This window comes from Nocardia sp. NPDC023733 (assembly GCF_040639775.1).
GTDB classification, from domain to species: Bacteria; Actinomycetota; Actinomycetes; order Mycobacteriales; family Mycobacteriaceae; genus Nocardia; species Nocardia rosealba.
Genome location: NZ_JBFAAN010000001.1, coordinates 171,864 through 229,534, shown reverse-complemented (window position 1 = coordinate 229,534; position 57,671 = coordinate 171,864). Strand labels below are relative to the sequence as shown.

Sequence of the window (57,671 nt, the reverse complement as noted above, 5' to 3'; positions counted from 1 at the left end):
TCGGCCACTTCCTGCCACTGGGGTGTACCGAGGATCAGTACCTGCTCCAGCGCAGGGCAATTCGGACGCACCTGCTCGATCATCGCCACGTAGTTCGAGGACTTGAACTCCGCGGCCGCGATCAGTGCCCGCACCCCGGCCTGCCCGAGGACGTACTCGAGTTCGCTGCTGCGGTAGGCGGGATTGATGTTCACCAGGATCGCGCCGAGCTTGGCCGTCGCGTACTGCACGAGGTACCACTCGGCGCAGTTCGGTGCCCAGATGCCCACCCGGTCGCCGCGCCCGATGCCGCGGGCCGCGAGTCCGGTCGCGACGGCGTCGACGGCTGCCCCCACTTCGCGGTAGGTCCAGCGCCGGCCCGTCGTCCGGTCGACGAGGGCTTCCTGATCGGGAACGGCCGCGATGGTCCGGTCGAGATTCGCGCCGATGGTGTCGCCGAGCAGCGGAGTACTCGCGGGACCGCTGGCGTAGCTGAGTTCGGACATCACCGGATCTCCTTGCCGCGCAGCAGGAACCGCTGCACTTTCCCGCTGGGCGTTTTGGGCAGGCTCGCGACGAAATGTACGCGTCGCGGGTAGGCGTGGGCCGCGAATTCGTCCTTCACCAGCTGTTGCAGCTCGGCCACCAGCTCGTCGTCGCCGTCGACACCCTCGCGCGGCACAACGAATGCCTCGAGCACCTCGCCCCGCAGTTCGTCGGGCATGCCGACGACGGCGGCTTCGGCGACCTGAGCGTGCATCACCAGCACGCTTTCCACCTCGAACGGCCCGATCCGGTACCCGGCCATGATGATCACATCGTCGTCGCGGGCACTGAAACGGAAGAATCCGTCGGCATCGCGGGCACCGACGTCGCCGGTCAGATACCAGCGGCCGTCGGCGGTGAACCGCGCCGAAGTGCGTTCGGGGTCGTCGAGGTAGCCGAGGAACCACAGCAGCGGGCTGTGGTCGGTGTCGATGGCGACCCGGCCGACCTCGCCGGGCGCTGCCTCGGTGTCTGCGTCCTCGGCGAGCACCGTGCATGCCCAGCCCGGCAACTGTCTGCCCATCGAACCGGCGGGCGCCTCGACATCCAGATCGGGGTGCCAGGCGTGGCAGATGACCATGCCGTGCTCGGTCTGGCCGTAGTGGTCACGCACCGCGACACCGAGTGCGTCACGGGACCAGGAAACGACCTCGGGCGTGAGCGGCTCCCCCGCCGATGAGGCCCGGCGCAACGCCACCCCGTCGGGCACCTGCGCATCGGCGCGCAACGCCCGGTACACGGTCGGTGCGGCGGCGAAATTGGTGACACCGAAGCGGCGCAACACCTCCCAGGTCAGGGGCGCGGAGAAACCGGCATGCAGCAGCAGGCTGCGCACACCGGTGGCCAGCGGTGCCAGGATCGCGTAGTAGAGGCCGTAGGCCCAGCCGGGGTCGGCCGCGTTCCAGTAGACGTCGTCGCCGCGCACGTCCAGGGCGAATTCCTGGTAGGCGTGGAAGGAGGCCAGCGCGCGTACCGGGATCGGTACGCCCTTGGGGGTTCCGGTGGTGCCGCTGGTGAACAGCTGGACCAGCAGGCCGTCACCGCCGACCGCGACCGGGACCGCCCGCGGGTCGTCGGCCCGGTGCGTGTCGAGCAGGTCATGGAAAGACAAGGTGCCGGGCAGGGCTTCGCCGGCGACGATCGTGATAGGCGGGCTCGTCGGCCCGGCAGCCGATCCCGACGAGTCGGGTGCGGCGAGCGACGGCTCGGCACCCGCACCGATCCGCCCACTCGGTGTGGCCGGGCCGTCGCCGGCCGGAAATCCTTCGCCTGCGAGCAGTTTCGGTGCCTGGTCGACATCGGCGACGACAACCCTTGTGTTGCTCGCCGCGAGCCGGAACTCGATGGCAGCGGGCGCGAAGGCGGTGAACAGCGGCACATGCACCGCGCCACGACGCCAGATTCCCAGCAGCGCCACCACCAGGTCGGCGGACTTGGCCATCAGGGTGGCCACCCGGTCGCCCGGGCCGACACCGAGCCCGGCCAGCGCGGCCGCGAACCGCGACGAACGCTCGCGCAACTCCCCGTAGGTCAGGTCGCGGGCGGTCAGGTCGGACTCGACGACCGTGAACGCGATCGCGTCGGCCGGATGCCCGTCACAGAGCAACTCGGCCGCGCACGCCTCGGGGCCGTCGTAGCGGGCGAGCAGGTCGCGTACCCGCGCGTCCAGGTCGGTACTCATCGCAGTTCTCCTCAACACCGTGCCGGTCTCGCATAGAATGTGGCACACCTCACGTTCGCCACTACCCCCGAAAAGGGGTGATCCATGAGCTCCCTGTTGCGTCCCCGCGACGGCGACGCCTTGCGTGCCGAGATCCGCTGGGTGGCGCGCCGGGCGAACGTGCCCGTGGTGTTCGGCGGCCCGGTCGACGAGGACACCTTGCTGCTCACCGAGTTCGTCGGCACCGTCACCACCGGTCTGCGCGGGCTGTCGGTGCTGCGTACCTCCGGCCTCGGTGGGCAGGCGATGCAATACCGCAGACCGGCGGCCGTGGCCGACTACCGCCGCGCACCAACCATCACCCACGACTACGACGCGGCCGTCTCGGGCGAGGGGCTGCGCTCGGTGATCGCCGTGCCGGTTGTGGTCGGGGACCGGCCGCGCGCGGTGCTGTACGCGGCCACCCGTGGCGCGAGCCCCCTCGGCGACCGCGCCGCCGACGTGATCATGGCGGCGGGCAGGCGGCTGGCGAACGAGATCGCCGTGCGCGACGAGGTGGATCGGCGGGTGCGGTTGCTCGAGCTCGCGGAACCGGTCGCCGCGACACCGGCCACCGAGGAGCTGCGCGAGATCCACGCCGAACTGCGTGCGATGTCGGCCGCCGTCGACGATGCCGCGCTGCGTGACCGGCTGGCGGGTGTATCGGCACGACTGGCCGCCGTGATGACCGGGGCACCCGTCGACGAAGCGCCCCGCCTGTCGCGGCGGGAGATCGACGTGCTCGCCCAGGTGGCCCTCGGTTGCACGAATCAGGAAGTGGCGCTTCGGCTCTCACTCGGGGCGGAGACGGTGAAGAGCTATCTGCGGCACGCGATGAGCAAGCTCGACGCAAGCACCCGTCAGGAAGCTGTGGTGACGGCGCGGCGGTACGGGCTGCTCCCCTGAGTCACGCACCTGTTTCCGGACGGAACCAGCAATCCTCGTTCTGGACGATCACACAACGAACAACCCCGAGTAATACCCAAATGTCTTTAGCGCAAAACAATCTCGGCGCGGAATCCGACCGGTACCGTCGATCCGATGACGGAGCCTTTTCAGCTGGCCGGCCTCTCCCTCGACTGCGCCGACCCCGAGTCTCTCGCCCGTTTCTACCTGGGGCTGCTCGGCGGCCGCGTCCTGTGGAACGACGAGCACAGCGTCGGTATCCGCATACCGTCGGGACTGACGATCGCGGCACAGTACGTGGAGGGCTACTACCCGCCGCAATGGCCCGGCACGCCCGCGGTGTACCTGGACCTCGCGGCCGATGCCGACCTGGCTCTGTGCGAACAGCACGCGCTGGCGGTGGGCGCCACACCCGCACCGGTACAACAGGATCCGCGCTGGCGGGTACTGCTCGACCCGGCCGGGCATCCGTTCTGCATCACCACGCGGGTGATGGCGAACTAATCGGGCAGCAGGTCGGGCCTGCGCTCGCGGGTCCGCTGCAGCGACTGCTCGCGACGCCAGGCGGCGATCTTCGCGTGATCGCCCGACAGCAGGATCGGCGGCACCTCGAGACCACGCCAGGACACCGGGCGGGTGTAGCTCGGGCCTTCGAGGAGGCCGTCGGAGAACGAATCCTCTTGGTGTGACTGCTGATTGCCGAGTACACCGGGGATCAGCCGGACCACGGCCTCGGTCATCACCAGTACCGCCGCCTCGCCGCCGATGAGCACGTAGTCACCGATGCTCACCTCTTCGACGCGCACGCGGCGGGCGGCGTCGTCGAAGACGCGCTGGTCGATGCCCTCGTAGCGGCCGCAGGCGAACACCAGGTGCTTTTCGGTGGACCAGCGTTGGGCGGTGGCCTGGGTGAAGGGCACCCCGGCCGGAGTGGGAACGACGAGCAGTGCGTCGTCGGGACATACCTCGTCGAGCGCGTCGCCCCAGACGGTGGGCTTCATGACCATGCCGGGGCCGCCGCCGTAGGGCGAATCGTCGACCGACTTGTGCACATCGTGGGTCCAGTGACGCAGGTCGTGCACACCGATCGAGATCAGGCCCTTGTCGACGGCCTTGCCGAGCAGCGCTGTGCGCAGCGGCTCGAGATATTCCGGGAAGATCGTGACGACATCGAGTTGCACGAATTACTCCGGATCGAGCAGGCCCTCGGGCGGGGTGATGACCACCAGACCGTCGGCGACCGACACGGTCGGCACAATGGCGGTGACAAAGGGAATCAGAACTTCGCGGCCGTCGTCTTCGGCGCGCACCGACAGCAATTCGCCTGCGGCGGAATGCAATACCTCGGTGACCTTGCCGACGACGGTGCCGTCTTCGAGTTCGACGCGCAGACCTTCGAGCTCGTGGTCGTAGAAGGCGTCGTCATCGTCGGACGGGGGCAGGGTTTCGCTGTCTACGACGAACAGCAGCCCGCGCAGCGCGTCGGCGGCGGTGCGGTCGTCGACGCCGTCGACGAACACCAGAAGTCGGCCCGAGTGCTCTCGGGCCGACTTCACGGTGAACTCACGGGTCGCCGAGGACTTCGGCATGCGGCCGTGCAGGGTGGCACCGGGAGCGAACCGGGCATCCGGCTCATCGGTGCGCACCTCGACGACGAGTTCGCCGCGCACACCGTGCGACTTGGCGACCCGACCTACGACGAGTTCCATCTAGGCGTCGGTGTCGACCACGTCGACCCGGATACCCCGGCCACCGATACCGGCGACCAGGGTGCGCAGCGCGGTCGCGGTACGACCACCGCGACCGATCACCTTGCCCAGGTCTTCAGGATGGACATGCACCTCGACGGTGCGTCCGCGACGGCCGGTGAGCAGCTCGACGCGGACGTCGTCCGGGTTGGCGACGATGCCACGAACCAGATGTTCGACGGCGTCGGCAACAACGGCAGTCATTACTCGGCAGCCTCGGTGGCCGGGGTCTCCTCGGCGGCAGCCTCTTCCTTCTTGGCGGCCTTCTTCTTCGGGGTGACGGCCTCGGCGACGGGCTCGTTGTCGGCGGCGGCCAGCGCGGCGTTGAACAGGTCCAGCTTGGACGGCTTGGCGGCCTTCACCTTGAGGGTGCCCTCGGTGCCCGGCAGGCCCTTGAACTTCTGCCAGTCGCCGGTGATCTCCAGCAGACGCTGCACGGACTCGGTCGGCTGCGCGCCGACGGACAGCCAGTACTGCACGCGCTCGGAATCGATCTCGATCAGCGAGGGCTCTTCCTTCGGGTGGTACTTGCCGACCGACTCGATGGCACGGCCGTCACGACGGGTGCGGGCGTCGGCGACGACGACGCGGTACTGGGGGTTGCGGATCTTGCCCAGACGGGTGAGCTTGATGCGAACAGCCATGCTGATCTGCCTCTTTCAGTAGTTTGGTCACCACGCGATTCGGCGACCCACATGGTCTGCGGGTCCGGTTTCGCGCATGAAGTGCGTGACCGCCGCGCGGTACGTAACCGGAGACGGGCTGACACTGTCCAGGGAGGACGGTGGTCCATTGTGCCAGACAGGTCGAGCCCACCTGAAATCGCCCGGTGCGATCGCGAAGCCCGTTGCCGGGGCCGCATGAGGGCACGGCGCGATCAGCGGTGGCCGGTGACCGGGTTGGGGGTTTTGACGATCATGCCGCGGAGGACGACCCAGAGGGGGTCGGTGAGGGCGGCGGGGGTGGTGCGGGGGTCGTCGGCGTAGACGACGAAGTCGGCGGGGGCGCCTTCGGTGATGGATTCGCGGCCGAGCCAGGTGCGGGCGTTCCAGGAGGCGGCGCCGAGGGCGTCGTGGGGGGACAGGCCCGCGCCGGTGAGGGCGGCGATCTCGTCGGCGACGCGGCCGTGGCGGATGGAGCCGCCCGCGTCGGTGCCCGCGTAGATCGGGACGCCCGCCTCGTGGGCTTTGCCGACGGTGTCGCGGACGCGGCGGTGCAGGTCGCGCATGTGGGCGGCGTAGACGGGGAACTTGGTCGCCGAGTCGGCGATGCCCGGGAAGGTGTCGATATTGATGAGGGTGGGGACCAGTGCGGTGCCGTTGGCCAGCATCAGTTCGATGGTGTCGTCGGTGAGGCCGGTGCCGTGCTCGAGGCAGTCGATGCCCGCGTTGATGAGACCGGGCAGCGCATCCTCGCCGAAGACGTGGGCGGTGACGCGGGCGCCGTTGGCGTGCGCGGCGTCGATCGCTTGTTTCAGGATGCCGTCGCTCCACAGCGGGCGCAGGTCCCCCACCGACCGGTCGATCCAGTCGCCGACGATCTTCACCCATCCGTCGCCGAAGCGCGCCTGTTCGGCGACGATCTCGGGCAGGTCGCGTTCGTCGTCGAGCTCGATGCCGAGTTCACGGATGTAGCGCTTGGGCCGCGCGATGTGGCGCCCCGCGCGGATGATGCGCGGCAGTTCGGCGTGCTCGTCGATGAACCGGGTGTCGATCGGCGAGCCGGCGTCACGCAGCAGCAGGGCGCCCGCGTCGCGCTCCGTCTCGGCCTGCTCGATCGCACCCTCGTGCGTCTCGTCACCGCCGCCGTACCGAATACCGACGTGACAGTGAGCGTCTACCAGACCCGGCACGATCCACCCTGTGCGACAGAGGGTTTCGGCCCCCACCACCGGCTCGAATGTCACCGCACCGTCGACCACCCAGAGGTCGAGCTCCTGATCACCGGGAAGAACCACACCACGCAGATGCACACCAACCTCCAGACGTCAGCCTGCCCCCAACCTACCGCCAACACCCCACCCCGAACCCGCCGAAACCACATTCCCGGCCCCCACATTCCCAGTCCGCTACACGACTCCATACGAGCCGTTCACCCGCCACAATCCCGAGCCACACTGCACCACGCGAGTCGGCCACCCACCACAATCCCGCCCACCACACGAGCCCCTACCTACCGCACCCCCAGCCCAAACTGCACCGCCAGAGTCCGCCACCTACCGCGCTCCCCTGCCCACGTGGCACCGCCCGAGTCGGCCGCCTACCGCACTCCCAGCCCACGTGGCACCGGCCCGAGTCGGCCGCCTACCGCAGAGCGCTGCGGCGAGATTGTCGACGAGGGCGTGGATCTCGTTGCGGTCTCTCCCAGCCCACGTGGCACCACTCGAGTCCGCCATGACAGCATTCCCAGCCACACGGCACCACTTAAGTCCGCCATGACCGCACTCCCAACCCCGCACGACCCGACCTCGAGGAGGGTCCGCCGCGAAGCGGCGCAGCGGCCCGGCCGCGCGAACAGCGCTCGAAGCGCATGCGCCGCAGGCGCGAGTCTCGAGCGCTGTTCGCGCGGCCCCTCAGGGGCCGCGCTCGAGCGCGCCAGCGCTCCAAAAATACAGCCCAATACCTTTGTGGTGCACAAAACCCCGAGGGTCTTCGCCCCCACAATCCTCAGCACTCCAGATAACTCAGCCCTCGAGGTAGACCGTCACACCCTCGATACGCGAAGAGCCCGACGCGAAGTCCACGAACACCACCCCACCCGACTCCCCCATCCGCACACTGACACTCACCGTCCGACCAGCCGCGATCATCTTGTCCCACTGCATTGACCGCACCATCTCACCGAATTCCCCAGAACTCAACGTGTTCCCCGACGCCACCCGCACACTCGCCCGCCCGAGCAACTCCTGAACCCGCCCCGAGTCCCCGCCGGCCGCCGCGACGAACAGCCCTCGCACGATCCGCTTCCCGCGCCCGCCCACCCCACGCAACGCTCGCATCATCCCCATCGCCCCACCCACACCGAGCTCCCCGACCAGCTGCGGCCCGAGTTTCGCCCCCGCGAGCACACCGGCCGGCCCGGTCCGCAACAACCTTCCGACCATCACCCCCAACTCCCAGTGCGCGGCAAGCCGGATGATCCGCCACCCACCATCCGTCGCCACCAGGTCGTAGCGCAGATGCATCGGCACGACAACGGTCGCCCCCGTCGACATGGTCGTCTCGATGTGTAGGTCACGTACCACCGTGTGCCCGGCGACGATGTCGCGCTCGACCCGAAAGGCGATGGTGTTGGGCGCGATGAAGACGTTGTAGAAGCGCGAGATCGCCTCGGGCCCGATGTGCGCATGCGAGCCGTAGGGATCGTGCACCGCCGCCTGCTCGGCGAACAGCCCGACCCAGGCGGTCTTGTCATGGGCCGCCACGGCGCGCGGGGATGCCAGCACCGCCGCCAGCAGGTCTTCAGCGGTCCGGTCGAGCGGCATCTGCGTCCTCCATTGTCGCGTTTCCCCTGCCCGATCCATGATAGAACGTGTTCTAGTTTTGCGTCGGCGATCGTGCCGGACGCCTGGACAGAGGATCTCGATGGACTGGTACACCGGGAACACGACCTACGACACGGTGCTGACCATCGCGTTCGGCTTCGCCGCGTTCGTCATCGTCGGCGGGCTGTTCGCGCAGAGCCCGTACGGCCGCTTCGCCTCCAACGCGGTGGGCTTCAACCTGAACCCGAAGCTGGGCTGGTGGCTGATGGAGTTGCCCGCGACCGTGGTATTCGCGGTGTTCTACCTGAGCGGACCCGACCGCTTCGAACCCGTCCCGCTGGTGCTGGCCGCCATCTGGGTACTGCACTACGGCAATCGCGGCTGGTTCTTCCCGCTGTCGATCCGGCAGGTGCCGGGCAAGAAGAGCACCTTCAATGTGTCGGTGGTCGGAGCGGGCGTTTTCGTGACGGCGCTGCACGGTTATCTCAACGGCGCGTTCTTCAGCAACGACTACAAAAATCAGTACGGCACCGCCTGGCTCACCGACCCGCGTTTCCTGATCGGGCTGGTCGTGTACCTGGGCGGCTTCGCACTGCTGGTGCGCTCGGAGTCGATCGTGCGGAATCTGCGGGACAAGAACGACCCGGGCGCCGCCGAGTACCGCGTCCCGCACGGCGGCGGTTTCCGCTTCGTCAGCAGCCCGGCCTACCTCGGTGAACTGATCGCGTGGGCCGGGTTCGCACTGCTCACCTGGTCGCTGGCGGGCGTGGCGATCTTCCTGATCACCGCGGGCAACCTGGTGCCACGCGCCTTCGCCACGCACCGCTGGTACCGCGAGAAATTCGCCGACTACCCAGCGAACCGAAAAGCCCTGATCCCCAAGCTGCTCTGACCAAACCGGCCCCGCCCTCCCCGACCCCGAGGAGGGGACGCCGCGAAGCGGCGGTCGGCGGCCGTCCCGACGAACAGGCGCCGTGGCGTAGGCGACGAAGGAGCAAGCCACGGTGCCTGATCGTCGGGACCTCAAGGGCCGCCGACTTGAGCGCGCCAGCGCTCCAAAAACACAGCTCAGTTCTTCGGGAACTTCAGCTGCGAGAGATCGATGCCCTCGAGACCGGGCGGCAGCTGGTCGAGACCGGGCGGCAGCTGCGAAAGATCCATCCCCGGCGGCATACCGGCGGGCATACCGGGGAACCCACCGCGCATCTTCGGCGGCGTGGGACCGCGCCCGCCCTTCTTGCCCTTCTTGCCCTTCTTGTTGTTGCCGCGGCGCGCACCGGGCAGACCCATCTGACGGCCCATCATGGCCATCATCTTCTTGGCCTCGAAGAACCGGTCGACGAGCTGGTTGACCTCGGAGACCTGCACGCCGGAGCCGTTGGCGATGCGCAGGCGGCGGGAGGCGTTGATGATCTTCGGGTTGTCGCGCTCGGCGGGGGTCATACCGCGGATGATGGCCTGCACGCGGTCGAGCTGCTTGTCGTCGACGGCCGCGAGCGCGTCCTTCATCTGACCCGCACCGGGCAGCATGCCGAGCAGGTTGCCGATCGGGCCCATCTTGCGGATGGCCAGCATCTGGTCGAGGAAGTCCTCGAGGGTGAGCTCACCGCTGCCGATCTTGCGGGCGGTCTCCTCGGCCTGCTTGGCGTCGTAGACCTGTTCGGCCTGCTCGATGAGGGTGAGCACGTCGCCCATGCCGAGGATGCGCGAGGCCATCCGGTCGGGGTGGAAGACGTCGAAGTCCTCGAGCTTCTCACCGGTGGAGGCGAACATGATGGGCGCGCCGGTGACGTTACGCACCGACAGCGCGGCACCACCGCGCGCGTCACCGTCGAGCTTGGTGAGCACGACACCGGTGAAGCCGACACCGTCGCGGAAGGCCTCCGCGGTGCTCACCGCGTCCTGACCGATCATCGCGTCGAGCACGAAGAGGGTCTCGTCGGGGTTCACGGCGTCGCGGATGCCCGCGGCCTGGCGCATGAGTTCTTCGTCGATGCCGAGGCGACCGGCGGTGTCGACGATGACCACGTCGTACTGCTTGGCCTTTGCCTCTTCGATACCGCCCGCGGCGACCGCGACCGGGTCGGCGGCGGTGATACCGAGCGGGTTCTCGCCACCGCCGATGGAGGTGCCGCCGTGCGGGGCGAACACGGGCACGCCCGCACGCTCACCGACGACCTGCAGCTGGGTGACAGCGCCGGGACGCTGGAGGTCACAGGCCACGAGCAGTGGCTGGTGACCCTGACCCTTGAGCCATTTGGCGAGCTTGCCCGCGAGGGTGGTCTTACCGGCACCCTGCAGACCGGCCAGCATGATGACCGTCGGCGGGTTCTTGGCCAGGTTGAGGCGCCGGGTCTCACCACCGAGGATGGCGACGAGTTCCTCGTTGACGATCTTGACGACCTGCTGGGCCGGGTTGAGCGCCGCGGAGACCTCCGCGCCCTTGGCGCGTTCCTTCACATTGGCGATGAACCCGCGCACCACGGGCAGCGCCACGTCGGCTTCGAGGAGGGCGAGGCGGATCTCGCGCGCGGTGGCGTCGATGTCGGCCGGTGACAGCCGCCCCTTACCGCGCAGATCCTGCAGTGCACCGGTAAGCCGGTCGGACAGGGATTCGAACACCGATCGCGCTCCTGATCTGAAAGGGACCTCTATTGCCCTCCCAGGGTAATGGGTGTTATTCCCCGGAGCGCACGTGCGGTGGCACGGTGCGGCGCAATTCGTGGTTCTCGATGTTGACCAGGTACACCGCCTCGCGCCCGGTGAGGCCGAGCTCACGCGAGAGCGCCTCGATCCGGTTCCACTCGGATTCGGCGGAATCGGTGTGATGGGCGGTGGTCGAGGCGATGGTCATCGCGGCCAGGGCCTGAGCACCGGTGAGGGTGCGGCCCGGCAACCACGAAACCACCCACAGGTCACCGCCGACGCAGCGCGCGATGTGCGCGGTCGCGTCGCTGGTCATCATCGATGCGGAGACGACTTCGATAGCCACGGATCAGCTCCCCTCGAACGAGTGACAGCCGGACCTTTCGAATGCTATAGGTCGTGTTTCGACTTATCGGGCAGCGAGTAACCAATACGTAGCAACCCGATAGCAATCGGTGAGTAAACCGTGTCCTAACGTTTCAGGCGTCCGAACCGATGTCGGCGGGCTGCTGCGGCGGTGCCGGGCGGGGAACCACGTCCAGAACGGCCTTTTCGATCCGTTCGCGCAGGGCAGGGCTGTCGGCGTCACCGAGTTCGAGGCAGAACGCGTCGACCACGGCCGTGCCCATCGTGACCACCTTGGCCCAGCGCACATTCGCGCCCGCCGCGGCGAACGCGCCCGCGAGCCTGCTGAGCAGCCCGACCCGGTCCTCGGCGCGCAATTCCAGGATCACCTGTCCCGGTGCGGGTGCGGACTGCCAGATCAGGCGCGGCTGGGCCCGCGCGTAGCGGCCGACGGTCTCGGTCTCGCGTTTGACCAGCGCCGCTTGTAGATCCAGCGCACCGCTGATGGCGCGGATCAGTTCCTGGCGGAGCAGACCCGCGTCGGGTGGGTCGCCGAACTTCGGGGTGACGACGAAGGTGTTGATCGCCGATTCGCCGACCCCACCGAGCGAGGCCGACAGCACCCGCAGTGAATGCAGCGCCAGCACGCCGGCCGCGTCGGCGAGCAGACCCGGCTCGTCGGGCGCGATGACGGTGACCACGTGGGTGTGTTTGCCTTCCCCCGCGCTCAGCGTCACGTGCACACCGCCGGCCTCCGCCTTGGCGACCAGCTCGGGGTCGATCGGCTCCGGTTGCGGCAGCGGCTCTCCCGCCATCACCAGCCGGCACCGGCGAACCAGTTCGCCGATCAGCGAGGCCTTCCAATCACCCCACACACCGGGACCCGTCGCCATCGAGTCGGCTTCGGCGAGGGCGTGCAGCAATTCGAGCAGACCCACGTCGCCGCCGAGCGCGTCGACGACGTGGCCGACGGTGGCCGGGTCGTCGAGGTCGCGCCGCGTCGCGGTGTCGGGCAGCAGCAGGTGGTGGCGCACGATAGCGCTGAGAGTTCGCACGTCCGAGGGCCACAGGCCGAGCCTGCGCCCGATGTGGGTGGCCAGTTCGGCGCCGACCACGCTGTGGTCACCGGTGCGTCCCTTGCCGATGTCGTGCAGCAGGGCGCCGAGGATCAGCAGGTCGGGACGGGCCACGCGGGTGCTGAGGCCGGTGGCGTAGGCGACGGTCTCCATGAGGTGGCGGTCGACGGTCCAGGTGTGCAGCGCGTCGCGCGGGGGCAGGTCGCGGACCGCACCCCATTCGGGAAAGAGCCTGCCCCACAAGCCTGTTCGGTCCAGGGCCTCCACCGCATCGATCGCGCCGCGGCCCGCGCCGAGCAGCACGAGCAGGTCGTCGAGTGCGTCCTTGGGCCAGGGTTCGCGCAGTTCGGGGGCGTCTTCGGAGAGCCGGTTGAGGGTGGTCGCCGACATCGGCAGCCCGGTCTGGGCCGAGGCGGCGGCGACACGCAGGATCAGGCCGGGGTCGCGTTGCGGGCGGGCGTCGCGGGCGAGCACCACCTCACCGGCGTGCTCGACCACGTCCTCGTCGAGCGGGCGGCGCACCGGGAGGCGGCGCAGCCGGGCGAGTCCACGCCGGGGCAGCGCGTTCGCGGCGGTGCGCAGACCCACGTCGGTCGAATAGCTCACCGTGCGTGCCGAATCGGTGAGGGTGCGGGCCAGGTCGAAACGGTCGCCGATGCGCAGCGCGGCGCCGATCTCGTCGGCGTCCTGTGCGCGTAACTGGTCGCGGGCGCGACCGGCCACGCGGTGCAGTTCGGTGCGCACGTCGAGCAGACGGCGGTGCGCCTGTTTCAGACCACCGCCGGGTACCTCGGGCCCCAAACCTGGTACGGCATCGGTCAATTGGGCGATGGCGAGGGCATCGAGCAGCTGGATGTCGCGCAGCCCGCCGCGACCGTTCTTCAGATCGGGTTCGGCGCGGTGAGCGATCTCGCCGCTGCGCTGCCAGCGGGTGTTGGCCTGGGCGATGAGGTCGTCGAAGCGGGAACGGATGCCGGTGCGCCATTCCCGGCGCACCCCACCGATCAGCAGGTTGCTCAGATCCTCGTCACCGACGATGTGGCGGGCCTCGAGCATGCCGAGCGCGGCGATGGTGTCGTCGGCGGCCACGCGAAGCGCCTGCGGCACCGTGCGCACGCTGTGGTCGAGTTTGATGTGGGCGTCCCAGAGGGGATACCAGAGCTTGTCGGCCACCTCGGCCACCACCGCTTGGTCGACCCCGTCGTGCAGCAGTACGAGATCGAGATCGGAGTAGGGCAGCATCTCGCGCCTGCCGAGCCCGCCGACGGCCACCAGGGCCAGCCCGCTGTCGGGGGTGATGCCGAGTTCGTTGCCCTTGCTGGTGAGCCACAGGTCGAACAGGTCGACCAGCGCGGCCCGCAGAGCTTGTGGGTCGAGCCGCGGATTGCGGGTGCCCGCTCCCTCGAGCAGCGCCGCTCTGGCCTTCACCAGGTCGGTTGCCGCGTTGTTCTGTGTTCCACCGTTGCGCTGTTCCACTGCCCCACCACCCATTCATGCGGGCGGCCCCGCCCCGACCGAATCCGGTAGGAGCGGGGCCGCTCGATCGTTCGCCGTGCGACTGCGGCGAATTACAGTGCGTCGGTACCGCGTTCGCCGGTGCGGACCCGGATGATCGTGTCCACCGGGGTCACCCACACCTTGCCGTCACCGATCTTGCCGGTGCGCGAGGCCTCGACGATCACCTCGACGACCTTCTCCACCGAGGCATCGTCGACGACGACCTCCACGCGCACCTTCGGCACGAAGTCGACGGAGTACTCCGCACCGCGGTAGACCTCGGTGTGGCCCTTCTGCCTGCCGTAACCCTGGACCTCGCTGACGGTCATGCCGAGCACGCCTGCCTGTTCCAGCCCGGTCTTGACGTCTTCGAGCGTGAACGGTTTGACGATTGCCGTAACCAGTTTCATGTTCGTCATGCCTCCTTGACGAGCGAGCGTGCCGTGCCACCCACAGCAGCGAAATCGTAAGCGGTTTCCGCGTGCTCGGACTCGTCGAGGCCCGCGGCCTCGGACTCTTCACTGGCGCGCAGGCCGATCGTGAACTTGATCGCGTACGCGATGACGGCCGTGGCGACCAGCGAGTAGGCCAGAACCACGAAGGCACCGACAGCCTGCAGCTTCAACTGCTCGACCCCACCACCGTAGAACAAGCCGGCGACGCCCGCCGGGGCTTCGCTGGTAGCGACGAGACCGACCATCAGGGTGCCGACCAGACCACCGACCAGGTGGACGCCGACCACGTCGAGCGAGTCGTCGAAGCCGAAGCGGAACTTCAGGCCGACGGCGAGGGCGCACAGCGCACCGGAGACGACACCGATGGCCAGGGCACCGATCACGTTCACCGAGGAACACGCCGGGGTGATGGCGACCAGACCCGCGACAATGCCCGAGGCGGCGCCGAGGGAGGTGGGGTGACCGTCGCGGATCTTCTCCACGAGCAGCCACGCCATCATCGCGGCGGCGGTGGCGATCGTCGTGGTGAGGAAGGTGGCGCCGGCGATGCCGTTGGCGCCGAGGGCCGAACCGGCGTTGAAGCCGTACCAGCCGAACCACAGCAGACCGGCGCCGAGCATCACGAACGGCAGGTTGTGCGGACGGAACGGGGTCTTGGGCCAGCCCTTGCGCTTGCCCAGGATCAGGCACAGCACCAGACCGGCGGCGCCCGCGTTGATGTGGACCGCGGTGCCACCGGCGAAGTCGATGGCCTTGAGGTTGTTGGCGATCCAGCCACCCGCCTCAGCGGTGTAGCCGTCGAAGGCGAACACCCAGTGCGCGACGGGGAAGTAGACGACGGTGGCCCAGATTCCGGCAAATACGAGCCACGAACCGAACTTCAGGCGGTCGGCGACCGCACCCGAGATGAGGGCGACCGTGATGATCGCGAACATGAGCTGGAAGGCCACGAAGACCGTGAGCGGGATACCCGAGGTGATCGGGGCCGTCGGGTCCTCCGGGGTCGCGGTGAACAGCGGGATGCCCGGGGAATCGGCGGCGGTGCCACCGAAGATGCTCTTCAGACCGAAGTACTGGAGCGGGTCACCGACCAGGTTGCCCTTGTCCTCGCCGAACGCCATGGAGAACCCGTATAGACACCACAGGACGGTGACCAGTCCCATGGCCGAGACGCTCATCATGATCATGTTCAGCACGTTCTTGCCACGGACCATGCCGCCGTAGAAGAACGCCAAACCCGGCGTCATCAACAGCACGAGCGCTGCCGACGCCAGCATCCAAGCGGTATCACCGGTATCCGGTGTACCGATCAATGGAAATGCCACCTTGTCTTCCTCCTCATCTCGGGCCTCGCCGATGACGGCAAAAAGGACCTGTACAGAAGGGTCGCGACTTGGTGTTTCATCCGTTGAGCTGTGGTGTTTCACCTGCGTGAACGGATCGGCCACTTGTGTTGCCACCAGGTTTCGCGAGTTTCGCCACAGCTTGGCAGCTCACCGTGAGCTCGGGTCGCAGGTGCGGTTTGCCGCCCGTTCGCGCGGCGGGTCGCCGGTGCGCACCTGCCCTGGACACAGCACTGCCCGCCCGGTTCGCGGTGACCGGGCGGGCAGTGTCGTAGTGCTAGGAAGTGCCGCCGAGCAGAGCGTCGACGAAGGCGCTCGGTTCGAACGGGGCCAGATGGTCGGCGCCCTCGCCCAGGCCGACGAGCTTCACCGGCACACCGAGCTCGTGCTGGACCTGGAACACGATGCCGCCCTTGGCGGTGCCGTCGAGTTTGGTGAGCACCACACCGGTGATGTCGACGACGTCGGCGAACACGCGCGCCTGCATCAGGCCGTTCTGGCCGACGGTGGCGTCGAGGACCAGCAGCACCTCGTCGACCTCGGCCTTCTTCTCCACGACGCGCTTGACCTTGCCCAGCTCGTCCATCAGGCCGGTCTTGGTGTGCAGGCGACCCGCGGTGTCGATGAGGACCGCGTCGACACCGCGATCGATTCCCGCGGTCACCGCGTCGAAGGCCACGGCGGCGGGGTCGGCGGCTTCCTTGCCGCGCACGGTCTCGGCGCCGACCCGTTCGCCCCAGGTCTGCAGCTGGTCGGCGGCGGCGGCGCGGAAGGTGTCGGCCGCGCCGAGCAGGACCCGGCGGCCGTCGGCGACGAGCACGCGGGCGAGCTTGCCGGTGGTGGTGGTCTTGCCGGTGCCGTTCACGCCGACGACCAGCAGGATGGCCGGTTTGTCGCCGTGCGGCAACGCGTGGATGGATCGATCGAGTTCGGGGCGCAGCGCCTCGATGAGCACGTCGCGCAGGGCGGCGCGGGCCTGTTCGGGCGTGCGCACGCTGCGCGCGGCCATCTCCTCGCGCAGGCGGGTGACAATGGCGGCGGTGCTCGCGGTGCCGATGTCGGCGAGGACGAGGGTGTCCTCGATCTCCTCCCAGGAGTCCTCGTCGAGGTCGCCGCCGCCGAGCAGGCCGAGCAGGCTCTTGCCGACGGCGTTCTGCGAGCGGGCGAGACGACCGCGCAGGCGGACGAGGCGACCGGTTGTCGGGTCGATCTCCTCGATCTCGGTGGTGACCTCGGGCTGGGCGGGTGCCGTGCTCGGCGCTTCGGGTGCCGGAGCAGGAGCGACAGGTGGCGCGGTGTCGGCCGGGGTGGCCTCCGGCGCGGGCGCGGTCTTCGGCGTCTCGGTCGGCGCGACCTCGGTCGGCGCATCGGCCGTCGGCGCGGTGTCGGTAGGCGCGGTCTCGGCGGGCGGGGCCGTCGTGGGTGTGGTGTCCGGCGCGGGTTCGGTGGGCGCTACCGGAGTCGTGAGCGAGGAGGCGTCGTCCGGGACGACCACCGGCTCCTCGACCGACACGTCACCCTCGGGCAGCGGCACATCGGTGATATTGCGGCGCGGGGCGTCGCGGGGGACGGCGGCGTCGTCACCGACGTGCGGTTGCCCCTCGGTGTCGGTGCGCTCGACGCGCGGCAGGGGTTCCGGACGCGGCGCGGTAGCCGTCGACCCGCCCTGGGTGAAACTGAATCCGCCGGAGGCCGTGTAACCACCGGAGCGGTCCGTCAACTCCTTGTCCGGCTCGGGCGGCGCCAGCGAAATCTGGCGTCGCTTGTACAGGACGAAACCCGCGACGAGCGCCACCAGCAGCACGGCGGCGATCGCGGCGATCAGGATCCACGCTTGCGAACTCACTCGGCCGAGTCTATTCGGCTGCCTCGTCGCGGCACGTCGGCGGCGTCGTCCCGGCGGGTCGGGCGCGGGTTTCGGAGGTGTTCGCCGATCGGCGGAAACACTACAGATTCGTTGTCCTGCGGAACTTCTGGCGTTTCACCCATAGGATCGGCGGAGTGACCGATCGAAACGTGCTTGGGGGGCCGCTGGAAGAGTGCGGCACCGATCCTCTCACGGGCTTCTACCGGGACGGCTGCTGCAGCACCGGTCCGGAGGATCTCGGCAGCCACACCGTGTGCACCGTGGTGACGGCGGAATTCCTGGAACATCAGGCATCCATCGGCAACGACCTCAGCACCCCGCGCCCGGAGAACAACTTTCCCGGCCTGCAGCCGGGCGACCGCTGGTGCGTGGTTGCGGTCCGGTGGCTGCACGCCCATGAGGACGGTGTCGCCGCGCCGGTGGTCCTGGCCGCGACCCATGAGAATGCCCTCGAGGTCATCTCGATGGACATCCTGCGCAAATACGCCGTCGACGTCCCCGACGACGTCAGCGACCTGCTGTAGACGCTCACGCGCGGCGGAGCCGCGGGGAGTTCGACGAGCTGCGGAGCCGGTGGGCTTTCTGACGGCAGGCCGGGGAACAGTAGCGAGCCGGTCTGCCGACCGCCGGCCGGCGGACCGGTGCCCGGCAGACGGGGCACGGCGCCGGGCTTTCGCTACTTCTCACCGTTTCGTCACGGTCGGTTTTCGCGAGTTCCGTTACGGCTGAGGACGGGGTCCGCAGGGCGTCGAGGATGAGCGCGACGGCGGGTGCGACGGGCTCGCCGGTCTGCCGATGCCGTTGGATCGCAACACATCCGGTGAAGATGTCCAGCACGTCGGTGACGGTCACCTCCGCGCGGACCGCGCCTTGACGCTGGGCCGCGACGAGCAGTGCACCGACCGCACGGTGGAAACGCTCGCCCGCGCCACGAAGCAGCGCGCGAGGCCAGCCGTCGTCGGATTGCACCAGGTCGCACAGGTCTTTGTTGCCCGGCGTCGTCACGATCACATGGGTGCACAGGGCGAAGAAGGCCGCGCCGGGGTCCGGATCGGTCAGGTGTTCGGCGGCCAGCGCCGCCAGTCCGTCGACCCGCTCCTGCACGACCGCTTCCAGCAGCGCGGTTTTCGTGGGGAAATGGCGGTGGACAGTGCCCGCGCCGACACCGGCGCGGCGAGCCACCTCCATCAGCGAGACGCTGGTGCCGCGTTCGGCCAGGGCGCGCTGGGCGGCCGCCAGGATCAGCGCCCGGTTTCGGCGTGCGTCGGCCCGGACCGCTGGTTCCGTGCCGTCTGGGACCGTCATTTCGTTACGCCTTCCCCACTTCGGACGTGGCATACCCGGTCGTCGCGCCCGTACCGTCCGCAATACGGGTCGACCGACCCGATTGTAGACACAGGATCGATCACGAAACGGAGCTCCTCCGCCATGACGTCAGCACTTCCCGTCCTGATCACCGGCGCGACCGGCAAGCAGGGTGGTGTCACCGCCCGCAGGCTGCTCGCCGACGGCCACCGGGTTCGCGCGCTCGTGCGTGACCCGCATTCCCCCGCCGCTCGCGCCCTGGCCGAGGTGGGTGCCGACCTGGTCGTCGGCGACTTCGACGACCCCACCTCGCTGCGCGCCGCGGCGAAGGGCACTCGGGCCGTATTCCTCATCCCGCCTGCCGACTACGGGCCGAGCGGGTGGACCGCGGGCGACGAAGCCCGCCGCGGTATCGCCATGATCGAGGCGGCCCGCGCTGCCGAAGTCGACCAGATCGTGTTCTCCGGAATCGCCACCATGGGCCCGGCCGAGTCGTGGGGGCAGGAGGGCAAGCGCCGGATCGAGGACGCGATCCGTGCGGCGGGGTTGCGCTACACCCTGTTGCGGCCGGTGCGGTTCATGGAGAACTATCTGATGCACGGCTCACCGGTGGACGGCATCCGGGCAGGTGGGGAGCACCGTCACCTGTTCCCGGCCGACCGTCCGTTGCAGATGATCGCGCTCGACGACATCGCCGCCTTCGCCGCGCTCGCGTTCGCGGACCCGGACGGTTGGTACGGTCGCGAACTCGAGCTGGCGGGCGAGGCGATCACCCCCTCCGAAGCGGCCGCCGCCATCTCTGTCGCCATCGGCCGCCCGATCCACTACCGCGAGGTCTCGGAAGCCGAGGCCGAGGCGATCGGCCCCCAGCTCGCCAACACCTGGCGGCTCATCCGCGAAACCGGTGGCTGGCACGCCGATCCGGCAGCCTTGCGCGCCCTTCATCCAGGCCTGACGAGCCTGCCGGACTGGCTGGCCCGCGGCGGCGCCGAACGCATCGCCGCCCAGATGGACGTGACGACGTGATCGTCAGGCCGGCGCGGACGCCTCGACGGGCGCGGCGGAGCGGGTGAGCCGCTGGGAGATCACCTGGGTGATGCCGTCGCCGCGCATACTCACGCCGTAGAGGGCGTCGGCGATCTCCATGGTCGGCTTCTGGTGGGTGATGACGATCAGCTGGCTCTTCTCCCGCAGCTGTTCGAACAGGCCGATGAGGCGGCGCAGGTTGGTGTCGTCCAGGGCGGCCTCCACCTCGTCCATCACATAGAACGGGGACGGGCGGGCGCGGAAGATGGCGACCAGCAGCGCCACGGCGGTCAGTGACTTCTCGCCACCGGAGAGCAGCGACAGCCGCTTGACCTTCTTGCCCGGCGGCCGGGCCTCGACCTCGATGCCGGTGGTGAGCATGTCCGACGGGTCGGTGAGCACGAGTCGGCCCTCGCCGCCGGGGAACAGTTTGGCGAACACCCCGACGAACTCGCGTTCCACATCGGCGTAGGCCTCGGTGAACACCTGCAGGATGCGGGCGTCGACCTCGGCGACCACATCCAGGAGGTCCTTGCGGGCGTTCTTGACGTCCTCGAGCTGGGTGGCCAGGAAGTTGTAGCGTTCCTCGAGCGCCGCGAATTCTTCCAGTGCGAGCGGATTGACCTTGCCGAGGGTGGCGAGGTCCTTCTCGGCGCGTTTGGCGCGGCGCTCCTGGGTGGCGCGGTCGTAGGGCATCGGCTGCGGCGCGGTGACCTGCTCGCCGCGCTCCTTGGCGTCCTCGTATTCCTGCATCTCCAGCGCCGACGGCGGCAGCGGCACATCGGGACCGTATTCGGCGACCAGATCGGCCAGCGCGATGCCGAACTGCTCGGAGATGGTGGTCTCGAGCTGTTCGATGCGCAGCGCCGCTTGGGCTTTGGCCACCTCGTCGCGGTGTACGGCGTCGGTGAGCTGGGCCAGTTGGGTGTTGAGGGCGCGTGCCCGTTCCTTGACCTGCTCCACGGCCGACGCGACTTCCCCACGGCGCCGGACCAATTCGTCGCGCCGGGCGGCGGCCGAGGCCACCACCTGCTCGAGTTCCTTCGCGATCTTGGCACCGGACTCGGCCACCGCCGCCGCGACGGCGGCCGCCTGCCTACGCGCGGCCTGCGCCCGCTCGGCCCGCGCCCGCGCCTCCCGCTCGGCACGTGCGGCGCGACGCAACGAATCCGCTTTGCCCCGAACGGATTCCGCCCGCTCCTCAGCGGTGCGCACCGCCAGCCGTGCCTCGACCTCCATGGTCCGTGCCTCGGCGAGCGCGGCGGCAGCTTCCTCGCGGGCCCGTCCGGCGGTCTCCGTCCCGGCGGTGCCATAGCTGTCGTCGCTGTCGTCGTGCTCGGTTTCGGCGTGGCGCAGCCGGTCCTCGAGCTCGGCGAGGGAGGCGAGGGACTTCTCCCTGGTCGCTTCGGCCTCGGCGCGCTGGGCGGTGAGTCGTTCGCCCTCGGTCTGCGCGGCGCGCGCGGTCTGCCCCACCCGGGCGAGCCGGTCGTAGATGGCCAGCAGCGCCTGATCGGATTCGTGCAGCGCCATCAGCGCGTGGTCGGCTGCCTCTTTGCGATCGGTCTGCTCGGCGAGCGCACCCGCCAGCGCGGCCTCGAGCTCCTCGGCCCGGCGCTGCGCGGCAGCCAATTCGGCGGTGGCGGCGTCGATGTCGGCCTGGATCTCGAGCTGACTCGGCATCCGCTCGGAACCACCGACGATCCAGCCCGACCCGGCCAGATCACCGTCACGGGTGACGACCCGCAGTTCCGGTCGCTCAGCGGCCAGCGCCGTGGCAGCTGCCAGATCGTCAACGACGACAACACCTGCGGTGAGCGCGGCCAACGCGGACCGCACCTGCGCGGCACCGTCGACGACATCAGCGAGCCACCTGGCCCCTCCGGGCAGCGGCGCACGCTCAGCGTCTGCCGAGAGCGCACGACCTCGACCCGACCCCACCGAACTACTCCCGGCATCGGCGGGAGCGCGCTTCGCAGGCTGCTCCGTTCCCCGCGAGCCACTCCCGGCATCGGCAGAGGCGCGCGCCGCAACGTCCGCACCCGGCAAGCCACTCCCGGCATCGGCAGAGGCGCGCGTCACAGCCTCGCCCGCCGACGAGCCGCTCTCAGCAGCGGACGAGGCCGAACTCGCGGCGGCGAAGACGAATGCCACCCGACCGCCGTCACCCGCTCGCAGCTCGCGCACAGCCGCATCGGCGGCCGCGGCGGTGTCGGCGGTGATCGCGTCGGCCAGCGGGCCGAGCAAGGCGGCGAGGGCGGCTTCGAATCCCGCTTCCACGCGCAGCAGCCCCGACAGCCGGTCGCCGACGCCACTCACCCCGTGTTCGAGCAGCCAGGCGGCACCGTCCTTGCGGGCCAGGTTCATCTCGAGTGCTTCGATGCGCGCCCCGAGCCGGGCGACGAGCTTGCTCGCCTCGCGGTCCTGTTCGCGCAGTTCACGCACCCGCTCGTCGGCCAATTCCAAAGCGGCGACGGCGTGTTCGTGCTGGGCGTCGAGCCCCTTCTCCCCCGCGTCGAGATCGCCGAGTTCGTCCTGCACGGTGTCGTATTCGGCCTGGGCGGCCTCGCCGCGGTGCCGCGCGTCGGCGATGGCGACCGACAGCCGCGCGATCTCGGCGTCGACAGACTGCGCCCGGGTGCGCAGGTTCTCCACCTGACCCGACAGCCTGGCCAGCCCTTCGCGGCGGTCGGCGATGGCCCGCACGGCGGCCAGGTGCGCCTGTTCGGCGGCTTTGGCGGCGTGTTCGCGATCGGCCAGCGCTTCCCGCGCGGCCTCGAGTGTTTCGGCGGCCATTTCCACGGCGTAGCGCAGTTCGGCTTCCTCGGCCTCGATCCGGTCTGCCTCGGCCTCGAGCTGCTCGGGGTCGCGGCCGGTGCCCACGGGTGCCTCGGTGTGCAGGTTGCGGGCGCGATCGGCGGCGATGCGGATGGTCGCGTTGACGCGTTCGGCCAGCGCGGAGAGCTGGAACCAGGTCTGCGCGGCCGCCTCGGCGCTCGGGCTCAGCCGCGACAACTGGAACTCCTGCTGCGCGAGCGCGGCATTGGCGGCGTCGAGTTCGGACTGCACATTGATCTGCTGCTCGCGCGCGTAGGCCTCTTTGCTCAGCTGCGACTCGAGTTCGCCGCGCCGCGTCACCAGGTCGTCGGCGGCCAGGCGCAGCCGGGCATCGCGCAGGTCTGCCTGCACGGTCTGGGCGCGACGGGCCACCTCGGCCTGCCTGCTGAGCGGTTTGAGCTGGCGGCGCAGTTCGGTGGTGAGGTCGGTGAGGCGGGCGAGATTGGCCTGCATCGCATCGAGCTTGCGGACCGCCTTCTCCTTGCGCCTGCGGTGCTTCAGCACGCCCGCGGCCTCTTCGACGAACGCGCGCCGGTCCTCTGGCCGCGACTCGAGAATCGCCGACAGCTGACCCTGCCCGACGATCACGTGCATCTCACGCCCGATACCGGAGTCCGACAGCAGTTCCTGCACGTCCATCAGGCGGCAACTGCTGCCGTTGATCTCGTATTCGCCCGCGCCGTCACGGAACATGCGGCGGGTGATGGACACCTCGGCGTAGTCGATGGGCAGCGCGCCGTCGGAGTTGTCGATCGTCAGCGTCACCTCGGCACGCCCGAGGGCGGCACGTCCGCTGGTTCCGGCGAAGATGACGTCCTGCATCTTGCCGCCGCGCAGCGCCTTGGCGCCCTGCTCGCCCATCACCCAGGTGAGCGCGTCGACGACATTGGACTTGCCCGACCCGTTGGGCCCGACGACACAGGTGATGCCGGGTTCGAAGCGCAACGTGGTTGCGGACGCGAAAGACTTGAACCCTTTCAGCGTCAAGCTCTTCAGATGCAACGCCACCCGCCTCTCCGGGAGTTCTGGCCAGACCTAGGTGCGAGAGGGCAAGACACGCGGCCTGCGGTTGGAACATCGCACCGGGCTGTGTTGCCGCCCGTGTGCTCGCGTGAGCCTATCCGATCGCCGTCGTGGCGCCGTGAACCTCCGGCCGGTAGGCGGACGAAGGGTTGACATTACACAGTGGAGGGTGGACGCTTGGTACCAGCAGATCACTGTGTTTGGTGAACGAGAGGTTGTCGGTATGGACATCACCCCCGGCACGCGCGCGTCCGATGCCGAGCGCAATGCGATCGTGTCCCAGCTGAGCACTCATCTGGCCGACGGCAGACTCGATCTGGCCGAGTACGACCTGCGCGTCGCGAAGGTCTACGCGACCACCACCCGCGACGACCTCGCCCTCGTCCTTTCGGACCTTCCTGCCCTGCCGGACAAGCAACCCACCACCCCGCCGAAGCAGGCACCGCGCATCCCCGTGTGGCAGCGCATCGAAGCGGGCAGCTGGCTCGGTGTGAGCATCATCGTGCTGGTCATCTGGGGCCTGATCTCGCTGACCGCAGGCGAACTCACCTACTTCTGGCCGATGTGGGTGATCGGCCCATGGGGCGCGGTCCTGCTGTTCCGCGTGGTCACCGGCTGGGAGGCCCAGCCGGGCTCGGCCACCCACCTGCGTCAGCTACAGAAGCAGATGAAGCACATCAACCCGCACTAGAGGATGGCGAAGGCTACTACCAGGCCGAGGGCGAAGTGGGCGGCGGCCACGACGAGGACCTCGGGGGTGTAGGTGTCGGCGTGCAGGGTGCGGCCGATGTCGATGCCGGTGACCTTCTCGACCACGCGCACCGAGATCACCTGCGCGACGATGCCGACCAGACCGAACACGACCGCCGTGATCAGCCCCTGCGTCAGTTTGGCGCCCGGATCGGTGGCCAGCACCGCGAACACGACGATGAACGCCATGCTGATCATGCCCGCTGCCGAGACGATGATCGCGTTGGGCTTGCCCGCGATCACCAGGTCGCGCAGCTTGCCGGGGGTGGTCAGGTCGATGGCGAAGAAGCCGATCAGCATCAGGATCAGGCCGATCAGGCAGTACAGGATGATGGCGCCGACGCCTTCACCGAGCGCACTCCAATAACCCGATTCCAGGGCGAGGGCGGTCATCGTGGTCCTTTCGAAACAGTGTTGTGGTCAGTCGACGATGCGGTGCGGGACGAACGCGGCGCCGTCATCGGTGATGAGGCCCGCGGTCTCGCGGATACCGAGCCCGGCGGCGTTGTCACCGACGACCCACGCCCCGAGCACGGGACGCATGCCGTCGAATTCCGGGAGCGGGTCGAGCAATTGGTAGACGAAGCCCTCGGCGCCGTACACCCCACCGGTCGCGGTCTCCATGCCGGGACCGACGATGGTCATGTTGGCGCCTTCACGGCCGAGCTTGGGTTTGCGGATGTATTCGGTGAGCTCGTGCGGGTCGTCGAGGTAGGCGGGCAACAGGTTCGGGTGGCCGGGATACATCTCCCACAGGATCGCCAGCAGCGCCTTGTTGCTCAGCAGGGTGGTCCACAGTGGTTCGATCCAGGCGGTCTGCGGGATGCTCGCGACGACGCGTTTGCCGAAGTCGTCGTCGAGGATCCATTCCCAGGGGTAGAGCTTGAAGACCGATTCGATGGGCGCCTCGGCGAGGTCGACGAACCGGCCGAGTTCGGTGTCGAAACCGACCTCCTCGATCGGCAGCGCGACGGTGTCGAAGCCCGCCTCGGCGGCGGTTTCCTGCATGTAGGCGGTGGTGACGTTGTCCTCACCGGTGGCGTCGGCGCCCGACCAGGTGAAGTGCAGTTCGGTGCCGGGCAGTACGTCACGCAGCTCGCCCCAGCGCTCCACCAGCTTCTCGTGCAGTGAATTCCATTGGTCCCCACCGGGATACACCTGCTGCAACCAGTGCCATTGGATGATGGCGGCTTCGAGCAGCGAGGTGGGGGTGTCGGCGTTGTACTCGAGCAGTTTGGCTGGGCGGCGCGCGTCATAGCGCAGGTCGAACCGGCCGTACACGTAAGGGTCGCTGCGGCGCCAGGATTCGGCGATCGGGCCCCAACTCCATTCCGGCAGACCGAAATCGGCGTACCGCTCGGTGAGAACCACGTGTTCGGCCGCGTGCAGACACATCGACTGCAGCAGTTCCACATCGGCTTCCAGCGCGAGGATCTCGTCCATCGAGAACTCGTAGTGCACCGATTCGTCCCAGTAGGGCCGCGGCTGGCCGCTGGCATCGCGGCCGGGCACGCCGTAGACGAGCCCCTGGCTTTCGATGATCTGCTGCCAGCCCGGCCGTGGCGTACTCGCGACACGTCGCACTAGGAACCACTCCCGCCGGACTTGCTGCCCAGGCCACCGCGCTGAACGGTGGTGCCGGACTTGGTCTTGATCTCGGCGTTGCGCGGTTTCACCGTGGTGCCCCCGCTCGGCGGCCGGCCGATGGTGGCGTTGCCGCCGTAGTGGTAGCGGTACTGCGGCCACCCGAGCAGGATCAGGCTGCCCATGCCACCGGAGTTGTCGCTGCGGAAGTTGGTCTTGCCGTCGCCGCAGTGCTCGTCCGGAACGACGACCTCCTGGCCGTTCTGGTCGATCTGCACGCAGGAGGCGGTGACCTGTTCGGGGGCGTTGACCGCCCGGTAGGCGAGGTAGCCGCCGCCGACGAGGGCCGCGACTCCGACCACGGCGACACCGCCGATCATCACCCGTTTCCTGGTGCGGCGCTTGGCTTCCGCGGCTTCGGCGGCGGCGCGTTCGGCCTGCTCGGCCTGTTTGCGTGCCTTCTCGCGCGCCCGTGCCTCGGCGACCGTCGGCGGGCGGGGCTGGGTGCGGCCCGGTTCCTGCCTGGCCATTCGGCCGGGACGTGGTTGCGGCGGTTGTTGCGGTGGCGGCGGCCAGGTGGGCGGCGTGCCCGCGGGTTGTTCCGGCGGGGTCGGGCCCGCTCCGGAGTCGGGCGGGGTCCAGGGCGAGGATCCGCCTGGCTGGTCCGGCTGGTCGGGCGAACCAGGGTTGTGTGTGCTCACTGCCGCCTAACCCCCGAAGTCACTTCTACCGCTCCTCGAATCCGGTCATGTCACCGCGCGCGGGCTCCCAGCTTTCCACAACCAGGTCGACCCGCCCAGGCGCCTTGCCGGACCGTAGCAGCTCCAGCAGCTTCTCGCCCGAGCTTCGTTGTCCCTCGGCCACCACGTGGACCCGTCCGTCGGCGTGGTTGCGCGCGTACCCGGTGAGGCCGAGCTCCAGTGCGCGCGAGCGTGTCCACCAGCGGAAACCCACACCCTGGACGTACCCGTGGACCCACGCGGACAGTCGGACAGGTTCGGTCACAACGGCTCCTCGAAGTCAGGCGTCGATGTCGAAGTTCAAGGTCACCTTGGTGCCCGCCTTGAGTGTGCGACCGACGGTGCACACCTTGTCGACGGCGCGCTGCACGGTGACCAGCAGTCGTTCGCGGGCCTCTTCGTCGAGTTCGGACAGATCGAGCTCGAACACCTCGTCGAGCTGCGGGTACAGCTCGTTCTCGCGGTCGGCGTCGCCGGAGACGCGGATGGTCGCGTCGAAGTCGTCGCCGAGGCGACGCGAGAGCGGCAGGTCGGAACTGAGCCCGGTGCACGCGGCGAGGGCGATCTTCAGCAGCTCACCGGGGGTGAACGCGCCGGGCACACCCTGCGAGGCGATCAGCACCTCGGCGCCACGGTTGCTGCGTCCGGTGTAGGCCCGCGTGCCGGTGCGCTCGACCCATAGTTCGACGGGCGCGGTGATCACGGGTGCATTCTGCTCAACTGACATGGGCCTGATCCTGCCATCCTCGTGGGGAACAACTCACGCCTGGGAACGTCGGCGCCTCGATCGTCATTCCGGTGAGTGACGCCGCGCACTACCCCACTGAGGCAAGTCCGGTTTCGAAAGGCACAGGTGCGGCGCCGCGGCCATGCGCTCGGCTCAAGGCCGGACTCCTGCGCCGCGCCTGGGCGAACCGTGTCACTGATGGAAACGGTAGCCCATCCCAGGCTCGGTGAGCAGGTGGCGGGGGTGGGCGGGGTCGTCCTCGAGTTTGCGGCGCAGCTGGGCGAGATAGACCCGCAGGTAGTGGGTTTCGGTGGCATACGCCGGGCCCCACACCTCGCGCAGTAATTCCTTGCGGCCCACCAGTTTTCCGCGATGGCGGACCAGCATCTCGAGCATCCCCCATTCGGTGGGGGTCAGGTGGACGGGCGTGCCGTTCTTGGTGACCTGTTTGGTGGCAAGGTCGACGGTGAAGGAATCGGTGACAACCACCGGTTCCGCCTCGTCGGCCGCCCCCGCACCGCGCCGGACCGCCGCCCGCAGCCGGGCCAGCAGTTCGTCCATCCCGAACGGCTTGGTGACGTAGTCGTCGGCGCCCGCGTCGAGCGCCTCCACCTTGTCGGCCGAATCGGTGCGCGCCGAGAGCACGATCACCGGTGCCGAGGTCCACCCGCGCAGCCCGGCGAGCACCTCGATCCCGTCCAGATCGGGCAGGCCCAGGTCGAGGATCACCACGTGCGGTTGCTTCTCCGCGGCCACGCGCAACGCGGCGGCGCCGTTGCCCGCGGTGAACACCTCGTACCCGCGCACCGACAGGTTGATCCGCAGGGCGCGCACGATCTGCGGTTCGTCGTCGACCACGAGCACGCGGGTGGTGGGCCCGGCCGACCGGGAATCGCCGGGCTGCGGCGCGTCCGTCCCCGATGAGTTGCTCATGTCCTCACTTTCCTCGTCGCACGGCGGGGGCGGTCGAAGCAGACGCACCGGCGGGCAGATCGAGCAGCACTGTCAGTCCGCCGCCTGGCGTTGGTTCGGCGTGGACGGTACCGCCCATGGCCTCGGCGAAACCGCGGACCACCGACAGTCCCAGGCCGACGCCGGTGGTGTTGTCGCGGTCCCCGAGTCGTTGGAACGGTTCGAACAGGTGCTCCTCGCTACCCGCGGGCACGCCCGGCCCGGTGTCGACCACCGCGACGACGACCCGGTCGCCGACGCGGTCAGCGGTCACGCGCACGGGCGTGTCGCGTCCGGCGTGGCGCAGGGCGTTGTCCAGCAGGTTCGCGAGTACTCGTTCGAGCAATCCGCTGTCGGCCGACACCGAGATCTCACCGACCTCCACCGTCACCCGGTCCATCGCCGCACGCCGCAGCCCCCTCGTCCCCATACCCACGCTGACGAGCGCCCGATGTACCGCCTCGTCCAGATACACCTGCCGCGTCTGCGGCGTGACCACCCCGACCGCCAGCCGCGACGAATCGAGCAGGTTGCCGACCAGCGCGGTGAGCTGGTCGACGGATTCCTCGATGGCCTCGAGCAGTTCGCCGGTGTCTTCGGGCGAGAACTCCACGTCGTCGCTGCGCAGACTCGACACCGCCGCCTTGGCCCCGGCCAGCGGGGTGCGCAGGTCGTGGCTCACCGCCGACAGCAACGCGCGTCGCAGCCGGTCGGCTTCGAGCAGTGCGGCCGCCGCCCCGGCCTCTTCGGTGAGGCGCTGCTGACGCACCAAGCCGACGGCCTGGTTCGCCACCGCGTTGAGCACGGGCCGCTCCCCCGGATCGAGCGGATGCCCGGCAAGCAGCAGCACGCCGGTCGCGTCGCCCGCTTCGATCGCGGTCGCCGCGTCGGCGACCCGATGCGGCGGGTCGGCTCCCACCGTAGCGATCACTTCGTCACCGCAGCGCAGGCTCACCGCGCGTTGCCCGTAGACCTCGCGGACCTGTTCGAGCAGACGCGGTAGGTCGGCGCCGTGCAGCACCGCCCCGGCGAACAGGGTGAGCAGCTCGGCCTGGCGAGATGCCTTGCGCGCCTGCCTGGTTCGCTTCGCCGCGAGGTCGACGAGCGCCGCCACCGCCACCGCCACGATCAACAGCACGACCACGGTGACGAAGTTGTCCGGTTCGGCGATGGTGAGGCTGTAGCGCGGCGTGGTGAAGAACCAGTTCAGCAGCAGCCCCGACAGCAGGGCCGAGGCGCTCGCGGGCAGCACCCCACCGAGCAACGCGACCGCGACGACCCCGACGAAGAACATCGCGCTGAGCCCACCGAGTTGCAGATGCCGGTCGAGCACCGCCCAGCAGAGCACGCTCACCAGCGTTGGCACGAGCAGGGCAGCCACCCAGGCGACCACGGGCTGGCGTGTTCGCAGCGGATTGCGCCGGACTCCACGGTTGGCTTCCTCGTGGGTCACCATGTGCACGTCGATCTTGCCGGAGCGTTGCACCACGGTGGAGCCGATGCCCTCGTCGAGCATCCGGGCCCACCGCGAGCGCCGCGAGGTGCCGAGTACCAGCTGTGTGGCGTTGACCTCGCGCGCGAATTCCAGCAGTGCCGTGGGCACGTCGTCGCCGGTGACGGTGTGCAGCGAGGCGCCGAGCGCGGCGGCGAGTTCACGCAGCCGCGCCAGGCGTTGCGTGGATACCCCGGCCAGCCCGTCGCCCCGGACCACGTGCACCACCACGAGTTCCGCGCTGGATTTCGAGGCGATCCGCCCGGCCCGGCGCACCACGGTCTCCGATTCGGGACCACCGGTCACCGCGACGACCACGCGTTCGCGCGCCTCCCACAGCTCGGTGATGTCGTGGTCGGCCCGGTACTTCGCGAGTGCCGCGTCGACCTGATCGGCCAACCACAGCAGCGCGAGTTCGCGCAGGGCCGTGAGGTTTCCGGGCCGGAAGTAGTTCCGCAACGCCGCGTCGACCTTGTCCGCGGCGTAGACGTTGCCGTGGGAAAGCCTGCGCCGCAGCGCTTCCGGTGTCAGATCGACGAGTTCCACCTGGTCCGCCCCGCGCACCACCGCGTCGGGGACGGTCTCGCGCTGTTCGATGCCGGTGATCTGGGCGACCACATCGTTGAGGCTCTCGAGGTGCTGGACGTTCACCGTGGAGATGACGTCGATCCCCGCGTCCAGAATCGCCTCCACGTCCTGCCAGCGTTTCTCGTGCGCACTGCCCGGTGCGTTGGTGTGGGCGAGTTCGTCGACGAGCACCACGGCGGGCTTGCGCGCGAGCACCGCGTCGACGTCGAGCTCGGGCAGTTCGGTGCCTCGGTATCGCACGGCCTTCGGCGGGATCCGCTCGATCCCGTCGAGCAGCTGGGCGGTCTTCGCCCGCCCGTGGGTCTCCACCACGCCCGCGACCACATCGCGGCCACGCTCGAGTCGCCGGTGTGCCTCACCGAGCATGGCGTAGGTCTTGCCGACGCCGGGTGCGGCACCCAGGTAGATGCGTAGTCGACCGCGTTTCACCGGTTCATCATCGCCCGGTGCACCGTCAACAACCCGCAAAGGCGGCGCCTCGGTGCGCTAAGGATCCGTAAGGAATGCCCGTGCCGCCCATCCGAAGGCCTTGACTCGGCTTGGCGCCCCACGGTGGGGCGCGAGGAGGTCGGACATGTCTGTGGTGGTGTTCACGGTGCTCACGGTGGCGGTCTTCGCGCTGCTCGGCCTGATCCAGCGCGGGATGGAGAAGCTGTGATCGCGAATCTGATCGGTCTGGTGCTCGCCGCCGGTGTCGCCGTGTTCATGGTGGCGGCCCTGCTCTTTCCCGAGAGGTTCTAGGTGACCACGACAACAGCGGGGATCGTGTTCCTCGCGGCCCTGGTACTCGCGCTGGCACTGGCACATGTGCCGCTCGGTGACTACATGTACCGGGTGTACAGCGGCGAACGGCATTCCCGTGCCGAGCGGTTGATCTACCGCGCGATCGGCGCGCACCCCGAGGTCGAGCAGACCTGGCCGGTGTACGCCCGCAGTGTGCTGGCTTTCTCGGCCGTCGGTGTGCTCGGCTTGTTCTTCTTCCAGCTGGTCCAGGGCGCGCTGCCGCTGCACCTGAACGATCCGGGCACCGAGATGACGCCGGCGCTGGCGTGGAACACCGCCGTCAGTTTCGTCACCAACACCAACTGGCAGAACTACTCCGGCGAGTCGACCCAGGGTCACCTGGTGCAGATGGCCGGGCTGACCGTGCAGAACTTCGTGTCGGCGGCAGTGGGTATGGCGGTGGCCGTCGCACTGGTCCGTGGTTTCGCCCGCCACCGCACCGGTGAGCTCGGCAATTTCTGGGTCGACCTGGTGCGCGGCACCGTGCGCATCCTGCTGCCGCTCGCGTTCGTCGTCGCGGTCGTGCTGGTGGCCGGCGGGGTGATCCAGAACTTCCACCTGCACGACCAGGTGGCGCAGACACTCGGCGGCGCCGCGCAGACGATCACCGGCGGCCCCGTCGCGAGCCAGGAGGCGATCAAGGAACTCGGTACCAACGGCGGCGGCTTCTACAACGCCAATGCCGCGCACCCGTTCGAGAACCCGACCACGTGGACGAACTTCGTGGAGATCTTCGCCCTGATGCTGATCGCGTTCTCGCTGCCGCGCACCTTCGGGCGCATGGTCGGCAGCACGAAGCAGGGCTACGCGATCGTCGCCGTGATGGGAACCATTGCTCTGGTGAGCGTTTCGTTGCTCAGCGTGTTCCAGTCGCAACACCACGGAACCGTGCCCACCGCCGTCGGTGCGTCGATGGAAGGCGTGGAAACCCGCTTCGGTGTGGCCGATTCGGCCGTGTTCGCCGGGGCGACGACCCTCACCTCGACCGGTGCGGTGAATTCCTTCCACGACTCCTACACCAGCCTCGGTGGCCTGGTGACCATGGTGAACATGCAGCTGGGCGAGGTCGCGCCCGGCGGTGTGGGTTCGGGCCTCTACGGCATGCTGATCCTTGCCGTCATCACGGTGTTCGTCGCGGGCCTGATGGTCGGGCGCACACCGGAATACCTCGGCAAGAAGATCACGCCGCGCGAAATCAAGCTCGCCGCCACATATTTCCTGGTGAGCCCGCTGATCGTGCTGGTCGGCGCCTCGGTCTCGACGGCCCTGCCCGGGCCGCGCGACAGCATGCTCAACAGCGGACCGCACGGCTTGTCGGAAGTGCTGTACGCCTTCACCTCCGCCGCCAACAACAACGGTTCGGCCTTCGCCGGACTGTCCGGCAACACCACCTGGTTCAACACCGCGCTCGGGCTGGCCATGCTGCTCGGCCGGTTCGTCCCGATCATCGTCGTGCTCGCACTGGCCGGTTCACTGGCCGCGCAGGGCCACACACCCGCCTCGGTCGGCACCCTGCCCACCCATCGGCCGCAGTTCGTCGGCCTGGTGGTCGGGGTGACGGTGATCCTGGTCGCGCTCACCTTCCTGCCCGCCCTCGCGCTGGGGCCGCTCGCCGAAGGAATCCACTGATATGACCGTCCCCACCCTCACTCCCCCGCGCGCACCGCGCACCGAGCGGGCCGCCCGCGGCGTTCTCGACCCGACGCTCGTGCGCACGGCGCTGCCCGAGGCGATCCGCAAACTCGACCCGCGCACCCTCTGGAAGAACCCGGTCATGCTGATCGTGGAGATCGGCGCGGCCTGGTCGACCGTGCTGGCGATCACCGAACCGTCGTTCTTCGCCTGGGCCGTCGTCGCCTGGCTGTGGCTCACGGTGGTCTTCGCGAATCTGGCCGAGGCCGTGGCCGAGGGGCGCGGCAAGGCGCAGGCCGAGAGCCTGCGAAAAGCCAAGACCGACACCGTCGCCCGCCGGCTCACCGACTGGACGCCGGGCGCCCCGCTCGTCGAACAGCGGGTCGCCGCACCCGAACTGCGTCGCGGCGACTTCGTGGTGGTGGAGGCCGGCCAGGTGATCCCCGGCGACGGCGATGTGGTCGAGGGCATCGCGTCGGTGGACGAATCCGCGATCACCGGTGAATCGGCACCGGTGATCCGCGAATCCGGTGGCGACCGTTCGGCGGTCACCGGTGGCACCACCGTGCTCTCGGACCGCATCGTCGTCCGTATCACCCAGGAGCCAGGCGCGAGTTTCATCGACAAGATGATCGCCCTGGTGGAAGGCGCGAACCGGCAGCGGACGCCCAACGAGATCGCGCTGAACATCCTGCTGGCCGCGCTGACGATCATCTTCGTGTTCGCGGTCGCGACCTTGCAGCCGTTGGCGATCTTCTCGAAGTCGAACAACCCGGGCGTTGCCGACACCCTGGCGCTCGACGGCGACGGCATCACCGGCATCGTGCTGGTGTCGCTGCTGGTCTGCCTGATCCCCACCACCATCGGCGCGCTGCTCTCGGCCATCGGCATCGCCGGGATGGACCGGCTGGTGCAGCGCAATGTGCTCGCCATGTCCGGACGTGCGGTGGAGGCGGCGGGCGATGTGAACACGCTGCTGCTGGACAAGACCGGAACCATCACGCTCGGTAACCGTCAGGCCGCCGAATTCGTCGCCGTGCCAGGAATTCTCGACGACGAGCTGGCCGATGCGGCGCAGTTGTCGAGCCTGGCCGACGAAACCCCGGAGGGCCGCTCGATCGTCGTCCTCGCCAAGGAGGTGTTCAACCTGCGCGAGCGCGGTGCGGGGGAACTGCCGGGCGCCGTCTGGGTGGAGTTCACCGCCCAGACGCGCATGTCCGGTGTCGACCTGGCCGACGGGCGCCGCTTGCGCAAGGGCGCTGCCGGTGCCGTCGCCGACTGGGTTCGCGCGCAGGGCGGTTCGGTACCGGCCGAAGCGTCCGCCCTCGTCGACGGTATTTCCGCGTCCGGCGGAACACCGCTGATGGTCGGTGAGGTCCACGGCGGCACCGCCCGCGTGCTCGGCGTCGTCCATCTCAAAGACGTGGTCAAACAGGGCATGCGGGAACGCTTCGACGAAATGCGGCGGATGGGGATCCGCACGGTGATGATCACCGGCGACAACCCGTTGACCGCCAAGGCGATCGCCGACGAAGCGGGCGTCGACGACTTCCTCGCCGAGGCGACTCCGGAGGACAAACTCGCCCTCATCAAGAAGGAACAGGACGGAGGCCGCCTCGTCGCGATGACCGGCGACGGCACCAACGATGCCCCCGCGCTGGCCCAGGCCGATGTCGGCGTGGCCATGAACACCGGCACCTCGGCGGCCAAAGAGGCGGGCAACATGGTGGATCTGGATTCGGATCCGACCAAGCTGATCGAGATCGTGGAGATCGGCAAACAGCTGCTCATCACTCGTGGGGCGCTCACCACGTTCTCCATCGCCAACGACATCGCCAAGTACTTCGCGATCATCCCGGCCCTGTTCGTGCCGCTGTTCCCCGGCCTGGACGCGCTGAACATCATGCGGTTGGCCAGCCCGCAGTCGGCGATTCTGTCGGCGGTGATCTTCAACGCGGTCGTCATCGTCGCGCTCATCCCGTTGGCTCTGCGCGGCGTCGGCTACCGGCCGAGCAGCGCGTCGGTCCTGTTGCGCCGCAACCTGACCGTCTACGGGCTGGGCGGCATCATCGTGCCGTTCCTCGGCATCAAAGTCATCGATCTGTTCGTCCGACTCCTTCCCGGGATGGCCTGACATGCGTACTTCGACCTGGTTCCGCCAGCACCTTGCCGCCCTTCGTGCTCTGCTGGTGCTCACCGCGGTCACGGGAATCGCCTACCCGCTGGCGGTTTTCACGATCGCCCAGTTGCCCGGTCTGGATCAGCGAGCCGCCGGATCGCTCGTCGAGCGGGACGGGAGGCTGGTTGGCTCGAGCCTGATCGGGCAGTCGTTCACCGCTGCCGACGGCACCGCCCTCGGGCAGTACTTCCAGAGCCGTCCGTCGGCGGCAGGTGAGGGCTACGACCCGCTCGCCACCGCTGCGAGCAATCTCGGCCCGGAGGACATCGTCGACACGGCGGACCGGATCAGCCTGCTCACCGCCGCCTGCGCGCGTTCTGCGGAGGTCGGTGTCCGTGAGGGGGTCGACGGCCGTCGCCAGTTCTGCACGGAAAGTGGTGTGGGCGCGGTGATCTCGGTGCTGGGTCCGCGCGATGCCGACGGAGACGTGTCGCGGCCGGAACGGGTGGTCAGTGTCAACGAGCCATGTCCGACGCGCCCCTTCACCGCCACCTTCCGTGGTGTCGCGGTGGAATGCGCGCGAACCGGCGAGGACTACTCGACGGGCGTGCTCGTTCCGGTCCTCGGCGACGCACCGGCCCACCCGGTGGTGCCCGCAGACGCGGTGACGGCCAGCGGCAGCGGCCTCGACCCGCACATCTCCCCCGAGTACGCCGCCATCCAGGTCGACCGGGTGGCGCGGGCGCGCGGCATCTCCCCCGAGCAGGTGCGCACCGTACTCACCGAGCACACCCACGGTCGCACGCTGGGCTTTCTCGGTGAACCGCGCGTGAACGTCCTCGAGCTCAATCTCGCACTGGACGAACAGTTCCCGCTGTCGCGCTGAACGGATGCGCCGGGTACCACGGGGGTTCCCGGCGCATCGCCGCGCTATTCGATCACCAGTTCCCAACCCTCGGGCAGGCTCGCGGTGAGTATCTCGGTGCCGCGCACTTCCATATCGATCGTGTCGGTGCCGAGCCGGAAATCGGCCAGGCGGACGATGCCCCACGAGGCGGGGACGCGCGGGCGGACCGTCAGGGTCTTGGCGGGGACGTCCGGGTCGATGCCGACGAAGGAGCGGATCAGCAGCAACGGCGCGGCGCTGGCCCAGGCCTGCGGGGAGCAGGAGGTGGGGTAGGGCACGGGTGCAGCGAAGCGTCCACGGGGGAAACCGCAGAACAGCTCCGGCAGACGGCCGTCGAAAGCCGCTGCCGCGTCGAGCAGCCCGGCCGAGAGCTGGGTGGCCAGTTCGATCGCGCCCGGCACGTGCTGGTACCGCATGAGCCCGGCCACCGCGATGGCCGTGTCGTGCGGCCACACCGAACCGCAGTGGTAGCTCATCGGGTTGTAGGCACCCATGTTGGAAGCCAGTGTGCGCAAACCGAATCCGCAGTCCATCTCCGGCGAGGACAGGTGCCGGATCAGGATCTCGGCGTGCTCGTCGGTGGCGATTCCCGACCACAGGCAGTGCGCCGCGTTGCTGGTTAGCGCGTCGACTTGGCGCTTGTTGCCGTCCAGAGCCACGGCGTACCAACCACACTGGGGTAGCCAGAACTGCTCGGCGAATTTCGTGCGCAAGGCGACGGCGCGTTCGCGCATCTTGCGGGCCAGCGGTTCGTCGTCGAAGGCGTCGGCGAGTTCGGCGCGCGCCAGCAACGCCGCGTAGACGTACCCCTGCACCTCGCACAGCGCGATCGGGGCCTGCGCGAGCTGGCCGCTGGCGAAATTGATGCCGTCGAAGCTGTCTTTCCAACCCTGGTTGATGAGTCCACGGTCGGTGGCGCGCACGTATTCGACGAACCCGTCGTCGTCGCGGTCACCGAAATCGGTGATCCAGCTGATGGCGGCATCGGCGGCGGGCAGCAGGGTGGCGATCGACGCGGGATCGGCCCCCCAGCGCAGACATTCGGCGAGCAGCATCACGAACAGCGGGGTGGCGTCGACCGTGCCGTAGTAGATCTGGCCGCCGAGGACCTGCCCGACCGCCGGGCCACGGCGCATCTCGTGCATGATGCGGCCCGGTTCCTCCTCGACCAGCGGATCCACTGTCTCGCCCTGCAATTCGGCCAGCTGCTGCAGCGTGCCGAGGGCGAGGTCGGTTTCCAGCGGCAGCGACATCCAGGCGGTGAGCAACGAGTCGCGACCGAACAGGGTCATGAACCAGGGCGCGCCCGCCGCGACGAACGGCCGGCCGGTACCGGAATCGCTGTGGATCTGCAGTGCGCCGAGATCGCTTTCGCTGCGCCGCAGTATCCGGTTGAGCATCAGGGAATCGCTGGTGATGTCGGTGGCCGTCGCCCGCCAGGCCTGGATCTTCTTCACTGGTTCGCTCGCCCGGTAGCGTTCGCCCACCGAACCCTGCATCGGCGGGCGCTGGGCCGCGCCTGCGGGCAGGGCCGCGATCTCGGTCTGCCAGCGACCGCCCGCGGGCACGACGATGCGCCAGATCATGGTGCCGGGCAGCACCATCGGTTCCACCGTCGAGGTGAGGGCGAGCCCGCGCGCCAGGTCGGCGCGGTCGTGCAGCAGCAGTTCGCCGTCGGCGGTGGTCATCTCCGCGCGGCGCCCACCCGCCCGACCCTCCTTCACCGAGAACAGGTCGACGAAGTCGGCGTCGACGTGCACCTCGAGCACGACCGCGGTGGCTTCGCGGCTCATGTTCTCGAGGGTGATCACCTCGTGCATACCCTCGGCGACGAGGCGGTCGCGCACCACGAGCAGGGTGCTGTCGGCCATGCCGGCCTGAGGCGGCCTGCGCAGCACGAAACGCGCTGCGAAAGCCTCCGGGCTCAGCACCGACAGCGGCTCGGGCTTCTTGCCGTCGACCAGCAGTTCCCAGCGTGAGATGACCCGCGCGTCACGGAAGAACAAACCCTGCGGTTTTCCCGGCTCCACGTCGCCGAGCCGGTCCGAGAGACAGAAGGTGCCGCCCTCGACCAGGGTCACATTGCCGCCGTGGCCGCCGAGCCCGGCCGGTTCACCCGCGTTCAGCGGAGTCGGGCTCGGCTGCGCGTCGCTGTGGCTCATGCGCGCCCGGTGGTCGCCGCGACGGACGGCATCGCGAAGGCGCTGCCGTATCCGATCGTGGTGCGCGCCAGAATTTCCCGGTACACCTGTTCGTAGCCACGACCCAGGGTGTCGGCGCCGAAGTTCGCCTCCACGTGCGCCCGGCAGGCGGCCGGGTCGTAGGTGGCGACCTCGTGGATCGCGGCGGGCAGTTCGGCGGGATCCTCGCAGATGCGCGCGGTGACACCGTCGACCAGCACTTCGCTCACCGCGCCGCCGCGCAGGGCGACAACCGGTGTGCCACAGACCATTGCCTCGATCATCACCATGCCGAACGGCTCCTCCCAGCGAATGGGGAACAGCAGACACCGAGCTCCGGCCAACAGTTTACGCTTGGCGGTCGCGTCGGCGAGGCCGAATACATGATCGTCCGCGGTGAGCCGCGGGCGCACATATTCCTCGAAGTAGGCCTTTTCCGGCGGTTCGGAGCACTTGCCCGCCAGGATCAGCGGGATACCGGCCTCGTGGGCGGCGTCGAGGGCCAGGTGTGGGCCCTTGTCCATCGAGAAGCGGCCGAGGAACAGCGCGTAGTTGTCCTTCTCCGGCTGGAAGGGCCACTGATCCGGGCGAAGCGCGTTGTGCACGCGACCGGCCCAGCCCAGATCCGGCGCCAGCTCGCGCTGCCGATCACTGATCGCGATCAGCGAGCACTCCTCGCCGAGTTCGCGGTAGTAGCGGTAGCAGTCATCCTGGACGGGGCCGTGGACGGTGACCACGGTCGGCAGGCCGAGATTCGCGTAGGCGGGGGCGTTGAGCGGTCCGGCGAACGTGTGGTCGTGCACCAGGTCGATGCCCTCGGTGTCGGCCAGTCGCTCGATCGCGCGGCGCACGCGCAGCGCGTGGACCACCTCCGGGAACGGGTCACCGAGCCGCTCGGGCACGATCCGGTCCCACAGCGGGACGAAATTCGCTTTGGTACCGGCCTCGCCCGCACCGAACAGGGTGACGTGATGGCCGCGCTCACACAGGGAATCGACCAATTCGGCGACAACAGCTTCCACCCCGCCGTACGCCTTGGGGGGAACATCGAAATACGGTGGCACGACCATCGCAATTCGCAGTGGGCCACCATTGTGCTCGATCGAATAGAGATCAGAACTGGAGAACCCGGTCGGCGACATTGCCGACATATCTGTACTCATGACCTTCCTTCCAGGGACACAACCTCGCAACACTTGCGCGAACAAGAGATGGCCGCCTCGGCGGGGTGGAGACCGAGAGCTTCACCGCCGTCCATGGGGCATGGTTGGCCTGGCCAGGCGCGGAGCGCACCGCTGGGGTGCCCGCCTGATCAGAGGGGCCGTCAAGGAACGTACCCCGCTACCGGAAAGTAAACCAGCATGTTGCTGGTTTTGTTGTACGCGATTCCCTGCCGCGACAGCAGATTCCGCCGTCACGGCCGGTCTACGCCGTACAGAGAATTGTCACGGCCGAGTCGCGCTGCGGACTACCGACGGCCGTAGCGCACTGAGCGACCGATCAGCACACTTCGATTACGGTTCGCATTCTGATCGCCTGGCCAACTCCAGGCAGGCGATGCCACCGAATTCGGCGACGACGAGCCGCCCGTCACCATAGACGAGATAGTCGACGAATTTCGCGGCGAGCGACCCGGCGGGCATGTCGCCGCCCGGGTAGTCGTGGAAGGCGAATTCCACCGAGTAGAACGGGTAGCTGCGGTCGGCCACATGGGTTTTGGTCGCCGGCTGCCCATCGATGGTCACCGCGCGCAGCCCCTCGCCGACGGTCGTCGCCTCGAGGTAGCCCACCGCGCCCGGCGTCGCGGCGACGACCTCGGCCATCTCCCCGGTGGAGCCGACCTCGCAGTGCACAAGTCGCGATCTGCCCGCACAGAATTCGGGCTGGTAGAGCGGGCGCTGCCAGTCGAGCAGGCGGGCTTCGAGGGCGAACCGCGACCCGGATCCGTGCTGGCGATCCACGACGACCACGGGCAGATCCGGACCACCGAGCATTCGCCAGTTGTCGATCTCGCCGCGGAACAGGCGCTGGATCTGTGCGGTCGACAAGTCGGCGATGCCGAGGCCGGGGTGGGTGACCACGGCGAACGGGGCCACCGCGAACGGAGTCTCGAAGAGGTTGGGGAAGGTGTCGCGCTTGGGGCCCTCGCCGATGGCGACGGTGTCGGGTGCGGGCTCGGGTTTGTCCAGCACGCGCAGACCGTCGCTCGTGCCGGCGAAGTCGAACGTGAATCCGGCACCGGAGCAGTGGGTTTCGTAGTTCTTCGCGGCCTCGCGAACCATCTTCTCCATGGCGGTGGAGCCCACGAGGGTGAGGTTGCCGTCGGCACAGTAGCTCGGTTTGGGGTTTGGCCGCACGATCGAGAGAACCAGCTGAACGACCACCACGGCGACCAGAAAGCCGCACAGCGCGAGCATCTTCTTACTCGGCCCGGAGTTGCTCTCTGTCACCGCGACAGAGCCACCCTTGATGCTGCCCTCGACGAACGGAGCTTCCGGTTCACCGGATCCGGTCTCCCGGCGCAGAACCGCGAGAATCTTGTAGTGCTGCCCCCGCTCCAGCGGCACCTTCGGAAGGTCGATGATGCCGCGCGGCTGCGCACGGACGACCTCGTCACGTTGCGCCAGTGCGGAATCGGCGTCGAAATTGTCACGCTGTACACCGTTGGACAGTTCGTTGACCGCGAGCCCGATCACCTTGCGTTCGGGGAAGACCAGATGCAATCCCACCTCGCTGTTGGTGCGCGTCACGTAGTCGTCGTCACCGATGCGCAAGCTGCCCGCGTTCTCGATCCGCACCAGAACCAACGACAGCCGCGCCAGCTGCTCGTTGCCGCCCGCGCCCGTCGTGAGGTTGTGGAGCGCCCCTGCGAGCACCGATTCGGTTTCGCCGGTCACCGGCGTGTCCATCTGTACCCGGTACCCGACGCGTTTGCGACCGACCAGTACGAATTGCAGCAGGAAGGTTGCGGTGGCGACGGCGATACCGAGCACCGACAGCACGATCTCGATCGGAAAGTTCACCAGTCCCCCACACCACTCGTCCGAATCGAGTTGTATCAGAGGAGGACCCGCCGCCCGGCCGCCGACATCAGCTGTTGGGCAAACTTTCACCCACCGGATTCCGCCGTCCAGGCGAGCAGGTCGTCCAGCGGCCACGTGTTGACGACCCGATCGGCCGTCACCCCGTGCGCGACGGCACGTTCGCATCCGTAGCCCTGCCAGGACAATTGGCCCGGTGCATGAGCGTCGGTGTCGATGCTGAAGTAACAGCCGACCTCGACCGCGAGGTCGATCAGCCGCGCGGGCGGGTCGCGGCGTTCGGGGCGGCTGTTGATCTCCACGGCTGTGCCGTACTTGCGGCAGGCCTCGAAGACGAGCTCGGCGTCGAAGCTGGATTCGGGGCGGGTCCCGCGCCCGCCTTCCACGAGCCGGCCGGTGCAGTGGCCGAGCACGTCGACATTCGGGTCGGCCACGGCGTAGACCATGCGTTTGGTCATGGTCGCGCTGTCGTCGCGCAGGTGTGAGTGCACGCTGGCGACCACGATGTCGAGCCGTTCGAGCAGGTCCGCGCGCTGGTCGAGGGTGCCGTCGTCGAGGATGTCGACCTCGATGCCGGTGAGAATGCGGAAGGGGGCGAGTTCGTCGTTGAGTTCGGCGATCACGTCGAGTTGGCGCAGCAACCGTTCGGCGGACAGGCCGTTGGCGACTTTCAGGCGCGGGGAGTGGTCGGTGAGCGCGCAGTACTCGTGGCCGAGTGCGGCGGCCATGCGCATCATCTCGCCGATCGGGCTGCCGCCGTCGGACCAGTCGGAATGGGTGTGCAGGTCACCGCGGAGCACAGTGCGTAGGGGCTCGCCCGCAGGGCCGATGGGTTCCGCGGCCGTGCGCAGGTCGGCCAGGTAGGCGGGGATCTCACCGGCGCAAGCCTGTTCGATGACCGTCGCGGTCTTGGGTCCGATGCCGGGCAGGTCCTGCCAGCTGTGTTCGGCCGCGCGCGAGGATCTTTCGTCCTCCGACAGACCCTCGACGACGTCGGCGGCCCGCCGGTAGGCCTTCACGCGATGGGTCTGGGCGCGCGATCGTTCGAGCCAGAACGCGATCTCGCGCAGGGCGGCCACCGGATCGAGGCCCGTCATCGCTACCGGATCCGGCCGTACTTGAGGAAGGCGACACCGTCGGAATACACCCGGCTGGTGATCACCCGGAAGCGTTCGGGCTCGGGCAGTTTCATGCCACCACCGAACAGCGGCCTCCCGGTGCCGAGCAGCACCGGATACAGCTTCAGGAACACCTGGTCGATCTCGGGCAGCAGGGTCTGGGCGAGTTCACCGCCACCGCAGAGCCAGATACCCAGGCCTGCTTGCTTTTTCAGATCGCGCACCGCCGCGATCGGATCGCCGGATATCACCTCGACGCCGGGTGCGGGTGGCTCGGGCATCGTGGTCGACACGACGAACTGGCGCAAATGCTCGTACGGGCTCGCAGTGCCGGTGCGTACTCCGAAGTCGTGGGCCTTGCGGCCCATGATGACGGTGTCGAAATAGATATTGCCCGCCGCGACCCCGCGCGCCTCGCGCACCTTGGTCGGCAGTGTCTCCGGGTATTGCGAGATGATCGATGGCACGTGATCACCGCCCACCGGGAAGAAGTCCACCGACCCGTCCTCGGCGGCGATGAAACCGTCGATCGTCGATGCCACGAAATACGTCAGCTTGCGCATACCCGTCCTCCTGGGACCCCACCTGCGGCAGATCTGTCAGGGAAACGGTATCGCGCCGCGATCAGCGTCGACGCGGCTTCCGCTGACACGTCGGACAGGAAAACGACGACCGATTCATGAACTGTTCACGGATCAACAGGGCACCGCAGCGATCACACGGTTCGTTCTCGCGGCCGTAGGCGGCCAGCGACCGGGAGAAATACCCGGATTCGCCGTTCACGTTCACATACAGCGCGTCGAAGGAAGTGCCGCCGACGGCAAGCGCCTCGGTCATCACGGCGGTGACCGCATCGAGCAGGGTGCGCAGCGCGGGACGGGTCAGGCTCGCGGCGATCCGGGTGCCGTGCAGCCCGGCCCGCCACAGCGCCTCGTCGGCATAGATATTGCCGATGCCCGACACCACGGTCTGATCGAGCAGCACCCGTTTGATCTCGGTGTTCTTGGCCCGGATCGCGGCGACGACAGCTTCGCGATCGAAACGCGGATCGAGAGGGTCGCGGGCGATGTGGGCGACGGTGTCGGGGACGATGCTCCCGTCGACCTCGACGAGCCCGGCCAGCGACCACCCGCCGAACGTGCGCTGGTCGACGAACCGCAATTCGGCGCCGTCGTCGAGGACCGCCCGGATATGGGCGTGCTTCTCGACCGGCGCCGCGGCGGGCTGCACCAACATCTGGCCGCTCATCCCCAGATGCACGACCAGGGCCAAGTCCATTGCGGCTGCCGATGCGGGGTCGCCGCTGTCGGTCCGGTGCGGCCGGACCTCGTCGAAGGTGAGCCAGAGATACTTGCCGCGCCGGTGAGCGGCGTCGATTCGCAGCCCGGTGAGCTGCGCGGACAGGTCGGCCGGACCTGCCACATGCCTGCGCACAGCACGCGGATGGGTGACGGTCACGTCCTCGAGGACCCGGCCGACGGCGTGCTCGGCCAGACCGCGCCGCACCACCTCGACTTCGGGAAGTTCCGGCACGTCAGGCTTGGGCGGCTTCGTCCGCGGCGGCGGTCTTCTCGGTAAGCGCCTTGTAGGCGGCACCGGCGGCCTTCTGCTCGGCTTCCTTCTTGGAGCGGCCGACACCCGAACCGTACGGATTCCCGGCGATCACCGTGGTGGCGGTGAACTCCTTGTTGTGATCCGGGCCGGTGGAGGTGATCTCGTAGGCGGGCACGCCGAGACCGCGTTCGGCGGTGAGTTCCTGCAAGCTGGTCTTCCAGTCGAGGCCCGCGCCCATGCGTGGACCGCGCTCGAGGAGATCGGCGAACAGGCGAAGCACCACACCACGCGCCACCTCGATGCCGTGCTCGAGGTGCACCGCACCGAGCAACGACTCCATGCCGTCGGCGAGGATGCTCGGCTTGTCACGGCCGCCGGTGAGCTCTTCGCCCTTGCCGAGCAGCAGGTATTGACCGAGTCCGCCGTCGCCGAGGCCACGCGCCACTTCGGCGAGCGCGTGCATGTTCACCACACTGGCGCGCAGCTTCGCGAGTTCACCCTCGGACTTCTCCGGGTGCTCGGTGTAGAGGCGTTCGGTGATGCTCAGGCCGAGCACCGAGTCGCCGAGGAATTCCAGGCGCTCGTTGGTCGGCAGGCCACCGTTCTCGTACGCGTACGACCGGTGCGTCAGCGCGAGGCGCAGAAGCTCCGGTCGTACGTCGACACCGAGGGCGGCGAGGAGACTGGCGTGATCGGTCACGTCGCTACGTTTGATCGGGCGATCAGACAGCAGCGGTGACCTGGCGGCCCTTGTAGGTACCGCAGGACGGGCACGCGATGTGCGGGAGAGTCTTCTCACCGCAGGCACGGTTCGGGCAGGTGACCAGGGTCGGCGCAACGGCCTTCCACTGGCTGCGCCGCGACCGGGTGTTGGAACGGGACATCCGGCGCTTGGGAACAGCCACGGCTACTTCTCCTCTTGGTTTTCGCTGACCACACGGGCGTCGTCTGCCCCGGGAGCGGATCGGTCTTGGGGGGTGGAACCCTCGGCGGGATCGCCGGTGCCGGGCGCCTCGGAGGCGAACGATGCCAACTTGGCCCAGCGGGGATCCAGTATCTCATGCCCATGATCGGGACCGGCAATCGCCATCCGCACACCGCATTCGGGGCACAGGCCCGCGCAGTCCGGCGTGCACAGCGGCTGCAGCGGAAGCTCCAGCCCGATGGCGTCGAGAATCACCGGCTCGAGGTCGATGAGGTCGTCTTCCATGCGGTAGACCTCGGCGTCCTCGGTCGTCTGCTCGGTCTTGCTGTCCGGATACGCGAACAGTTCCGTCAGACGAACCTCGACCCGGTCCTCGAACGGCTCGAGGCAGCGCGAGCACTCCCCGACCGTCGGCCCGGACACCGTGCCGGTGACCAGCACGCCCTCCGAGACCGCCTGCAGCTGCAGGTCGAGGTCCACCTCGGCGTCGGCCGGGATGGCGATCAGGTCGAGACCCATCCGCTCGTGCTCGGTGGCGGTGCGCCGCACCTCCCGCATGGTTCCCGGCCGACGGCCGAGATTGCGGACATCCAGCACGAAACCCGCGTCGGACACAGGACCGTTGCTGGTCTTGTGCGGACGCGAAGGCGAACCGGAACGGGCGGACATCACAAACTCACTTCTGCTGAGGGGATCGTGGGCAACCACTCAACAGTAATGCAGGACCCCGCCCGAATTCAAAACGTCACCGACGGTGCTCGGCGGCGTATTCGGGATAGTCGGGCGCCGGAGCGCCGCGCATGTGCCTGCGGCCCCGGGTGATCGTGCGCCGGGTGGTGGTGAGCGTCTCCTCGAGTGCGGCGAGTTTGCCGTCGAATTCGGCCATCCGCTGATCGACGTATTCGTCGCATTCGGCGCGGACCCGGTCGGACTCGGCCTGCGCCTCGTCGATCAGGCGCGCGGACTCGGCGTGCGCGGCCCGCACGACCTCGGTCTGCGAGACCAGGCGGGCCTGCTCGGCCTCGCCGTCGGCGACCGAGCGCTCGTAGGAGGCCTTGCCCGCCTCGATGGCCCGGTCGGCGTCGATCTGGGCGCGGCCGGTGAGTTCGTCGTATTCGGCGTTGCCGTCGGCGACCACCTGGTCGGCTTCGGCCTGCGCGGCCGCGACGAGACGGTCGGCGTGCGCGGTGGCCTCGGCGACCATGCGGTCGGCGTGGGCTTTGGCGTCGGCCAGGATCCGGTCGGCCTCGGCGCGCGCGTCCTCGACGGTGGTGCGGGCCTGCTCGTTGGCCGAGGTGATGGTGGTCTCGGCGCCCGCACGAGCGTCGCCGACGATCTTGTCGCGGTGGTCGAGTACGTCCTGGGCATCGTCGAGTTCGCCGGGTAGGGCGTCCCGGACGTCGTCGAGCAGCTCGAGGACATCACCTCGGGGCACGATGCAGCTGCGGGTCGGCGGGATGCCGCGCGCCTCCTCGACGATGGCGACGAGCTCGTCGAGTGCTTCGAATACGCGATACATGCTCACTACCCTCCTGCGGACTCACGGCGAAAAACGGCTACCGCCGTGCCCAGTCTGCCCGTGATCGGCCGGTGTGCCGAATGTCGGCGCGGTGTGTCGCGACAGTGTCCGAGATCGCACAGATATCAAGTGGAGTGCAACCCTCCACTTCGCTACGATCGAAGGGCACGACAACGGCGTCGACGCCTGTACCGCGATCGGAGCGATCATGACCGTCCTGGAAACACCGAAGTATCCGGTGACGAGCGTTTTCACACCCTGGTTCGCCCCGTACCCGACGACGATGCCCGCCGCACCCGCGGCCCGGCCCCGGCTCGACCGTGCCCTCGAGTACCTGCGCGGCGACCATGCCTTCCCCCAGCTCATCCGGTTCGCCCTGGTCGGCGGCGCCAGCAATATCGCCTATGTGCTGCTGTTCTTCACGATGATCGGCACCGGCCCGCTGGTGGCCAATGTGGCCGGCTCGATCGTGAGCACCGTGATCGCCAACGAACTGCACCGTCAGCTCACCTTCCACGCCACCGATCGCGTCGGCTGGTTCACCGCACAGTGGGAAGGTGGTGGGCTCGCCCTGCTCGGGCTGGTCATCACGACCGCGAGCCTCGGCGCGCTCGGCGTCTGGGCCCCCGGCCTCGGCGATGTCGCCCAGGCGCTGGCCGTCCTCACCATCACCGCCGCCGTCGGCGGCCTCCGCTTCCTGGCGCTCAGAGGTTTGTTCCGCCTCTCCGCGAATTCAGGCCAGGCTTAGGCACGGGCGGAATTGCGTCGGCGGCCAGACGAAGGTGAGTGGTCGCCGGAGCCGGTGCCCGGCGAGTTACCCATGTGCTCGCGAGATCAGTTCTTGCGTTCCGCGAGGCGGTCGAGGAGGCGCTTGTGGACCGCGGGTGGGAGCATGTCGCTCACGTCACCGCCCAGGGCCGCTACTTCCTTCACGAGGGAACTGGACAGGAAGCTCAGCGAAGGGTTGGTGGCGATGAAGAAAGTGTCGACACCGGCCAGTTTCTGGTTCATCTGCGCCATCTGCAGTTCGTAGCCGAAGTCGCCCGCGTCGCGCAGACCCTTCACGATCGCGCTCACGCCTTCCTTCTTGGCGAAGTCGACCGTGAGGCCCTGCCAGGAGGCGACGCGCACGTTCGGCAGGTGCGACACCGATTCGCGCAGCAGTTCCATGCGCTCCTCGACGGTGAACATCCCCTGTTTCTTGGGGTTCACGTTGACGGTGACGATCACCTCGTCGAACTGTGCGGCCGCGCGAGCGAACACGTCGAGGTGACCGTTGGTGACCGGATCGAAGGAACCGGGGCACAGTGCTGCAGCCATGACTCAGACGCTAGCACCGTATTCGGCGAGCTCGATCCTGGTCTCCCCGTATTTTCGCGCCTTCAGCACCGAATACCCTGCGGGCCAGGTGATTTCGGGTGAACGGATCGAGCGTTCCACCACCACCAGCGCCTCGGGTGCGAGCCAGCCGTGTTCGGCGAGGGCACGCAGGTCGGCGGTGACGTCGTCGGTGCTCACGTCGTAGGGCGGGTCGGAGAACACTACGTCGTACGCCACGGGAGCCGGACGAGCCAGTACCGAGGAGACGCTGCCGAGCCGCAGTTCGGCGCCGGGCAGGTTCAGCTCGGCGATATTGGCGCGCACCACCGCACCTGCCTTGCGGTCGGCCTCGATCAACAACGCCTGGGACGCGCCGCGCGAGAGGGCTTCCAGCCCGAGCGCGCCCGATCCGGCGTACAGGTCGAGTACCCGTGCGCCGTCGAGATCGAGCCGGGCGTCGATGGCGCTGAACAGTGCCTCGCGCACCCGGTCGGAGGTGGGCCGGGTACCCGCGGGCGGCACCGTGAGGCGCCGCCCGCCGGCCACACCGGCGATGATGCGGGTCATTCCGACTCGCGCGCGGCCAGTTCCACCAGCAGATCCCCACCTTCGACCTGCTGCACCTTGGCGGTGGCGATGCGGCGGACCACACCGGCGCGCGGCGCGGTGATGGCCGCTTCCATCTTCATGGCCTCGATGGTGCCGACGGTGTCGCCGGCGTTGATGGTGTCGCCCTCGGTGACCGCGAGAGTGACCACGCCCGCGAAGGGGGCGGCGATGTGGCCGGCGTTGTTCTTGTCGGCCTTCTCGGCGGCAGGCACCTCGGAGGCGACCGACCGGTCGCGCACCGCGATCGGTCGCAGTTGCCCGTTCATGATGCACATGACCGTCCGCATGCCCTTCTCGTCCGGCTCGGAGATGGCTTCCAGGCCGATGAGCAGGGTGACGCCCTTCTCCAGCTGCACCCGGTGCTCCTCGCCGCGGCGCAGACCGTAGAAGAACTGGTTCTCCGACAGGCCGGTGGTGTCGCCGTACTTCTCGCGGTGGGCCAGGAACTCGGCGGTCGGGCCGGGAAACAGCAGCCGGTTGAGGGTGGCGCGCCGCTCTTCGGAGGTGCCGTCGAGCCCGGCCTGATCGGCTGTGGTGAGCGGGGTTTCCGGCTTGGGTTCGTTGCGGCCGGCCAAGGCCTTGCTCCGGAACGGTTCGGGCCAGCCTCCGGCCGGTTCGCCCAGCTCGCCGCGCAGGAATCCGATCACCGAGTCCGGGATGTCGTAGCGGCCGGGGTCGGCGGCGAAGTCCTCGATGTCCACGCCGGAACCGACCAGGGCGAGGGCCAGATCGCCGACCACCTTCGACGACGGCGTCACCTTGATGAGGCGGCCCAGCAGCCGGTCGGCCGCCGCGTACTTGGCCTCGACCTCCTCGAACCGGTCACCGAGGCCGAGCGCGATCGCCTGCTGACGCAGGTTCGACAGCTGACCGCCGGGGATCTCGTGGGTGTACACGCGCCCGGTCGGCGCGGGCAGACCCGACTCGAACGGCGCGTACACCTTGCGCAGCGCCTCCCAGTACGGCTCGAGATCGCACACGTTCTGCAGGTTCAGGCCGGTATCGCGCTCGGTGTGCGCGGCCGCGGCGACGATCGCCGACAGCGCGGGCTGCGACGTGGTGCCCGCCATCGCCGCGCTCGCGCCGTCGACGGCGTCGGCGCCTGCCTGCCAGGCGGCGAGGTAGGTGGCGAGCTGACCGCCGGGTGTGTCGTGGGTGTGCACGTGCACCGGCAGGTCGAAGTTGCTGCGCAGCGCGGTGACCAGCTTCGCGGCCGCCGGTGCGCGCAGCAGACCGGCCATGTCCTTGATGGCCAGGACGTGGGCACCCGCGTCGACGATCTGCTCGGCCAGCTTCAGGTAGTAGTCGAGGGTGTAGAGCTGCTCGTCGGGGTTCAGCAGGTCGCCGGTGTAGGACATGGCGACCTCGGCGATCGAGGTGCCGGTCTCGCGGACCGCGTCGATGGCCGGGCGCATCTGGTCGACATTGTTGAGCGCGTCGAAGATGCGGAAGATGTCGATGCCGGTGGTGGCGGCCTCGGACACGAACGCCCGCGTCACCTGCTCCGGGTACGGCGTGTAGCCGACGGTGTTGCGGCCACGCAGCAGCATCTGCAGACAGATGTTCGGCACCGCCTCGCGCAGCGCGGCGAGGCGCTCCCACGGGTCCTCGTGCAGGAAGCGAAGCGCCACATCGTAAGTCGCGCCGCCCCATGCCTCGATCGACAGCAGCTCGGGAGTGAGCCGGGCGACGTGGCCCGCCACACCGAGCAGGCCGTTGGTGCGCACCCGGGTGGCGAGCAGCGACTGATGCGCGTCGCGGAAGGTGGTGTCGGTGACGCCGACAGCCTTCTGCTCGCGCAGAGCCTTCGCGAACCCTTCCGGTCCGAGGGCGAGCAGACGCTGGCGCGAACCGTCCGGCGGCGGCACCGTCAGGTCGACGGCGGGGAGCTTGTCGTACGGGTACACCGTGGTCGGGCGGTCACCGTTGGGCTTGTTGACGGTGACATCGGCCAGGTAGGTCAGGATCTTGGTGCCACGGTCGGCCGAGCCGCGCGAGGTGAGCAACTCCGGTCGCTCGTCGATGAACGAGGTGGTCACCCGGCCCGCCTGGAAATCGGGGTCGTCGAGCACCGACAGCAGGAACGGGATATTGGTCGTCACGCCACGGATGCGGAACTCGGCCAGCGCGCGGCGGGCACGCGCGGCGGCCGCGGGCAGGTCGCGGCCGCGGCAGGTGAGCTTGACCAGCATGGAGTCGAAGTAGGCGCCGATCTCCGCGCCCAGGTTCGCGCCACCGTCGAGACGGATGCCCGCACCGCCGGGCGTGCGGTAGGCGGTGATGCGGCCGGTGTCGGGACGGAAACCGTTGGCCGGGTCCTCGGTGGTGATGCGGCACTGCAGCGCGGCGCCGCGGATCGCTACCTTGTCCTGGCTCAGGCCCAGGTCGGCGAGGGTTTCCCCGGCCGCGATGCGCAACTGCGACTGCACCAGGTCGACATCGGTGATCTCCTCGGTCACCGTGTGCTCCACCTGGATCCGCGGGTTCATCTCGATGAACACGTGGTTGCCGCGCTCGTCGAGCAAGAACTCGACCGTGCCCGCGTTGCTGTACCCGATCTGGCGGGCGAAGGCGACGGCGTCGGCGCAGATCCGCTCGCGCAGCGCCGGGTCGAGGTTCGGGGCGGGCGCGAGCTCGATGACCTTCTGGTGGCGGCGCTGCAGCGAACAGTCGCGCTCGAACAGGTGCATCACATTGCCGTGCTGGTCGGCCAGGATCTGCACCTCGATGTGGCGCGGATTCACCACCGCCTGCTCGAGGAACACCGTCGGGTCGCCGAAGGCCGACTCGGCCTCACGAGAGGCGGCCTCGATCGACTCGCGCAGCTGCTCCGGCGCGGCGACCCGGCGCATACCGCGCCCACCACCACCGGCCACGGCCTTGACGAAGATCGGGTACTCGAGCTGCTCGGATGCGGCGAGCAGCTCGTCGATGTCGGCACTCGGTTCGCTCGACTTCAGCACCGGCAGACCAGCGGCCCGGGCGGCCTCGATCGCGGTCGCCTTGTTGCCCGCCATCTCCAGCACCTGCGCCGACGGGCCGATGAAGGTGATGCCCTCGCGTGCGCAGGCCGCGGCGAGGTCGGGGTTCTCCGACAGGAAGCCGTAGCCGGGGTAGATGGCGTCGGCGCCCGCGCTCTTGGCCGCGTCGATGATCGCCTCGATCGAGAGGTACGCCCGGACCGGGTGCCCCTCCTCGCCGATCTGATACGACTCGGCCGCCTTCAGCCGGTGGACGGAATTGCGGTCCTCGTGCGGGAAGACCGCGACCGTTCCGATGCCGAGTTCGTAGGCCGCGCGGAAGGCACGGATAGCGATCTCGCCGCGATTGGCGACCAAGACTTTCGAGAACATTGGACCACGGTACCCGGCCGCACCGACCCGTCCGGCACGCAAGGTGGGTTCGCAGCATTCTTCACCGCCGCCCCCGCCCACCTGCGAACCGGCGGTTACGCGGCCGTCACATCTCACCGCCGCGCGCCGCCTCCGGTGCGATCGGCGCCCACGATCGCTTCGCATGTTACGCACGAGTAATCCGCGGCAGAATCCCTTGCGGGACTGCACTTCTCCTAGGGCATTCCCCACTTTCAGCGAACATTGCGAACCAGCGGCGCTAGGATCCTGGCGTGCGGAAGATGTACGCGGGGGCCAGACTTCGACGGCTACGCGAAGAACGACGGATGACCCAGGCCGCGCTGGCCAAATCGCTCGATCTCTCGCCGAGTTACCTCAACCAGCTCGAACGCGATCAGCGTCCGCTCACCATTCCCGTTCTGCTGAAATTGAATTCGACCTTCGACCTGGACGTGCAGTTCTTCGCCGCCGATTCCGACGCGCGGCTGGTCTCGGACCTGCACGAGGTGCTCGTCGAGGCGGCGGGCGGTGGCGACACCGCACCGATCACCGAGGTGGAGGAGCTGGCCACCCGGTTGCCGGAGGTGGCGCGGATCGTCATCGCCATGCACCGGCGGCTGCGCGCGGCCACCGATCAGCTCGATCTGCTCTCCTCCCGCGTCGACACCCCGACCGGCGCACCGGGCACACCGCTGCCCTACGAGGACGTCCGGGATTTCTTCTACGACCACCGCAATCACATCGCCACCCTCGATCACGCCGCCGAGCAGCTGTTCGAGGAATCGGGGCTGAGCATCGGTTCGCTGGACCGGCAGCTGGCGCGGATCGCCGAGGAACGCGCGGGCGTCACCGTGCTCGTGCGGGGCGACGGCGCCGACCCGTCCATCCCCAAACGCCACTACGACCCGGACACCCGCACGCTCACCCTGGCCCGGCGGCTGCGGCCCGGGCAGCGCGCGTTCCAGATCGCGTCCACTCTCGGCCTGCTGCTCTACGGCCGCGAGATCGACAATGTGCTCGCCGAATCCCGGGCACTGGTCGGGGAGTCGCGCACGCTGGCGCGGGTGGGGCTGGCCAACTACTTCGCCGGGGCGCTGATCCTGCCCTACGGGCGGTTCCTGCGGTCGGCCGAGGAACTGCGCTACGACGTCGATCTGCTCGGGTTGCGGTTCGAAGTCGGGTTCGAAACGGTCTGCCACCGGCTGGCGACGCTGCAACGACAGGGTCAGCGTGGGGTGCCGTTCTTCCTGGTACGCACCGACCGTGCGGGGAACATCTCGAAGCGTCAGTCGGCCACAGCTTTTCACTTCTCCCGCGTCGGCGGCAACTGCCCGCTGTGGGTCACCCATGAGGCCTTCGCCCACCCGGGACGCATCCTCACCCAGGTCGCGGAGATGCCCGACGGGCGCCGCTACCTGTGGATCGCGCGCACCACACCCGCCACGGCACAGGGATACGGCACTGCGGCGAAGAACTTCGTCGTCGCGCTCGGGTGCGATATCGAGTACGCCGACCGGCTGGTGTACTCGCAGGGGATGCAGGTGGACGACCCGAATATCGCCGTGCCGATCGGGGCCGGGTGCAAGGTGTGCGAACGACCGGCCTGCCCACAGCGGGCATTCCCGCAGATCGGACGGCCGCTGGCGGTCGCCGAGCACACGGCGACCGACCTGCCGTACCCGCGTCTGCCGCGGTGAGCCCTGGGCGCGCCGGTCGACCCCTGCGCCGAGCCTCGGCGGCTGGTAGGCGTGCGGGCGTTTTCGCGACATTGCCCGCGCCGAACGTCTGCGCGGGGGGCGCCGGGCAAACCGCGTGGCCCTCTCGGAACTGCTAAGACTTGGCGAGGTACTCGAGTCGTTCGCCGTCGACAGCGGCGTTCATCATTCCCGCCAGGCCTGGGTGTTTCTCCAAGCCCGGGTCCTCGGCGACGATCCGGCGGGCCAGGTCCTGGGCGGCGGTGATGACCTCGAGGTCGTCGAGCAGGGAGAGCAGGCGCAGCGAGCGCGCGGTGCCGGACTGGGCCGAGCCGAGTACGTCACCTTCCCGGCGCTGACGCAGGTCCAGTACCGACAGTTCGAAGCCGTCGGTGGTGGCGGCGACCGCTTCCAACCGGGCCATCGCGGTGCCGCCGGGTGCGGCATCGGTGACCAGCAGGCACAGGCCGGGATGTTTGCCGCGCCCGATGCGACCGCGCAGCTGGTGCAGCTGGCTCACGCCGAACCGGTCGGCGTCGACGATCACCATCACGGTGGCGTTCGGCACGTCGACACCGACCTCGACCACAGTGGTGCACACCAGCACGTCGATCGCGCCGTCGTTGAACTGGCGCATCACGTGGTCTTTCTCGTCGGACGGCAACCGCCCGTGCAGCAGGCCCACGCGCACACCCGCGAGCGGTCCGGTACTCAGCGTCTCGTACATGTCGACCGCGGCCTGGGTCGTGGGGCCTTCCTTCTCTTCGGCCTTCTTGCCCTTGGCCGGTGGCGCGTCCGGATCCTCGCCGATGCGCGAGCACACCACATAGGCCTGCCTGCCCTGGCCGACCTCTTCCACGATGCGTTCCCATGCCCGCTCCACCCAGGCAGGATGCAGTTTGCGCGCAACGACTTTCGACGTGATCGGCGAACGACCCTTGGGCAACTGGGTGAGCGTGGAGGTTTCCAGATCACCCAGGGTCGTCATCGCGATCGTGCGCGGAATGGGGGTGGCGGTCATGACCAGCAGATGCGGACTCACGCCGCCTTTCGCTTTGGCGCGCAGCGCGTCTCGCTGTTCCACGCCGAAACGGTGCTGTTCGTCGACCACCACGAGACCGAGGTCGAAGAACTCGACCGCGTCCTGGATGAGGGCGTGGGTGCCGATGACGAGGCCCGCCTCGCCGGTCACCGCGTCGAGCAGCGCGGACTTCTTCGCCGCCGCCGACATGGAGCCGGTGAGCAACACCACCTTGGTCGAATTCTCGGCGGCGCCGAGTTCCCCCGCGGTGCCCAGATCGCCGAGCATCGCGCGCAGCGACCGATAGTGCTGTGCGGCAAGCACTTCCGTCGGGGCGAGCAGCGCGCACTGGCGACCGGCGTCCACCGCCTGGAGCATGGCGTGCAGGGCGACGATCGTCTTACCCGAACCCACCTCGCCTTGCAGCAGGCGGTGCATGGGGCGGGTGCGCGACATGTCATCGGAGATCTCGTCGATCACCTGCCGCTGCCCTTCGGTGAGTTCGAAGGGCAGCCGCTGGTCGAAGTCGGCGGCGATGCCGTCGGTGCGTGGCGGGCAGGCGGGGGCGGTGCGGCCCTCCGCCTCGTGACGGCGTTCGGCCAGCACCAGCTGCAGGGCGAGGGCCTCGTCGAAACGTAAACGGTCCCTTGCCCGCTCGATATCGAGCTTGTGTTCGGGCAGGTGGATCAGGCGAAGCGCGTCCGACACCTCGAGCAGGTTGCGTTCCTCGCGCAGGTCCACCGGGAGCGGGTCGTCGATCGGGTCGAGCTGGTCGAGGACCTGGCGGATACAGGCGAGCAGATCCCAGCTCTGCACCTTCGCCGTCGCCGGATACACCGGGACGAACTCCCGCTCGAAGAACGAAGCATCCACTCCCCCGGCGCCTTTGGCGCTCTGGGCCAGCCCGCGCAACGCACCGCTGCCACGCACCGAGGTGAGCTGCTCCACGCCCGCCTCGGCTTTGTCGGGCAGGATCAGGTAGTCGGGGTGCGAGAGGTTCCAGCGGTCGGGGCGCCACCAGTGCACGGTGCCCGACATCATCGCCCGCACACCGTCTTTCACCAGGTAACGCACCTTGTCACCGTTGAAGAAGGTGGCCTCGATGGGACGGGTGGCGCCGGTGTCGAGTTGCACCTTCAGCAGCGAGCCACGGCGGTTCTTCATCGGGCGCAGTTCGGTTTTGGTGATCCGGCCGATGACGGTGATGTGGGCGCCCTCTTCCGGTTCCTCCTCCGTCAGCGGCTGCCCCTGGGTGGCGTAGCGCGCCGGGTAGTGGCGCAGCAGGTCTTCGACGGTGGTCATGTCGAAGGCTTCGGCCAGGCGGTCGGCGGCCTTCACGCCGAGTACGTGGTCGAGCCGGTCGCTCAGTGTCGTCATCGTCTACTCGACCCCAATCTGCACCAGATCCGCTTGCTGCCCACCGGAATACACCACCACATCCACGCCGGGGAATCCGGCGCGCACATGATCGGCGAGAATCTGCCCCAGTTCGTGCCCGGCGCCCGCGCCCATCAGCAAGGTCACCAATTCCCCACCGAGACCGAGCATCCGGTCGAGCAGGATACGTCCCGCGCCGACCACGTCCGGGTCGATCACCACCACATCATCGCCGACCAAGCCCAAACCGTCACCGGGAGAACAGGTCCCGACCATCGTCAGCGCACGCACCCGGGCTGCCCGCAGCGCACCCCACCGGGTGGTCGCCGCCGCCTCGGACATGGCGAAGGCGTCGTCGACGGCGATCCGCCCTCGATCGTGGACCGCGAGCGCGGCGAGCCCCTGCACCATCGAGGCGCTCGGCAACAACAGCACGTCGCGCGAACCGTCACGTGCGGCGACACCGACGGCGACCAGTTCCTGCGCGGGCAGCGCACCGTTGGGCAGCACAAGCACCTCGCGGTGCGGCATCGACCGGATCGTCCGCAGGAGGATGTCGGCGTCGAAGGCCTCGTCCTCCCGCAACACCACCGCGCCCGCGTCCTGGAACAGCTCCGCCGCATCAGCACCGGCCACGACGGCGACCACCCCTCGGTCAGCGAGCCCATCGGTGGAAAGGGTGGTTCGCCCCACGGAGCTCGCGTCGACCGGAGCCGACTCCGCATGGTCGCCGACGCCGTTGTGCGCTGTGACGGCGAAACTTTCGACCCGGATGGCACTCAACGCCCCGACCGCAAGCCCAGCCTCGATCGCCGCTCCCGCGTCACGGCAGTGCACATGCGCCGACCAGGTGCTATCCCCGTCGCCGACCACGACGACGGAATCGCCGAGCACCGCCAACCGCTCCCGCAGCATCCCCGCGCCCGTGTCGTCGGTGCCGGAGATCACATACATGACCTCGAAATGCGGGTCGGCGCCGCGCCCCCGGTCCTCGTCCCCTCGTAGACCGTCGCGTTCTCCGCGCACCCCGTCGCGGCCAGAAAACGACTCGTCCAGGTCGCCGCCCGGCCCGCCCTCAACCCCGCGCGCCTCGCCATCCTGGCGCCCCGGCACTTCGCCATCCTGGCGCCCCGGCACCTCGTCATCCCGGCGCCCCGCCGCCTCGTCATCCCGGCGCCCCGCCGCCTCGCCATCCCGGCGCCCCGCCGCCTCGCCATCCCGGCGCCCCGGCACCTCGCCATTCCAGCGCCCTGGTGCCTCGTCGTGGTCACCGCACGTCCCGGCGTGTTCGCCGAAGCCACGACCACCGAGCGACGCACCGCGATCGCGCCGGGCATCGGCTCCACCCGCATGCGCGCCGACCGAACTGGGCAGCTGCCCCTCACCACGTCCGCGCTCGAAACTGCTGATCGACTGCCTGTGCCGACGCTGCGCACCCGTTGCCGGTGTCGCGCCGCCACTTCGCTCACGGGCGTAGGTATGGCGTTCGGGAGCCACACCACACACCTCGGCGACAAGGCAGTCAAGCAGTACCAGCAGACCGCGCGCACCGGCGTCGACCACGCCGGCCGCCCGCAGCACACCGAGTTGGGCGGGGGTCTCGTTCAGCGCACGTGCGGCACCATCGGCGGCTGCCTTCGCCACACTCTCCAGCGAGGAGTCTCCGGACTCGGCGGCAGCGACGGCAGCTCGGTCGAGCACCGTCAGAATCGTCCCCTCCACCGGCGCGCTCAACCCCTGCCGCACCAGCACCGCCGCCCGCCGCAACGCCACCCGCAACCGCTCCCCGGTCAACGGCCCGGACACCACCGCCTCGGCGATCCCCCGCAATACCTGCGAAAGAATGATCCCGGAATTGCCCCGCGCCCCGGCCGTGGCGCCACGGGCCAGCGCCTTCGCCACCTCCC

Annotated in this window: 51 protein-coding genes (2 of these 51 cut by a window edge); 13 read left to right on the top strand and 38 right to left on the bottom strand. The window is 68.8% G+C overall.

Features of this window, described 5'->3' with window-relative positions:
- Together AB0F86_RS00995 and AB0F86_RS00990 are read right to left on the bottom strand one after the other, a co-directional pair.
- Window positions 1-485: the start of an AMP-binding protein gene (locus AB0F86_RS00995; protein ID WP_356983827.1), read on the bottom strand. 1,129 nt of this gene lie to the left of the window's left edge; 485 of the gene's 1,614 nt are visible here — the first part of the coding sequence; it begins with the start codon at window positions 483-485; its stop codon lies off the left edge, out of view.
- Window positions 485-2,206 (bottom strand): AMP-binding protein, encoded by a 1,722-nt coding sequence (locus AB0F86_RS00990; protein WP_356983825.1) that lies wholly within the window; start codon window positions 2,204-2,206, stop codon window positions 485-487. The genes AB0F86_RS00995 and AB0F86_RS00990 overlap by 1 nt, the downstream gene beginning before the upstream one ends.
- Window positions 2,207-2,290: 84 nt before the next feature.
- Here AB0F86_RS00990 and AB0F86_RS00985 point away from each other — a divergent pair, with 84 nt between their 5' ends.
- Entirely contained in the window at window positions 2,291-3,130 is an 840-nt protein-coding gene (locus tag AB0F86_RS00985; protein WP_356983823.1) for a LuxR C-terminal-related transcriptional regulator, read from the top strand.
- Between the two features lie 135 nt (window positions 3,131-3,265).
- The gene (locus AB0F86_RS00980) at window positions 3,266-3,634 is read left to right on the top strand and encodes a VOC family protein (protein ID WP_356983821.1); all 369 of its coding nucleotides are present in this window, start codon (window positions 3,266-3,268) and stop codon (window positions 3,632-3,634) included.
- On the opposite strand, the gene trmD is transcribed toward AB0F86_RS00980, so the two are convergent.
- From trmD to AB0F86_RS00950, 6 genes are all read right to left on the bottom strand, one after another.
- A complete protein-coding gene (trmD, locus tag AB0F86_RS00975) occupies window positions 3,631-4,311 on the bottom strand; it encodes a tRNA (guanosine(37)-N1)-methyltransferase TrmD (RefSeq protein ID WP_225280360.1) in 681 nt (226 codons plus the stop codon). The two genes, AB0F86_RS00980 and trmD, sit on opposite strands and share 4 nt — an antisense overlap.
- Before the next feature lie 3 nt (window positions 4,312-4,314).
- Window positions 4,315-4,839, bottom strand: a complete 525-nt coding sequence (gene rimM / locus AB0F86_RS00970) for a ribosome maturation factor RimM (protein ID WP_357171617.1) — start codon at window positions 4,837-4,839, stop codon at window positions 4,315-4,317.
- Window positions 4,840-5,082, bottom strand: coding sequence for an RNA-binding protein (locus tag AB0F86_RS00965; RefSeq protein ID WP_056811833.1), 243 nt, complete (start codon window positions 5,080-5,082; stop codon window positions 4,840-4,842). It lies immediately after the preceding gene.
- A complete protein-coding gene (rpsP, locus tag AB0F86_RS00960) occupies window positions 5,082-5,522 on the bottom strand; it encodes a 30S ribosomal protein S16 (RefSeq protein WP_181696808.1) in 441 nt (146 codons plus the stop codon). Before rpsP ends, AB0F86_RS00965 begins: the two co-directional genes overlap by 1 nt.
- 233 nt (window positions 5,523-5,755) lie before the next feature.
- Window positions 5,756-6,850: an amidohydrolase family protein gene (locus tag AB0F86_RS00955; protein WP_356987582.1), complete on the bottom strand. Its 1,095-nt coding sequence runs from the start codon at window positions 6,848-6,850 to the stop codon at window positions 5,756-5,758.
- A 711-nt stretch (window positions 6,851-7,561) separates the two neighbouring features.
- A complete protein-coding gene (locus AB0F86_RS00950; protein ID WP_356986252.1) occupies window positions 7,562-8,362 on the bottom strand; it encodes a nuclear transport factor 2 family protein in 801 nt (266 codons plus the stop codon).
- A 100-nt stretch (window positions 8,363-8,462) separates the two neighbouring features.
- Between AB0F86_RS00950 and AB0F86_RS00945 the strand changes: the two genes are divergently transcribed.
- Entirely contained in the window at window positions 8,463-9,254 is a 792-nt protein-coding gene (locus AB0F86_RS00945; RefSeq protein WP_067636757.1) for a methyltransferase, read from the top strand.
- 176 nt (window positions 9,255-9,430) lie between these two features.
- On the opposite strand, the gene ffh is transcribed toward AB0F86_RS00945, so the two are convergent.
- The 6 genes from ffh to ftsY form a co-directional block, all read right to left on the bottom strand.
- Window positions 9,431-10,984 carry a signal recognition particle protein gene (ffh, locus tag AB0F86_RS00940; RefSeq protein WP_356986254.1) on the bottom strand — a complete coding sequence of 518 codons (1,554 nt, stop codon included), beginning with the start codon at window positions 10,982-10,984 and terminating at the stop codon, window positions 9,431-9,433.
- Between the two features lie 55 nt (window positions 10,985-11,039).
- Window positions 11,040-11,354 carry a hypothetical protein gene (locus AB0F86_RS00935; RefSeq protein ID WP_356986256.1) on the bottom strand — a complete coding sequence of 105 codons (315 nt, stop codon included), beginning with the start codon at window positions 11,352-11,354 and terminating at the stop codon, window positions 11,040-11,042.
- Between the two features lie 133 nt (window positions 11,355-11,487).
- Window positions 11,488-13,905 (bottom strand): [protein-PII] uridylyltransferase, encoded by a 2,418-nt coding sequence (locus tag AB0F86_RS00930; protein WP_356986258.1) that lies wholly within the window; start codon window positions 13,903-13,905, stop codon window positions 11,488-11,490.
- A gap of 92 nt (window positions 13,906-13,997) precedes the next feature.
- On the bottom strand, window positions 13,998-14,336 hold the full coding sequence (locus tag AB0F86_RS00925) for a P-II family nitrogen regulator (protein WP_067493492.1): 339 nt from the start codon (window positions 14,334-14,336) through the stop codon (window positions 13,998-14,000).
- A 5-nt stretch (window positions 14,337-14,341) separates the two neighbouring features.
- Window positions 14,342-15,706 carry an ammonium transporter gene (locus AB0F86_RS00920; protein ID WP_067493415.1) on the bottom strand — a complete coding sequence of 455 codons (1,365 nt, stop codon included), beginning with the start codon at window positions 15,704-15,706 and terminating at the stop codon, window positions 14,342-14,344.
- Between the two features lie 295 nt (window positions 15,707-16,001).
- The gene (gene ftsY, locus AB0F86_RS00915; protein ID WP_356986260.1) at window positions 16,002-17,570 is read right to left on the bottom strand and encodes a signal recognition particle-docking protein FtsY; all 1,569 of its coding nucleotides are present in this window, start codon (window positions 17,568-17,570) and stop codon (window positions 16,002-16,004) included.
- 155 nt (window positions 17,571-17,725) lie between these two features.
- On the opposite strand from ftsY, the gene AB0F86_RS00910 reads away from it, so the two are divergent.
- A complete protein-coding gene (locus AB0F86_RS00910) occupies window positions 17,726-18,115 on the top strand; it encodes a DUF2237 domain-containing protein (RefSeq protein WP_019048221.1) in 390 nt (129 codons plus the stop codon).
- 4 nt (window positions 18,116-18,119) lie between these two features.
- Here AB0F86_RS00910 and AB0F86_RS00905 read toward each other — a convergent pair whose 3' ends face one another.
- Entirely contained in the window at window positions 18,120-18,896 is a 777-nt protein-coding gene (locus AB0F86_RS00905; RefSeq protein WP_356986262.1) for a helix-turn-helix domain-containing protein, read from the bottom strand.
- A 123-nt stretch (window positions 18,897-19,019) separates the two neighbouring features.
- Here AB0F86_RS00905 and AB0F86_RS00900 point away from each other — a divergent pair, with 123 nt between their 5' ends.
- A complete protein-coding gene (locus tag AB0F86_RS00900) occupies window positions 19,020-19,922 on the top strand; it encodes an NmrA/HSCARG family protein (protein WP_356986264.1) in 903 nt (300 codons plus the stop codon).
- Window positions 19,923-19,925: 3 nt separating this feature from the next.
- Here AB0F86_RS00900 and AB0F86_RS00895 read toward each other — a convergent pair whose 3' ends face one another.
- On the bottom strand, window positions 19,926-23,759 hold the full coding sequence (locus tag AB0F86_RS00895; protein ID WP_356986445.1) for an AAA family ATPase: 3,834 nt from the start codon (window positions 23,757-23,759) through the stop codon (window positions 19,926-19,928).
- A 244-nt stretch (window positions 23,760-24,003) separates the two neighbouring features.
- On the opposite strand from AB0F86_RS00895, the gene AB0F86_RS00890 reads away from it, so the two are divergent.
- A complete protein-coding gene (locus AB0F86_RS00890; protein WP_356986266.1) occupies window positions 24,004-24,471 on the top strand; it encodes a DUF1707 domain-containing protein in 468 nt (155 codons plus the stop codon).
- Here AB0F86_RS00890 and AB0F86_RS00885 read toward each other — a convergent pair.
- The 7 genes from AB0F86_RS00885 to AB0F86_RS00855 all read right to left on the bottom strand — a co-directional run bounded on the left by AB0F86_RS00885 (window position 24,468) and on the right by AB0F86_RS00855 (window position 31,041).
- Entirely contained in the window at window positions 24,468-24,923 is a 456-nt protein-coding gene (locus tag AB0F86_RS00885) for a DUF350 domain-containing protein (RefSeq protein WP_067636770.1), read from the bottom strand. The two genes, AB0F86_RS00890 and AB0F86_RS00885, sit on opposite strands and share 4 nt — an antisense overlap.
- A 27-nt stretch (window positions 24,924-24,950) precedes the next feature.
- Complete coding sequence (locus AB0F86_RS00880) at window positions 24,951-26,114, bottom strand: glutathionylspermidine synthase family protein (RefSeq protein ID WP_181700897.1); 1,164 nt, start codon at window positions 26,112-26,114, stop codon at window positions 24,951-24,953.
- Window positions 26,114-26,815, bottom strand: a complete 702-nt coding sequence (locus tag AB0F86_RS00875) for a hypothetical protein (protein ID WP_356986268.1) — start codon at window positions 26,813-26,815, stop codon at window positions 26,114-26,116. Before AB0F86_RS00875 ends, AB0F86_RS00880 begins: the two co-directional genes overlap by 1 nt.
- 25 nt (window positions 26,816-26,840) lie before the next feature.
- A complete protein-coding gene (locus AB0F86_RS00870; RefSeq protein ID WP_225279174.1) occupies window positions 26,841-27,119 on the bottom strand; it encodes an acylphosphatase in 279 nt (92 codons plus the stop codon).
- A 15-nt stretch (window positions 27,120-27,134) separates the two neighbouring features.
- Window positions 27,135-27,581, bottom strand: a complete 447-nt coding sequence (locus AB0F86_RS00865; protein ID WP_356986270.1) for an OsmC family protein — start codon at window positions 27,579-27,581, stop codon at window positions 27,135-27,137.
- 192 nt (window positions 27,582-27,773) lie between these two features.
- Window positions 27,774-28,514 carry a response regulator gene (locus tag AB0F86_RS00860; RefSeq protein ID WP_225279173.1) on the bottom strand — a complete coding sequence of 247 codons (741 nt, stop codon included), beginning with the start codon at window positions 28,512-28,514 and terminating at the stop codon, window positions 27,774-27,776.
- A 4-nt stretch (window positions 28,515-28,518) separates the two neighbouring features.
- The gene (locus AB0F86_RS00855) at window positions 28,519-31,041 is read right to left on the bottom strand and encodes a sensor histidine kinase KdpD (protein WP_356986272.1); all 2,523 of its coding nucleotides are present in this window, start codon (window positions 31,039-31,041) and stop codon (window positions 28,519-28,521) included.
- Between the two features lie 100 nt (window positions 31,042-31,141).
- Here AB0F86_RS00855 and AB0F86_RS00850 point away from each other — a divergent pair, with 100 nt between their 5' ends.
- Genes AB0F86_RS00850 through AB0F86_RS00830 form a run of 5 tightly spaced genes read left to right on the top strand, consistent with a single transcriptional unit; the run spans window position 31,142 to window position 36,032 of the window.
- Entirely contained in the window at window positions 31,142-31,270 is a 129-nt protein-coding gene (locus tag AB0F86_RS00850; RefSeq protein ID WP_255495634.1) for a hypothetical protein, read from the top strand.
- Window positions 31,267-31,353, top strand: a complete 87-nt coding sequence (locus AB0F86_RS00845; protein WP_356986447.1) for a potassium-transporting ATPase subunit F — start codon at window positions 31,267-31,269, stop codon at window positions 31,351-31,353. The genes AB0F86_RS00850 and AB0F86_RS00845 overlap by 4 nt, the downstream gene beginning before the upstream one ends.
- Window positions 31,354-33,024 (top strand): potassium-transporting ATPase subunit KdpA, encoded by a 1,671-nt coding sequence (kdpA, locus tag AB0F86_RS00840; protein WP_356986274.1) that lies wholly within the window; start codon window positions 31,354-31,356, stop codon window positions 33,022-33,024.
- Window position 33,025: 1 nt separating this feature from the next.
- Window positions 33,026-35,161, top strand: a complete 2,136-nt coding sequence (kdpB, locus tag AB0F86_RS00835) for a potassium-transporting ATPase subunit KdpB (protein ID WP_356986275.1) — start codon at window positions 33,026-33,028, stop codon at window positions 35,159-35,161.
- 1 nt (window position 35,162) lies between these two features.
- Window positions 35,163-36,032, top strand: coding sequence for a potassium-transporting ATPase subunit C (locus tag AB0F86_RS00830; protein ID WP_356986277.1), 870 nt, complete (start codon window positions 35,163-35,165; stop codon window positions 36,030-36,032).
- 44 nt (window positions 36,033-36,076) lie between these two features.
- On the opposite strand, the gene AB0F86_RS00825 is transcribed toward AB0F86_RS00830, so the two are convergent.
- From AB0F86_RS00825 to AB0F86_RS00780, 10 genes are all read right to left on the bottom strand, one after another.
- Window positions 36,077-38,215: a glycogen debranching N-terminal domain-containing protein gene (locus AB0F86_RS00825; protein WP_225279168.1), complete on the bottom strand. Its 2,139-nt coding sequence runs from the start codon at window positions 38,213-38,215 to the stop codon at window positions 36,077-36,079.
- Window positions 38,212-39,375, bottom strand: a complete 1,164-nt coding sequence (locus tag AB0F86_RS00820) for a glycosyltransferase family 4 protein (RefSeq protein WP_181698473.1) — start codon at window positions 39,373-39,375, stop codon at window positions 38,212-38,214. Before AB0F86_RS00820 ends, AB0F86_RS00825 begins: the two co-directional genes overlap by 4 nt.
- 372 nt (window positions 39,376-39,747) lie before the next feature.
- Window positions 39,748-41,256, bottom strand: coding sequence for a substrate-binding domain-containing protein (locus AB0F86_RS00815; protein ID WP_356986279.1), 1,509 nt, complete (start codon window positions 41,254-41,256; stop codon window positions 39,748-39,750).
- An 86-nt stretch (window positions 41,257-41,342) separates the two neighbouring features.
- A complete protein-coding gene (locus tag AB0F86_RS00810; protein ID WP_356986281.1) occupies window positions 41,343-42,371 on the bottom strand; it encodes a PHP domain-containing protein in 1,029 nt (342 codons plus the stop codon).
- Window positions 42,372-42,373: 2 nt separating this feature from the next.
- Window positions 42,374-42,955: a dihydrofolate reductase family protein gene (locus AB0F86_RS00805; protein ID WP_181698459.1), complete on the bottom strand. Its 582-nt coding sequence runs from the start codon at window positions 42,953-42,955 to the stop codon at window positions 42,374-42,376.
- Window positions 42,956-43,016: 61 nt separating this feature from the next.
- Window positions 43,017-43,925 (bottom strand): bifunctional DNA-formamidopyrimidine glycosylase/DNA-(apurinic or apyrimidinic site) lyase, encoded by a 909-nt coding sequence (gene mutM / locus AB0F86_RS00800; RefSeq protein ID WP_356986283.1) that lies wholly within the window; start codon window positions 43,923-43,925, stop codon window positions 43,017-43,019.
- Between the two features lies 1 nt (window position 43,926).
- Window positions 43,927-44,646, bottom strand: a complete 720-nt coding sequence (gene rnc, locus AB0F86_RS00795; protein ID WP_225279164.1) for a ribonuclease III — start codon at window positions 44,644-44,646, stop codon at window positions 43,927-43,929.
- Between the two features lie 22 nt (window positions 44,647-44,668).
- Window positions 44,669-44,851, bottom strand: a complete 183-nt coding sequence (gene rpmF / locus AB0F86_RS00790; RefSeq protein WP_022565580.1) for a 50S ribosomal protein L32 — start codon at window positions 44,849-44,851, stop codon at window positions 44,669-44,671.
- A gap of 2 nt (window positions 44,852-44,853) precedes the next feature.
- Window positions 44,854-45,540: a DUF177 domain-containing protein gene (locus tag AB0F86_RS00785; protein WP_356986285.1), complete on the bottom strand. Its 687-nt coding sequence runs from the start codon at window positions 45,538-45,540 to the stop codon at window positions 44,854-44,856.
- A gap of 76 nt (window positions 45,541-45,616) precedes the next feature.
- Window positions 45,617-46,390 carry a DivIVA domain-containing protein gene (locus AB0F86_RS00780; RefSeq protein ID WP_067493372.1) on the bottom strand — a complete coding sequence of 258 codons (774 nt, stop codon included), beginning with the start codon at window positions 46,388-46,390 and terminating at the stop codon, window positions 45,617-45,619.
- Window positions 46,391-46,598: 208 nt separating this feature from the next.
- Between AB0F86_RS00780 and AB0F86_RS00775 the strand changes: the two genes are divergently transcribed.
- A complete protein-coding gene (locus tag AB0F86_RS00775) occupies window positions 46,599-47,138 on the top strand; it encodes a GtrA family protein (protein WP_225279162.1) in 540 nt (179 codons plus the stop codon).
- Between the two features lie 86 nt (window positions 47,139-47,224).
- Here the strand turns inward: AB0F86_RS00775 and coaD are convergent, their stop codons facing one another.
- From coaD to AB0F86_RS00760, 3 genes are read right to left on the bottom strand one after another with little or no spacing between them, the layout of a single operon-like run.
- Window positions 47,225-47,710: a pantetheine-phosphate adenylyltransferase gene (gene coaD / locus AB0F86_RS00770; protein ID WP_356986286.1), complete on the bottom strand. Its 486-nt coding sequence runs from the start codon at window positions 47,708-47,710 to the stop codon at window positions 47,225-47,227.
- A gap of 3 nt (window positions 47,711-47,713) precedes the next feature.
- A complete protein-coding gene (rsmD, locus tag AB0F86_RS00765) occupies window positions 47,714-48,277 on the bottom strand; it encodes a 16S rRNA (guanine(966)-N(2))-methyltransferase RsmD (protein WP_225279161.1) in 564 nt (187 codons plus the stop codon).
- Window positions 48,274-51,672 (bottom strand): pyruvate carboxylase, encoded by a 3,399-nt coding sequence (locus tag AB0F86_RS00760; protein WP_181698454.1) that lies wholly within the window; start codon window positions 51,670-51,672, stop codon window positions 48,274-48,276. Before AB0F86_RS00760 ends, rsmD begins: the two co-directional genes overlap by 4 nt.
- Window positions 51,673-51,944: 272 nt before the next feature.
- Here AB0F86_RS00760 and AB0F86_RS00755 point away from each other — a divergent pair, with 272 nt between their 5' ends.
- Window positions 51,945-53,369 carry a short-chain fatty acyl-CoA regulator family protein gene (locus AB0F86_RS00755; protein WP_084456592.1) on the top strand — a complete coding sequence of 475 codons (1,425 nt, stop codon included), beginning with the start codon at window positions 51,945-51,947 and terminating at the stop codon, window positions 53,367-53,369.
- Between the two features lie 133 nt (window positions 53,370-53,502).
- Here the strand turns inward: AB0F86_RS00755 and recG are convergent, their stop codons facing one another.
- Together recG and AB0F86_RS00745 are read right to left on the bottom strand one after the other, a co-directional pair.
- Window positions 53,503-55,764 (bottom strand): ATP-dependent DNA helicase RecG, encoded by a 2,262-nt coding sequence (recG, locus tag AB0F86_RS00750; protein WP_356986289.1) that lies wholly within the window; start codon window positions 55,762-55,764, stop codon window positions 53,503-53,505.
- 3 nt (window positions 55,765-55,767) lie between these two features.
- Window positions 55,768-57,671: the 3' portion of a DAK2 domain-containing protein gene (locus tag AB0F86_RS00745; RefSeq protein ID WP_357171615.1), read on the bottom strand. 451 nt of this gene lie beyond the right edge of the window; only the last 1,904 of its 2,355 coding nucleotides appear in the window; the start codon falls outside the window, past its right edge — the gene reads right to left on this strand; it ends in the stop codon at window positions 55,768-55,770.

Excerpts from the sequence above, each read along its gene's own strand:
- recG (WP_356986289.1), bottom strand. The coding sequence starts at position 55,764 with ATGACGACACTGAGCGACCGGCTCGACCACGTACTCGGCGTGAAGGCC.
- AB0F86_RS00985 (WP_356983823.1), top strand. The coding sequence starts at position 2,291 with ATGAGCTCCCTGTTGCGTCCCCGCGACGGCGACGCCTTGCGTGCCGAG.
- AB0F86_RS00810 (WP_356986281.1), bottom strand. The coding sequence starts at position 42,371 with ATGACGGGCCTCGATCCGGTGGCCGCCCTGCGCGAGATCGCGTTCTGG.
- rimM (WP_357171617.1), bottom strand. The coding sequence starts at position 4,839 with ATGGAACTCGTCGTAGGTCGGGTCGCCAAGTCGCACGGTGTGCGCGGC.
- AB0F86_RS00820 (WP_181698473.1), bottom strand. The coding sequence starts at position 39,375 with ATGTCGCCGACCGGGTTCTCCAGTTCTGATCTCTATTCGATCGAGCAC.
- AB0F86_RS00760 (WP_181698454.1), bottom strand. The coding sequence starts at position 51,672 with ATGTTCTCGAAAGTCTTGGTCGCCAATCGCGGCGAGATCGCTATCCGT.
- AB0F86_RS00990 (WP_356983825.1), bottom strand. The coding sequence starts at position 2,206 with ATGAGTACCGACCTGGACGCGCGGGTACGCGACCTGCTCGCCCGCTAC.
- AB0F86_RS00830 (WP_356986277.1), top strand. The coding sequence starts at position 35,163 with ATGCGTACTTCGACCTGGTTCCGCCAGCACCTTGCCGCCCTTCGTGCT.
- AB0F86_RS00905 (WP_356986262.1), bottom strand. The coding sequence starts at position 18,896 with ATGACGGTCCCAGACGGCACGGAACCAGCGGTCCGGGCCGACGCACGC.
- kdpB (WP_356986275.1), top strand. The coding sequence starts at position 33,026 with ATGACCGTCCCCACCCTCACTCCCCCGCGCGCACCGCGCACCGAGCGG.
- AB0F86_RS00865 (WP_356986270.1), bottom strand. The coding sequence starts at position 27,581 with ATGTCAGTTGAGCAGAATGCACCCGTGATCACCGCGCCCGTCGAACTA.
- AB0F86_RS00780 (WP_067493372.1), bottom strand. The coding sequence starts at position 46,390 with ATGTATCGCGTATTCGAAGCACTCGACGAGCTCGTCGCCATCGTCGAG.
- AB0F86_RS00945 (WP_067636757.1), top strand. The coding sequence starts at position 8,463 with ATGGACTGGTACACCGGGAACACGACCTACGACACGGTGCTGACCATC.
- AB0F86_RS00825 (WP_225279168.1), bottom strand. The coding sequence starts at position 38,215 with ATGAGCCACAGCGACGCGCAGCCGAGCCCGACTCCGCTGAACGCGGGT.
- rpsP (WP_181696808.1), bottom strand. The coding sequence starts at position 5,522 with ATGGCTGTTCGCATCAAGCTCACCCGTCTGGGCAAGATCCGCAACCCC.
- AB0F86_RS00980 (WP_356983821.1), top strand. The coding sequence starts at position 3,266 with ATGACGGAGCCTTTTCAGCTGGCCGGCCTCTCCCTCGACTGCGCCGAC.
- AB0F86_RS00925 (WP_067493492.1), bottom strand. The coding sequence starts at position 14,336 with ATGAAACTGGTTACGGCAATCGTCAAACCGTTCACGCTCGAAGACGTC.
- AB0F86_RS00885 (WP_067636770.1), bottom strand. The coding sequence starts at position 24,923 with ATGACCGCCCTCGCCCTGGAATCGGGTTATTGGAGTGCGCTCGGTGAA.
- AB0F86_RS00860 (WP_225279173.1), bottom strand. The coding sequence starts at position 28,514 with ATGAGCAACTCATCGGGGACGGACGCGCCGCAGCCCGGCGATTCCCGG.
- AB0F86_RS00805 (WP_181698459.1), bottom strand. The coding sequence starts at position 42,955 with ATGCGCAAGCTGACGTATTTCGTGGCATCGACGATCGACGGTTTCATC.
- rsmD (WP_225279161.1), bottom strand. The coding sequence starts at position 48,277 with ATGACCCGCATCATCGCCGGTGTGGCCGGCGGGCGGCGCCTCACGGTG.
- AB0F86_RS00900 (WP_356986264.1), top strand. The coding sequence starts at position 19,020 with ATGACGTCAGCACTTCCCGTCCTGATCACCGGCGCGACCGGCAAGCAG.
- AB0F86_RS00950 (WP_356986252.1), bottom strand. The coding sequence starts at position 8,362 with ATGCCGCTCGACCGGACCGCTGAAGACCTGCTGGCGGCGGTGCTGGCA.
- AB0F86_RS00775 (WP_225279162.1), top strand. The coding sequence starts at position 46,599 with ATGACCGTCCTGGAAACACCGAAGTATCCGGTGACGAGCGTTTTCACA.
- AB0F86_RS00890 (WP_356986266.1), top strand. The coding sequence starts at position 24,004 with ATGGACATCACCCCCGGCACGCGCGCGTCCGATGCCGAGCGCAATGCG.
- coaD (WP_356986286.1), bottom strand. The coding sequence starts at position 47,710 with ATGGCTGCAGCACTGTGCCCCGGTTCCTTCGATCCGGTCACCAACGGT.
- AB0F86_RS00965 (WP_056811833.1), bottom strand. The coding sequence starts at position 5,082 with ATGACTGCCGTTGTTGCCGACGCCGTCGAACATCTGGTTCGTGGCATC.
- AB0F86_RS00785 (WP_356986285.1), bottom strand. The coding sequence starts at position 45,540 with ATGTCCGCCCGTTCCGGTTCGCCTTCGCGTCCGCACAAGACCAGCAAC.